The sequence below is a fragment of the Rhizobium sp. RHZ02 genome (assembly GCF_014851575.1).
Lineage (GTDB): Bacteria > Pseudomonadota > Alphaproteobacteria > Rhizobiales > Rhizobiaceae > Rhizobium > Rhizobium altiplani.
In genome coordinates, this window is the sequence record NZ_JACUZX010000003.1 from 399,473 (window position 1) to 457,143 (window position 57,671).

A 57,671-nucleotide genomic window follows, 5' to 3' on the forward strand; every position below is an offset into this window, starting at 1 on the left:
ATTCAAGAATATCGAGAGGACAAAAACCGACAAACACCTCACTTTGTCATTTCTTGACTATGACGGCGATCGCCTCACCATTTCAGGACAGCATGAAGACCTTATCGTCATCCGCAAGACAGGTGAAGTCGAGCGGATCGATACCGGTGACCTCGGTCTGCCGGTTGGGCTTGAATCCGATATTTCGCCTTTTGTTGATACTCGCGAGATATCGTTCAAGCAGGGCGACCTTATCGTGCTCCATACGGACGGTGTTACGGAAGCCGAAAATCCGCGTGGCGAGCTGTTTGGCATCGACCGGCTCTGTCAGAGTGCGCGGCTTCTTCATGGCCAGACCGCGGAGGAAGTGAAGGATGGTATCGTCGAAGGTTTGATGGCCTACATCGGAACTCAAAAAATACATGATGACATCACGCTGGTCGTGATGCGGCATAGGTGATGACATGGCAGTCGTACTCTATGGGCAGGAACACCTCGCCTCCTCCACTGCAGCCCACGCAATTCGGCTTAGGTTGCTTGATGGCCCACTTGATCTTGCCTGGAAGCACTCCGGCATGACGTCTGATTTCATTGCAGAAATGATGGTCTCAAGGTTTCGGCCGCCGAAACGGATATACAACCAGCTCAAACAGGACATCGGTTACCTTGCAAACGAGCTGATAGAGAACGCTATCAAGTTTCGCATTCGCGGCGAAGTGGTTGTCGAAGCCCTGGCGCAAGCCGATTGTTTGCGGCTTAGGGTGTCCAATTTCGTTGACCGTGAAACGGCTGGTAGATTCAAGCAACTGCTCCGCAAGGTAACGAGCGGTGATCCGAGCGAGCTGCTTATCAGGCAGATCGAAGCAAACGCCACGGCCACGTCAGGCAATGCATCGGGCCTCGGATTGTTGACCCTGATGAGCGACTACGAAGTGCAAATGGCCTGGCTCTTCCAGGAGGACGACCCTTACGACCGAACAAGGCTTGAAACCTATGCAGCTATGTCAATTCCGGCATGAAACAGCAAGAGGTGCGCGATGGAAATTAGAGAAGAAGCCTACCGCGTCTGGTCCGAAGGCAGCACCGTCTATTTCGATGGGACAATGCGGTTATCGGGGCCTGACGCTTACGCCCCGGTCCAAGAACTCGCCATGAAGGCGCTCGAAAATGGCAGCGGCAAAACCACTTTGGACCTGACGGGGTTGGAGTTCCTCAATTCCTCCGGCATAAATCTGCTTGCCAAGCTGACAATCGAAGCGCGCAAACGCCCGGAGATCCATTTGACCGTTCTGGGTTCCTCCCAAATTTCGTGGCAGACGAAATCGCTACCCAATTTGAAGAAGCTGCACCCCGGCGTCGATCTGAGGATGACCTGACAGCCGCCTGTGCCGCCGCGCAGAACGGGCGGCGGGGTCTCCCTCTGGCCCGCTTGGTACTCTGGTGCTCCCTTCGTGAGTACAATTCCATTGCAACCACTTGCGCTGGCAGTTGTGGTCTCATTGCCAGCAATTCACCGGCCAAACCAGTCGCAGACGTCAACGCACGCTTGGCTCTCGTCAACACCCCATCGATGGCGCAATTGCAGAGAAGACGACCGCGCAGTGCTTTCCTCGCTTGACGCGGAGCGCAACACGGCGCGCGACCGGGTTCGCTTATCGGAAATCATTGATCTCAACCCGAAAATCAGCGGACATGGCAGCCTGCTGTTCTTCCAACCAACTCGCAAGCCTTAAGATGCAACCTGACCAGCTCGATTTCGGCCGCTGTTTGCGAATGCGCGGAAAGTGCCCACCTCTTTAAGACGGCGTCCGGGGCAACCTGTCTCAAGGCGGCCAAGCTTCATTTCGAAATAATTGCTCGCCAGAGAATATATAAGTTGACAGTAACGGTAAAGTTTTGCACGAGCGCGTACAGAGCCGCGATCGCTATCTGATGCAAGCAAAGAGAAGCCGCATGTCGACACCCTTCCTGACAACGTCACAGATTGCCTATCACGCGGCAGGAAAGAGAATCCTTTCCGGGATAGACCTGACATTGTCGAGCGGACGCATCTACGGTCTGGTTGGGCAGAACGGTAGCGGCAAGAGCACGCTTCTGAAGATCATGGCCCGACAGATTGCCCCGACCTCCGGTGGGGTCGAGCTGAAAGGCGAGGCGATTTCGCGCTGGGGCGCCAGACCCTTCGCCCGGCAGGTTGCCTACATGCCGCAGTTCACACCAGCGACCGATAGCATGACGGTTCGTGAACTGGTGGCGCTTGGCCGCTTCCCGTGGCACGGCACGCTCGGCCGTTTCACCAGCGCCGATCAGAAACTCGTCGACGAGGCCATAGAGCGAACCGATCTCGAACGTTTTGCAGACAGCCCGGTGGCAAGCATGTCCGGCGGCGAGCGGCAACGCGCCTGGATCGCCATGATGCTGGCGCAGAATGCGCAGTGCCTGCTTCTTGATGAGCCGACCTCCGCGCTGGATCTGCTACACCAGGCCAGCGTGTTGGCGCTGCTGCGCGAACTCAGCCACGAGCGCCGGCTAACGATCGTCGTCGTCCTCCACGATATCAATCTGGCCGCCCGCTATTGCGACGAGATCGTGGCTTTGAGGAAGGGCCGCATCTCGGCACACGGCACGCCAGCCGACATCGTAAGGTCCGATGTGCTCAAGTCGGTCTTCGATCTGGAAATGGGTGTCTTTCCGCATCCGGTCAGCAACGATCCGATCAGCTACGTTCTTTAAGGCCGTAGTCTTGCGATCCGGTTCCACCGAGAACCCTCTCAGTGAGTGATCTGTAACAGTGTCGCGGTGCAGTGAACCGCGTGAAAGCATTCTGCATACCGTTTGATGATATTGAACTTCCGACTGCCAGAACGGACGCCGCCGTTGGAACAACTTGGCCGGTCGTAGATTTCACGCTCATGAAAACAACGATCTTTCTCGTCGTGTCGCTGACCCTGGGGCTGCTTGGCAACGCAAGCGCCCAGGAGCTTGGTGCGGAAACCATCAACAGTGCCTCGCTCGACTCCATTCCAACCGAGCGACCAGCCAAAGCCTCCCCTCGACCAGAGCCTGCCGTTATACGTCTGCAGGTGCTTCTGGATCGCTTGGGGTCGTCTCCCGGGGTGATAGACGGGCATTACGGCGAGAACGTCACCAAGGCGATCGCTGGCCTCGAAGCCATGCGGGGCATACCGACCGATGGAAAGCTGGATCCTGAGGTCATTCGCCTCTTGCTTGACGACCAGCCAGTCATCGGAGCCTATGTAATCTCCCCGGAAGACACACAAGATCTCGTCGACCTCATTCCCAAAGACTACGCCAGGCAAGCCAAGATGAGGTACCTCGGATACACAAGCGTTGCCGAGAAACTGTCCGAGCGGTTCCACATGGACATCGATCTTCTGAAGGCGCTGAACGCCGGCACGCCGTTTACGGTCGGAAAGACAATACTTGTGGTGATGCCCGGCAACGCGAAAGAAGATATGGTCAAGAGGATTGAAGTGCGACGACGAATTGGGCAAGTCTTGGCGTTTGGCAAGGATGGCTCCCTGCTGGCCGTTTATCCCGCCACGATCGGCAGCAGGCAAACGCCTTCGCCGTCAGGAACCCACAAGGTCAAGGGCGTCGCGCGAATGCCGCCATACAGTTACGATCCGAAAATCAACTTTCAGCAGGGAAAGAACACCAGGCCCCTAACGCTGCCCAAAGGTCCCAACGGCCCCGTTGGAACCATCTGGATCGATCTGACAGAGCCGACGTATGGAATTCACGGCACACCGGAACCCTCCCTTATCGACAAAATCGGATCACATGGATGCGTCCGCCTGACCAACTGGGACGCCGAGGAATTGGCCGCGATGGTAAAACCAGGCGTGACTGTCGAGTTTGTCGACTGATGCGAGCCTGTCAGGTGTCTTGCTGACAGGGCTCTGGATGAGGTGTTCGACAGCCGTCACGGCTGGCCGGCGAGCAGGCCTCTTTATCCTGTCCCTTTGCCGCAGGCGCCAGCGACGGTCTAAGGTATCAGCTCGACAGTTCCCTAGCGCGGGCGTTGATCTTCTCGCACGCCTCTTCGTATGGGTCACGCATCAGGATCAAACGCGACGCACCAAGCAGCAAAAGCGATTTCAAATGCTTCCAACCGCCTTCCTCGCCGGCAACCGGGGCGTAGGACGTCATTGCAGTGCGGCCCTAATTCAATCAAGCCGCGACGGACAGCCTCACCCTGTGATTGTCGGCAATTTCGACCAGTTCCGACGGGGTCGGCGCGGCAAAGACATCCGGTGCCGGGCTCCCGTCCGATCCGAAACCGCGTCCGGCCGGGAGCTGGGCATCATGCAAGCGCTTCGCCTTCGGTTGCCCGCTCATGGCGATTTCGGGATCGGGAATGGCCCCTATAAGGCGGCGCGTATAGGGATGGGCCGGCGTCTCGAAGATCTGTCGCCACCCACCTTCCTCGACGACCTGGCCGAAGAACATCACCAGCACACGATCGCTCATGTGCTCCACCACGCTTAGGTCATGGCTGATCATCAGATAGGAAAGACCGAGCTTTTCCTGCAGATCCAGAAGAAGATTGATGATCTGCGCTCGGATCGAGACGTCGAGGGCCGATACCGGTTCGTCCAATACGACGATCTCGGGCTCGAGGATGAGTGCGCGGGCAATGCCGATGCGCTGGCGCTGCCCACCCGAGAATTCGTGCGGGTAGCGACTGGCCTGTTCCGGCTTCAACCCGACATCGATCAGCATCGCCTCGATCCTGTCGGAAATCTCCGATGCCGATTTGATGCCATGAAGGCTGAGGGGTGCGGCGAGCGAAGCCCTTATCGATTGGCGGGGATTCAGCGAGGCGTACGGATCCTGAAATACCATCTGCACCGCCTTGGCGCGCTGCATGCGCCCCGGCGCACCAGGTCCGGTCAGCGGTTGACCCCGGTAGCGGATCGTTCCTGAGGTCGGCGCCTGCAGACCGAGGATCGACAACGCCGTCGTGGACTTGCCGCAGCCTGATTCGCCAACGATCGACAGACACTCACCCCTGCCCAATTCGAAGCTGATGCCGTTTACGGCGTAAAGCGTCCGCCGTCCGGTTCCCAAAAGCCCGCCGCCAGACACCGGAAAGCGCACATGCAGGTCGTCCACTTGCAGCAAAGACCCGGTCACGGCTTTCCTCCTTCGTCGCGGCGTGGCGCAATGAACCTCGTCTCGGTCAACTTCGAGCGATCGGCGATGATGCTGTCGATGTCTACCAGGCGCTGGCGTCCATGCAGGCTGCGACTCCCCAGCCGCGGCAGCGCTCCGAGAAGCCCGCGCGTGTACTCGTGCCTCGGATCGGAAAACAGCAGAGCGGTATCGTTCTCCTCCACCAGGCAACCGGCATACATCACTCCCACCCGCTGGCAAACACTGGCGATCACGCCGAGATCGTGGCTGATGAACAGGACCGCGGTGCCGCGCGCGGCGCAGAGTTCCTTGATCAACCGCAACACCTCGGCCTGAACGGTCACGTCCAACGCCGTTGTCGGCTCATCCGCGATCAAGAGGTCGGGATTGCAGGCGAGCGCCATGGCGATCATCACGCGTTGGCGCAAGCCGCCCGACATCTGGTGCGGATAGTTCGCGGCGCGTCGGTCCGGATTGGGCACGCGCACGCTTGCGAGCGCGTCCACGGCAAGTTTCATCGCTTCGCCCCAGTCCTTGCCCTGGTGCAGGACGAACATCTCGGCGATCTGGCGCCCGACCGTGGAGAGCGGATTGAGCGCCGTCATCGGCTCCTGGAAGATCATGGCGACGCGGTTTCCCCGCAGTCGTCTCATCTCCCGCTTCGGCAGGGCGAGCAGGTTCTGGCCCTTGAAGACAATTTCACCGCCCGACACGCGCAAGGGCCTTTTCAGGAGACCCATCACGGCAAGCGACGTCACCGATTTACCAGAACCGGATTCGCCCACGAGCCCATAGGCCTCCCCCGGCATGATCTGGAACGAGACGCCCTTGAGGATTGGAAGAAGAGAGCGCACGGCCGAAACATCGAGCTTGAGTTCCTTGATGTCGAGAAGCGGAGCAGTCATGGCGTGCGCGTCCTCATATGCGGATCGAGCCTGTCGCGCAGCCCGTCGCCCAGAAGGTTGAAGCCAAGCACCGAGAGAAAAATGGCGAGCCCCGGAAACACCGCGACCCAGGGCGCGGTCCGGATCAACTGGCGCGCATCCGTCAGCATCGAGCCCCAGCTCGGAAAGGGGGGCTGGACGCCAAGTCCGAGGAAGGAGAGAGCCGCCTCTGAAAGCACCGCCGAGCCCATGCCCAGCGTTGCCATGACAAGGATCGGGCCCATCATGTTGGGCAGGATCTGCGTGAACATGATGCGCAGATCGCCGTAGCCGAGCGTCTGTGCAGCCTGCACATATCCCTGAGACTTCAGCGACAGGGTGGAGGAGCGCGCAATGCGGCACGTCCAGCTCCAGTTCGTGAGCCCCAGGGCAATCAGCAGTGATGGCAGGCCCGGGCCAAGTACGGCCATGACCGCCAGCGCGAAGATCAAGGAGGGGATGGCAAGCATGACGTTTGTGAGACCGTTTACGAGATCGTCCCACCAGCCGCCCCAGTAGCCGGCAGTCATGCCGAGCGTGCACCCGATGATGGAGTTGATGACCTGCGAGACGATCCCGACGGTCAGCGAGATCTGCGCGCCAAAGAGAATGCGGGTAAAGACGTCACGGCCCTGAGCGTCCGTACCAAACCAGAATGTGGCATCGGGCGGCAATTCGGCATTCATCAGATCGGCATTCAACACCGGATCGAACGGCGCGATCCAGGGAGCAAAGATGCCGGCGAGGATGACGAGCACCGTGAGAAGCGCGCCGAGGATGAAATTGAAACCAAAGCGCATCGCCTCACCCCTGCTTGATGCGCGGGTCGATCGCCGCGTAGATCAGGTCGACAAGGGTGTTGATGACGAGGAACCAGAGGACGATGACCAGGATCGTTCCCTGCACCGCGGGAATGTCGCGGATCGCCACGCTGTCCACCAGGAGCGAGCCGATGCCAGGCCAGGCGAAAAGTTTCTCGATCACCACGGCCTGCCCGATCAGCGAACCGAATTGCAGGCCGACTGTTGTCACGATCAGCACGAGCGCGTTGCGCATCACGTGCCAGCGCACGACCTTGGCTTCGCTCATGCCCTTCGAATGCGCGGTGCGAATGAAATCGGCGTTCAGCACGTCGAGAACCCCTGCTCGCGTGGTGCGTGCCAGAAGCGCCAGCGGCGTAACGCCGAGCGTGACGGCGGGCAGGATCAGGTTACGGAACGATCCGTCGCCATAGCCGAAGCTCGGCAGCCAGTTCAGATGAAGCGCAAAGACGTACATCATCAGGAGCCCGAGCCAGAACTGGGGCATGGAAAGACCCGAGACCGCGCCGATCATCGTCGTCGTGTCGAGAATCGATCCGGGACGGAGAGCGGCGAGAAAGCCGAGTGGCACGCCGACCACGACCGCGAACGCCATGGCGGCGAGCGCTAGTTCCAGCGAAGCCCACATACGGTCGCCGATCAGATCGAGCACCGGCTGGCGACTTCGAAAGCTGGTCCCGAGGTCGAGCCGCGCAAGGTCGGTGACGTATTTCACGAACCGCTCCGTCAGCGGCTTGTCGAGGCCGAATTCCTGGTTGAGGTGGGCAATCAGCTGTGGGTCAGCGGTGCGCTTGCCATCGGCAAGAAGGCTGGTGGCAAAGCTGCCCGGCACAACGCTGAAGATGACGAAGATCAACAACGCCACGACGATCACCGTCGGCACGATCTGCAGGACGCGGCGCAGAGTGAAGCGAAGCATGAACAAACCCGTTTTGGTCGCCCTTTAGGGAGGCGCGCGGCAATGCGAATTCGAGTGGCCGCGGGAATCCCGCGGCCACCGGCATGAACTCCCGGATTAACTGCGCGAGTCCGGCGCCGTGTCGTCGATCCAGATTTCATCGTAAGGCTGGATGGCCAGTTCCGTCGCATTCGGAACAAGCCCGTGGATCCACGGCTGGTATGCCATCACCGCCTTGTTGTAGTTGAAGAACCAGACCGGCGCTTCGTCCTGGATCAGGTTGTTCGCCTGGCGTAGCAGTTCGTTCTGCTTGGCCGGGTCGCGTTCCTGCTGCGCTGCCTCGTAGAGTTTGTCGAAATCGCCGTTCGAGAAGCTCTCGTAGTTGCAGGCCGACTGCGGCGTCTTGGAGTAGTAGCAGCGAAGCGCCTGCAGCGGATCCGGGCCGGAGAGGTTCGACCAGATGAAGGCCTGGAAATTGTTCGACGTCACCGCATCGCCGAGTGCCGAGCTTTCGACCGGCTTCGGCTTCACCGTGATGCCGACCTTCTGCAGCATCGGCAGGACGGCTTCGACGATCGGCACGCCCCAGCTTTCGTTTGGGCTGGCGGTCACTTCGAAGGAGAAGCCTTTGGCGTAACCGGCTTCGGCGAGAAGCGCCTTGGCCTTTTCCGGGTCGTAAGCATAGGCAGGCTTTTCCTTGTCGAACGCCGGCGAGGAGAGCGGCAGCCAGCCGGAAGCCGGGTAAGCCTTGTTCTTGACCAGGCGCTCGACGATCAGCGGCGTGTTGATTGCGTAGTTGATGGCCTGACGCACCCGCTTGTCCTTGAACGGCTCGAAGGCCGGATTGAAGCCGATGTTGCGGGTGTAGACCTCGGCGACCTCCAGCAGGTGGTCCTTAAGGGCATCCTCACCCTGGTAAGCTTGATACTGGGTGGGCCCAAGGATCGACACGTCGATTTCCTTGTTGCGGAAGGCCACGTCGCGGGCGGAATCCTCACCCATCAGCACGATCTTCACGCGGTCGAGATAGGGCTTGCCCTTCTCGTAGTACTTGTCGAACTTCTCCACGACGACCTGCGAGCCAGGCGTGTATTCCTTGAAGGCGAAGGCGCCGAGACCGATCGGGTTCTTGCCGAAAGTCGACTCGTCAGCGACGTTCGAGGGATAGATCACCGTCGTGTTCTGCATCAACGAAAAGCCGGGATTGATTGGCCCGGTATAGGTGACCTGCAGCGTGTGATCATCGACCTTCTTCAGGCCGCTGATGTCTTGCGCCTTGCCGGCGATATAGTCGTCGGCGCCCTTGATGATGGCGATATAGCTGGCACCGGGGAACGCGTTCTTCGGGTTGCCGATGCGCTTGTAGCTGTAGATGATGTCATCGGCCGTCAGCGGCTTGCCATTGTGAAAGACGGCGTTGTCGCGCAGATGATAGGTGTAGGTCGTCCCGTCCTCGGAAACATCAGCCGAGGTCGCCAATTCCAGAACCGGCTTGTTGTTGATCGAGTCCCAGCTGTACAGCGCCCGGTGAATGGCCTGGGTGATGAATTCTTCCTGCGTGTTGGGGCTCGACTGAACATCCAGCGTCGCGAAGCTGGAGCCATAAGGCGCGGTGAATACAAGTGTACCGCCATGACGCTCGCCATCCGCAAACGCCATGGTCGCGACGCCCAGGCTGAGCATCGCAGCGATTGAAAGTCTCTTCAGCATTTCGTTCTCCCTCTTTGTGCCGGGTTCCCTTTTCGGCATCGTGTCAGTCATTTTTTTGAGTGGCTCAGCCTCTCGCGTCGTGCACAACGCGGCCCGCCAGCAGCGTCAGCAGGCAGCGCGTATCCGACAGGATCGCCTCGGGCGATGCGGTGAGAAGATCATTGTCGAAGACCGCGATGTCAGCCCACTGACCAGCGACCAGCCGCCCCTTCACGTTTTCAGTCTTCTGCGAATGGGCACCGTATTCCGTGTAGGCCTGGAGCGCCTCCTCGCGACTAAGCTTCTCGGAGGCATCCATGACGGTGCCCTTGCCGGTCTGGCGGGTGATCATCGCGTAGAGGTCGGGGAAAGGATTGGGCGAGCAGACCGGTGAGTCGGAGCCGGTGGAGGGTTTGAGCCCCATGCGCGCCCAGGTGCCGATCGGGTAGGACTTCACGCCGCGCTCCTCGCCGAGGACGGAGATATAGCTGTCGCCGAAATCGTGAATGAAGGCCATCTGCGGCGCCGGCAGAATGCCCGCCGCCTTCATTCGCGCGTTTTGCTCCGGAGACGGATAGCCGCAATGCTCCACACGGTGGCGGCGATCCGGATCAGGATTGGCAGCAAGCGCCTTCTCGTAAGCCGTGATCAACTGCTCGATAGCGCCGTCGCCGATTGCATGGCAAGCCATTTGGTAGCCCCGGTCATGGCAGGACTGCACAATCTCCTCGACGACCGCGTCGGGCAGCATTTGCACGCCGAGGTTTTCCGGCTCGTCCTTGTAAGGCTTGGTCATCCAGGCCGTGCGTCCACCGGCCGATCCATCAAGGAATATTTTCACCGCGCCAACGCGCAGCATGTCGTCGCCGGCGCCGGAGATGAGGCCTGCGCGCCAGCAATCCTCGACGATCGACACGCCGGGATCACCAAGAAGGGTCAGCCAGACACGCACGGGCAAGCGACCCGCGATCTTGGCCATTTCATAGGCCTGAATTTCCGCAAAGCCGGAAAGCTGCCCGACGGCGGCGTCCATGCAGCTCGTAATGCCGAGGGACAAGAGATATTGACCGGCGCGCTCGATCCCATCGATCAGTTCGGCGGTCGTGGCCGACGGGATCACGGCCTTGACGAGGTTCATGGCGTTCTCCGCCAGAAGGCCGTTCAGTTTGCCGTCCGTCAGGCCGATGACGCCGCCATCCGGCACCGGTGTCGCCTCGGTCACGCCTGCCAGCATCAAAGCTTTCGAATTGGCGATCGCCACATGGCCGCACGCCCGCGTCACCAGAACCGGATGATCCGGCGCAGCGAGATCAAGGTCCGCGCGTGTCGGATGCCGGCCCGTATCGAGCTTGACCTGATCATAACCACGTGCGCGAACCCACTCGCCCTTCGGCGTCACCGCTGCGCGTTCGGCGATCTGGCGCATCAGCGCGGCGTGGGTGGGAGCCGCGGCAGGCGTCGCGTCAACCCAGCCCATGACGATACCGGTCGAAATCAGGTGCAGATGGTTGTCGATCAGCCCGGGGCTGGCAAAACGGCCGTCCAGATCGATGACCTCGGTGCGCGATCCCTTAAGGCTCAGCATTTCTGCATCGCTGCCGGTTGCGAGAACCTTTCCCTGCCAGACGGCCACCGCCTCGCAGGATCCTTCCTCGCGGCCGCACCATATGCGGCCGTTGTGAAGGATGAGATTGGCTTCAATTCTGACTGCCATTAACTGCTCCGTTGTCACGACCCGGACGAACCCGGCATTAAGGACAGGCGATGCGAAGCGCTCGCGCCGTCCATGAATTTCTGTCGTGTGACAAGGTGAAAGCTTGTGGCAGGCTTGGCCAATTCGGTTTTGGCACAACCTCATGCGAATTTGGCATATCTATTCAAGATGAATGACTTATGCTGAATTGGGCGAGGAGCATTGGGGAGGAGAATGGAATGGAAATCAAATGGCTGGAGGACTTCGTGACCCTTGCGGACACCTCCAGTTTCTCGAGAGCGGCTGAACTGCGCAACGTGACACAACCGGCCTTCAGCCGCCGAATCAAGCAGCTCGAGGGATGGCTGGGCGCGACCTTGATCAGCCGTGCGGCGATGCCTGCCGAGCTGACGCCGGCCGGCCGGAATTTCCTGCCCGTCGCACAGGAAACGATCCGGTCATGCTATGCGGCGCGAGAGGCCCTGCGTCCGTCACATGAACCCGGCCTCATACGCTTCGCGGCACTGCACACGCTGACGGTTACATTCTTTCCGCAATGGTTAAGGGCGTTGGAGAAAGCAGGGGGAGCGTTCAACACCTCGCTGATACCGGACCGAGGTGGCATCGAGGCGAACCTGGATGCGCTCGTTGGCGACGAGGCCGATTTCTTCCTGACCTACGCCCATCCGGAGGTGCCATTCCATCTCGACCGCGGCAAATTCGCGTGGCTGACCGTCGCCCACGACAGGCTGATCCCTCTGGTGGCGCCGAACGTCATCGTTTCCGGTCACTCGCAAGCCGGAAGAAATTTGCTGGATCGGGCCGTCGAGCAGCAGCGGCTGGCAATCCCCTATCTCAGCTACGGCTTCAATTCCTTCTTCGGCGTAGCTCTCTCGCGTCTTCTGCTTCGCCGCCCGCCATTTCGCCGCCGGACGACACATGAAAATACGATCAGTGCCGGTTTGATGAACATGGCGCTTGCGGGAGCGGGCGTCTGCTGGCTGCCTGAAAGCCTCGCACGCGACGAGATGGAGTCAGGGCGCCTCGTCCCCGCCTCGAAGGACGAGGGGTGGAACCTCGATCTCGAAATCCGCCTCTACCGCCACGCGGCGAGCCGCAATCGCAAGGTCGACGAACTCTGGCGCATGTCCGGGCAATTGCTGGAGCGCGAGCCGGCCTGACGACCGGCTCACGAAACGACAGGCTCAGACCTTCATGAAAACGAGTGCACGCAGGATTTCGGCAAAATCCGCATTGGCGAAAGCAACGGCGCGCGGACCATGGGCTCGTGCGCCCGGGTACCAGCCAGCACGATAGGCGTCGGTCGGATTGTTGAACTCGATCACCACTTCGTAGCGCTCGGCCCGGTCGGGGAGCGCCTGACTGAAATCCGCCGACAGCGCGGACGCCACACCCTCGCGGATAAGCCGGCGCGACCAAGCGGGCGAGATCGACGTGGAGGCACGGCCTTTTCCTTCAAGTGTCTCCACCGTGGACATACCGGGCACCATCGCGCGCGCTTCCGCGCACATGGCAGCGTCGCCGGACAGGAAGACGGAAGGCACCCCATATCCCGCCGCGCAGAGGGCGTTCACGGTGAATTCGGAAGCCACCTCACCGTTCAGGAGCAGGCGCGATATGCGCAGGTTGGACGTGTGAGCGAGCGGATTGGCCTCGCTGCCTGCCTTGGAATGGTAGCCGGTGTAGATCGCCGCCGCAAAACCGGCATCGAGACCGAACATCATCGCATCGGGATGCCCCGACCAGCCACGCACGATCCGGACATAGTCTGGCAACCGCTCGAGGATCAGGTTGCGCCCGCTGTCATGGGCATCCTTGATCACGACCTCGGTCGCTCCCGCAGCGCGAGCCCCGTCGCAGGCAGCAACGACCTCGGCAGTCATCAGTGCGCGGAACTCGTTCCAGTCGGCATGCGTGCGCTCGGCCTCGTCCCAATGAACGATACCTGCGGTACCTTCGATATCGGCAGAGATGAAAACTTTCATTGCAGCGGGTTCTCCTGTAGCCAGTCGGCAAGGGCGGGATAAAGGCGGCCGTTGCGGCCGGGCGTTGCAGGCGCCATGCAGAGCGCGTTCAGTACCGCCTCCTGTGTGGTTTCAGCGGCAGCGCGGAAGGCGGTGTCGATGAACGCGTCGGAAAGCCGTTCCTGGGCCGTAATGGGTGACGCCGGTTCATGATCGACCGGATCGGCGGTGGTGAAGCACAGGCAGATATCGCCGCTACCATTGCCCCAGAAGGCACCGAGTCGCGCCAGCCCCGCACCGCCGCGTTTGGCGACGCGCTGCAGCTGGCGATCGCCGAGCGGCAAATCCGTCGCCATGACGACGATGACGGAGCCCCGCTCCGGGCTGGCTGGACGGCGAGGATCCGGCCGGCGACCATCGGGCAGAATGAGATCGCCGGCAGCGCCGAAATTGGCAAGAACCAGTGTTCCCAAGGTGAAATCACGCTTCGCAATCCGCAGTCGCCGCGACGCGGTACCAATGCCAGCCTTGAAGCCGAACGCCGTCATGCCGGATCCGGCTCCGACCGCACCCTGCTCCACCTCACCCGTCCGTGCGTCGTCAAGCGCCGCACAGGCGTCGGCGGGCGTTACCGCCATGGCCTGGATGTCACTGATGCTACCGTCATTGCATTCGAAGACAAGGCCATTGACCGTTGAGGTCTTGCGCCCGATGGCCGGATTTGCCGCGATCGCACGGCGAATCAGCGCTTCGGTGCAGGCGGCCACACCAAACGTATTGGTCAGGAGAATCGGTGTCTCGATCGTGCCGAGTTCCGCGACCTGCATCAGTCCCGCCGACTTGCCGAAGCCGTTTATCACCTCGACCGCCGCACGCGGCTTCCTGCGAAAGATGTCGCCTGGATGAGGAACAATGGCGGTGACGCCCGTATGGATGCCTTCGGCGCTGAGCGAGCGGTGCCCAACCGCCACGCCAGGCACATCGGTAATGGCGTTTTCTGGCCCGGGAGCCATTACTCCCTCAAATATCAGTCCGAGTTCCCGCGCTGTTTTCATCTCTGTTCTCTTGTCTATGCCAGAACGCCAGCCGCCTTCAGATAGAGCGTCTGGAGGTGACGCGTCATCGGGCCAGGCTTGCCGTCGCCGATCGACTTGTCGGCAATGCGCACGACCGGCATGACCAGACTCGAGGCTGAGGTCTGGAACGCCTCGGCGGCGCCCTGCGCTTCCTCGGGCGTAAAGGCACGCTCTTCGAAGAGCAATCCCTGTTCGGCACATAAACGTGCAACGGCGCGCTGCGTACAGCCCGGCAGCGTGGCACGGGAAGCCGGCCGGGTGAGGATTCGTCGATCCGCAGTGATGATATGCGCAGTCGAAGACGCGCCTTCCGTCACCAGTCCGTCCTCGACCAGCCAGACATCGTCGAAGCCTCGCGCGCGTGCCGCCTGTTTGGCCATGACCTGTGCGAGCAGCATTGCCGTCTTGATGTCCCGCCTCTGCCAGCGCTGATCCGGAGCCAGGTCGACGGAGATTCCGTCGCGCTGCGCCGCGGTTCCCGTGAGCCGCTTCGCCTGGGTGAAGCCGATCAGCTTCGGCTCCATCCTGTCGCTGTACAGAAAGTCGCGATCGGCCTCGCCGCGCGAAACCTGAAGATAGACGGTGCCGTGCTGCAGGTCATTGCGTTCGATCAGCTCCAACTGGATCGAGACGATGCGATCCAGAGACAAGGCCAGGGGAATGTTCATCTCCTTCAGAGAACGGGCGAACCGAGCCAGATGCAGATCGTTGTCAATCATCCGGCCCTCGATCACGGCCGTGACCTCGTAGACCGCGTCGCCGAACAGGAAGCCGCGATCGAAAAGACTGATTCGCGCCTCCGCCTCGGGAACGAAAGACCCGTGAACAAAGACGATCCTGCTCATGCAACCCTCATTTCGACTGTTTGGCCCAGGCCGGCACATTGACGCGAACTTGGGCCGGCTGACCAATTCAATTTCGGCAAAGGGTCATGCAGAAAAAGCCTCGCCTTTGGTTTGCAACATCGCGCCGCGATGACGGCCTGACGACTTCTCCCCTCCCCGCAATGAGAGCGCAATTCACGCGCTCGCAGCGAGCACCGAATAGCTTTCGGGCATCTGGGCCAGCGGCTCGTCTGATGTCAGCTGGCAATCGACAAGCCGTCATGTTCCGGGTGCCCGCGAGTGGCTTTTGGAACCCGATCTGGGCTGAAGAATTGGAGGATCAGTGCCGACACGCGAAGCCCCGAGATTGAGGCAAACCTTGACGCGCAGGCATCGGACCAAAGTCTGATCACACGCCAGGGTCACAGTTTGGCCCGATTCCGCCAGAATTTTCGCGCCTGCGTCGATACTTCAGTTCGTCTCGTCCGGGACGGCACAATCAGCAGCAATGCGAGCTGCAAGAATGCCATCGAGGAAGGCTCTCACAGGAGCGAGTCCCGATCGGCCAAGGAGATTCATGTCTCGCGACCGGCAACTGGACGGACTTAGGACTCTCGCAGTCACAATGGTCCTCTATCACCACTTCTTTGCGGTCAATGGATCAGTCCTGGGCCATCTCGGCGTACGTCTGTTCTTCGTCCTCAGCGGCTTTCTGATAACCCGGCTCCTGCTGGACGCACGTTCCTTTGCCGACTACCAGCCGAGTGCGGCACTGAAGGCATTCTACATTCGCCGCGCACTGCGCATATTTCCTCCTTACTTCGCGATGTTGGGCTTCATATGGTTTGTCAACCTTGAGGGCGCCCGGGGCAGCCTCAAGTGGCACGCGCTGTATCTGTCGAACTTCTGGTATGCGCTTCGAAACGAATGGACGCCCTGGGTGTTGTGTCACGCCTGGAGCTTGAGCATCGAGGAACAGTTCTATATCGCCTGGCCTCTGGTGATCCTGCTGGCTCCGCGCCGGCTGATTGCGCCTGTTTGCGTCGCCGTCATAGCATTCTCGCTGGCCTATCGCCTCTATTGGCCATTTACGGGCACACCATCTCTGGCGCGGGACCTCCTTCCTCCGGCGTCCGTCGATGCGCTGGTGGCCGGCGCTCTCCTTGCCGTCTACCGCAGGAAAACCGAGGCTTGGCCCCTATGGATTGGGCCCCGATGGATTGGCCAAAGTGTCGTGCCCTTAACCATAGCCTCGATCACGTTCCTATGGTTGAAGTCGGTGTCCATGACACCGTCCCTGGAATGGGTGACATGGATCGGCGGGGAGGTGTTCCCCCTCATACCCCTCGTCATGCTGGTCGGATGCTGCTCATCGGGCATGCAGGGTGCATTCGGCCGGATGCTGGAACGACCGACGAGTACCGCGATCGGACGTATGAGTTACGGGGTTTACCTATTTCATCCAGTTGTGCTGTCGCTGGTCATCAAGGCTCAGTCCTGGATCCCGGTCAATGTCTCAGAGCAGGGGCCCGGTCGTTTTGTGGTTGCGACCGCAGCGACATTGATGCTGGCTTCGATTTCCTGGCTGGCATTCGAGAGGCCGCTCAACCAGCTCAAGCGCTATTTCCCCTACGTCGGCTCCGCGAGGCCGAGCACGCCGTCGTCCCGGCCGAGCATTGATGGCGAGCGGGGGTATGAGGCTTCGGCCTATCGCCCGAGCTACGCCAACCCTGATGAACGCGGGAGCTGAAGGATGTCTGATCCACTGATCTCCGTCGTGCTGCCGGTCTATAACGGTGAACCCCATGTTGCCGCCGCACTCGAAAGCATTCTGCGCCAGGACTACACCCGCTTCGAGGTCATCGCTCTTGACGACGGATCGACCGATGGCTCGCTGGAGGTCCTCCAACGATATCAAAACGCCGACAATCGCATCCGGATCGTCTCACGGGAAAATCGTGGGCTGATTGCGACGCTGAATGAGGGAATCGCCTTGGCGAAAGGCGATCTCATCGCCAGAATGGATGCAGACGATATTTCCTACCCGTCGCGCTTCTCGCGTCAGGTCGCGCTCTTTGCCCGACAGCCTCAGCTCGCCATCAGCGGCACCGGCATCGATCAGCTTCTCGGCAACCGGGTGGTCCGAGGCAGGCCAAATCCAATCTATCAGACTGGCGATTGGCACATCTTGTCGATGTTTTTTACCATCTTCTTGCATTCGACAGTGATGTACAACCGCAATGTCATTCCCGACGACATGCTGGTGTACGATGCAGGCTATGTCCATGCCGAGGATTTCGATCTCTTCGGACGCATTGCACGGCAATTTCCAGCCGCAATGATCGATGAGAGCCTGGTCGCCTATCGCATTCATAGCGACAGCGTCTCAAGCAGGCACAAGCGGCAAATGCGGCGAACCCACCTGAAGATCGTGGCCGAGAACCTTGAACGACAGTCTCTCTGCGACTATCCCGGCGCCCTTCACGATATTGGTGCTGCCGTCACCCATGACACCGTGCGCCGCGCTGCGGATTGCATACTTACGATCGAAAGAAAAATCGCCGAGCAGGCAGGCCGCGCGTCCTCGAGCTATGCGCATGGAACCTTGTGCTTCTTCTATTTCCTCTATCAGCTCATTATCGATGAGCAGCGCCCGGAGCTGACACACGCCTTTCTCACGCAGACGGGAAAGTGGCGGCTCATCCGGCGTCGAGAGCGATACGGCCTTCTTTCCGCCGCTTATGCACCGTGGCTGTGCCGTTTCTCGGACGGTGCAACCCGGCGCATGGATCTCATGACGCGGTACTATCAATCGGTGCCCGCCAAGTCCGTACAGCCGCTTCAAGGGCTAGCATGATGGCCGGTAAGTATCGCGAATTCCCGCGCGCACGCGTTCACTCGCGGGGGTCACAGCCATGCTAGAGTTCGCCAAGTTGAGCTTTCGGCTTTTGCGTCAGGCACTCGACCGGCAGGTCGGTCTGCTGGTGGTCGTCGTCATATTGGGACTAAGCACCGCCGTTCTCGAAGGTACGGGCATCGGTCTCATCATCCCAATGCTCAGCATTATCGCCGGCGGGGCGGAACCGTCGGGAATGGCGGGGCTCTCAGCGGTCTTTCAGCAAGTCGGTGCCGGGTTGGATGACCGGGCAAGGCTGATTGTGATTGCCGCCGCAATCCTCGGATTGATCACCCTGAAGAATGTGCTCGCCTTCGCCAACGCCGTGCTCACCAATTTGATCTACGGCAGGGCCGGCCATGCCATGCGAAGCTCTCTTGCCCGCCAGCTCTTGACTGTTGGATACTCATTCTTCCTCCAGCAAAGTCCGGGGCGACTGCTCAACATCATATCAAACGAGTCCTGGCGTGCTTCGGACGCAATCCAGACTACACTTTCAGCGGTCGTAAACGCATCGGCTGTGGTCATTCTCCTCGCCTTTCTCCTGCTTCTTTCATGGCAGATGACGCTTGGCGTTGCACTTGGGCTGGTGCTGATCCAGGCCCTGCACGCGCTTCTCTCAGCCAGCCTCAGAGCCCCGAGCCGCAAGGTCACGTCGTTCAACGGTGAACTTGCCGCCAAGATGCTTCATCTCGTTCACGCCGGACGGCTTATCCGCGCCTTCGGACAGGAACAGCGGGAGAAAGCAGTCTTCGATACCTCGTCGGATGCGGTCAGAGAGGCTGGCTTCGATCTCCAATCCCGCCAGGCAGTATTGCCGCCACTGACAGAGGTGCTGCATTCGGCTCTCTTTTTGACTGTCGTCGTCAGCGCCTGGCTTTGGGGTATTAGCTTTCCTGTTGTCGTGGCCTTCGTTGTCTTGCTTTATCGGCTGCAGCCGCATGTCCGTGCGCTGCAAATGGCATGGAGCGCCGTGCAAGGCTGGAGCGGGTCCCTGGAAGAGGTCAGATGGTTACTGGATCCGTCCGACAAGCCGAACCCACCGGCAGGCGATGCTCCGGTTCAGGCCATCCGTCAGCAGATCAAATTCGATGGCGTGACGTTCAAGTATCCGGGCTCCGGCTCGCGACCCGTCGTGCTGCGCGCTGCGACCTTCGATCTTCCCAAAGGTCGTTCAACCGCCATAATTGGACGGTCCGGCGCCGGAAAGACGACGATCGTCAATCTCCTATGTCGATTTGTCGAGCCTGACGGAGGAAACATTCTGGTCGACGGCACCCCACTCAATCAAATCGATCCGATGCAGTGGCGCAGACAAATTTCGCTCGCCAGCCAGGATCTCGAGCTGATTGACGGCACCATTCTCGAAAATATCACCTATGGCCACAGCGCTTCGCTTGAAGAGGTCAAGAACGCAGCCAGACTTGCTGAAGCGCACGAATTCATCGAGAAGCTGCCAGATGGATATGAGACCGTCGTCGGCTACCGGGGAGCTACCGTTTCGGCGGGACAGCGACAGCGCATCGCGCTGGCAAGAGCCCTGGTGCGCGATCCGGAAATCCTCATTCTGGACGAGGCCACGAATGCCATGGACGGACTGTCGGAGGCAGCGATTGTCGAAACCTTGAAATCAAGAGCCGGTCGGCGCACGACAATCGTCATCAGCCATCATCGCAGCACCATCTCGTTCTGCGACGAAGTCGTCATACTTCAAGATGGCCGCGTCAAGAACCAGACCTCCTTTGCCAAGATCGCGACATTGAGCATGGACCAGCTCTACGAGCTTGAAACGGCTTCCTCTTAGGTGTTGGCGCATGCCCACCACCGCGGCCAGCAGGTCACCAGGAGCTCGCATTCCCCGATATCGTCGCCAGTGGACGGTCTCCACCAAAGGCGAACCATCTATGGCTTCCGATCAAGGATTGAGCGGCGGAAGCACGGGGGACACGTTGAGGCGCGCTGGTCGGCGGTAGTCAACGACTGCGGCCAGTCGCTCCCTGTCGATTTCAGCACGCCCGGATCGGAACAGCTTTTGAGAAAGAATGTCGACCTGGCGCTGTAGGTCGGCGGGGCCGAAACGAACCCATTCCTCCAGCGTGCCATTCCCCAGACTTCGGCTCCAGGTTTGGAGACCATTATAGATCTCTTGTTCGCTCCCCGAGCGGATGAGTTGGCGGAGCCGCTTCAAGCGGTAGCCGTGCGATGCCTGGTGTTTCAGGCGCGCGTTCTGCAGCAGACTGTTGATCACCGGCCAAAAGCGGAAGACAGCCCACAACACTCCCATCGCCGCCAACAGCCCCAAGATAGCAAGGGCGACTTTCTGTCTGACGACGTGTGGCGCCTGGCGTCGTACGTCATCCAGTACAGGCTTGATCGGGGTAGTGGCGACGGCGGGAGAGACGGCAACCGTTATCGACGGCAGCGAAGCGGATGTCTGCTCATGGCGCGCGACATCGAACCAATCATAGGAAACCGCAGGGATTGTAAACGACCCTTCCCTGTCCGCGGTATACACATATGTTTCGGTACGGCGGCTTGCCGTCTCGCGCCCGACGGGGATGCCGTCTTCGATCTTCGGTTGCTTCTCGTATTGATGCAGCCCCGAAACGGTCCCGACCCCAACCGGCGGTATCATCATGGCTTGCGTGTTTTCCACCGTCACCGTGATTGTTCTGACGAGAGCATCGCCGACCTTGAGCGACGGGGCGCTCGGGTCGAAAGCCTGTTCGATCGTGAGATCGCTGGCTGCGAAGACAACCCTTTGCCCAGCGGCCCCGGATGCCTCCCCGGCGTTGAACGAAACCGAAGGCATTTTCACCGTTGCCCTTGTCGGCTTTCCATCGACCGAATAGCCCAACCCGATGTCGATCTCCGGCAGAACAAACTTTCCGGGCGCCTGCGGCACGACGGCATAGGATTTCCGAATTCCGGAATATTGAACGCCGTCGATGGTTTCACTGATGTTCTGCGTCCGCTCTTCTGGAAGAGTGACAAGAGCGTCTGGAACATCAAAAAGAGGAAACTGCGGAGGCGAGGTAAAGAAATCAGGCGCGAACACATCGACATCAACTCGCACCTGCTGCCCCGGCACTATGTTGCCGTTGTCTTCCACGGTGGCACGCGCGAAGGGTTCCGCTCCCCAGGCCAGGGCCGGTAAAAGCAAAAGGAACACACCCGGCAGAAACTTCATCATGGCTTGGTCTCACCCGCCTCGATGGCAAATTTTCGCGCCATGAGATCGGCGGGGCTCACCTGAATGTTCTTCATCCACATCTCGGACGTCTGTTCTACGACCTGGACCTCGCCTGGCTTGCCCTTGTCGGCTTTCTTATCGAATTGAACGCTGTCGGGCTTTTCGTTCGGATCCTGCTGCTGCTCTTGCTCCTTGTCTTTGTGTATTTTCAGAAGTCGCTGCGCGAGTGCCAGGTTTCCTTGCGCGTCGGACCAGTGATTCCGTTTTTCCAAGGCCTTTTGGAAGGCCGAAACCGCCTCTTCCAGATCGCCCAGATGGAAGAACGCGTTTCCCTGATTGTACCAGCTGTCCGCGCTGTCGATCGACGCAAACGCATCGATGGCATCCTGATAGTGACCGGCACGATAGAGCGCCGTCCCCTTCCACATGGGATCGCGGAAGTGCGCGGAGGCCGATGCATAGTCTCCTCGCTCATAGGCGAGACGGCCCTGCTGATCCGGCGTCAACCAAAGGTCCATGAACCCGGCTGCTCCCGCGGACGAAGGTTGGAGCAGATGAAAGCAGAGCCCGATCGCTGCGAACTTGACCAGCCAGCCTCGCCGAAACGAAAGCGCTGATAGCACCGCCGCCGGTGCGATGAACCACCATCCGACGTCGTGCCAGCGATCTCCCTGTGATGTCGTTTGTTGAGCGAAATTCGTCCTTACGCGCTGCCCGACCCACCTGATGTCGGTGTCATCGTCCGTCATCGTCGCGACATCCGCTCCAGCGTCATTCGCGAACTTCTTCAGAGCTTCCACATCCAGCTTGGCATTGATCCGAGCGCCACCTGCGTCATTGACGAAGCTACCGTCGGAGCGCTTGACGACGCCACCCTCCGGGGTGCCGACACCGAGAACGACAATTGCGCTATGCAGCCCGTCGGACGCGACTGTCGCTCCCGCCTCGACGCCATCGGTTATAAGGAGGATCGTTCCGGGAGCTCCATCCCGCTGAAGCAGCCCATCCGCGAGTTTCAGGGCCGCAGGGGTATTCCTACCGGGCTTTGGCATAATGTCCGTGGCGAGCGCATCGGTATAGGTCTCGATGAGATCGGTGTCATCGGTCAGAGGGACCACCAGATGCGCCGTACCCGCGTAAGCGACGACAGCAGTTCGTGCGCCATTCCGGCCAGCCAGAATGTCGTGGATCTTCAGCTTGACCCGTTCAAGCCTGCTGGGGGAAACGTCGATGGCGTCCATCGTCGACGAAAGATCAATGGCAATGACCAGGGAAGCCGTGTCGGCAACGAAGGGAGGGGCTTCGCGTTTCCAGGTCGGTCCGGCAGCACCGAGCACCGCTATCGAAATCACGGCGGCCAACATCCAGGCTGGCATATACCGACGTCGCCCGTCGGGCTCGATCACGAGGCTGTCGAGCAGGTGCGGCGCGATCATGCCCTTCCAGCGATTGCGAATATCTCCTGAACGGGAGGCCATCCAGACGATTGCCGGCGGCGCCAGAAGAGCGAGCAGCCACAGAGGGCGCAGGAAATGAAAGTCGGAGATCATGCCGGCAATCTCCTGCGAACAAGGCTATACAATCCGGTTAGACCATACCAGGCGAGGATCGTGGCGATCGCTCCGCCCAGCGGCCAGAAGAACAGCTCGGTTCTGGGACGCCAGGAAAGCTGCTTTTGGTCCTCAGGCGTGATCCGATCAAGCTCGTCGTAAATCTCTTGAAGCTGCCTTTGATCACCCCCAAAGAAGTAGCGGCCTCCCGTATCAGTGGCGATCTTCTCGAGCGACGCGGTGTCGAGTTTGTCCTCCCCCGTCGCCGCAGGGTCGCCAATACCGACCGTGTGGATGACAATCTGCTTGCTTTTGGCGATGCCGGCAGCTTTCAGAGGCGGCATCTTGCTGGCTGTATCGTTCCCGTCGGTCAGTAGTATCAGGACCTTTTGCGGCACCGTTGTCTTCTCAAACATTCGGATGGCGAGCCCAAGCGAATCCCCCATTGCCGTGCGCGGACCGGCAATGCCGGGCAAAAGGCTTTCCACGAGGTTTTTGACAAGGGCGTGGTCCATCGTGAAGGGAGCAAGGGGATACGGCGCGTCTCCGAAGGCGATCAACCCCAGGCGATCCCCGGGTCGTCTGGATACGAAATCGGAAACAACGGTTCGAACTGCCTCAACGCGCGCCTTTGACGTACCGTCGGGCGCGGCGAAATCGCGCGTATCCATCGATTGCGAGAGATCGAGCGCGAGCAGGATGTCTCGCTGCGGTTCGGTCTTCACGACCGGTGGTTCGACATATTGCGGCCGAGCCAGAGCGAGAACGATGAGGCACCAGGCGATCAGATCGACCGCGACCTGCATCCAGGACCTCTTCGGCACGACGGAGCCCTCGGTGGGCTCCACGCCGGCAGCGCGCGCGACCTCGTTGAAAAACGGGAGGCGGATCGAAGCGGACGTTTCACGATGCGGGGGCAACAACCACCACACGATCAGGGGAGTCGGCAAGATCAGGAGCAGCCAGGGGAAATCAAGCTGGTACATGATGCCCCTCGATCCAACGTCGAGCGTCGCGAACAAGTCCGTCTGCAGCCTCTGTGGAAACCGGCGTACCTGCCTGGTACTCGAGATCGTCAAAGAACCGATGAAATCCCTCGGAGTTCGTCATATCGCCATGCTCGACAAGAAATGCTGCCCAAGCCAGCCCGGAGGTCGCGGCAACATCCTTCCGCGGCCAAGCCGCCAGAGCTGTACGCTTGAGCAATTCACCAAGGTCGCGGAGTGCCCGCGCGCGTTTATCGGCGTCACGAACCGCGACCTCTATTGCCTGAAGGTGCTTCAAGGCTTCTCGGCGGTAGGCGTTTTTCCGCCACCGACGATAGGCGAGCGCGCACCACAGCAAGATCGCAGAGAGCAGGAGCAGCGCGACAATCAGCCAGCCCCAGGTTTGAGGCATCCAGGAAACCGACGCGGGGACCGCGATGTCCTTCAGCGAACGAAGCGCCATTTCGGTGATGGGGTCGAGTTTGGGTTCGGAGTCCATCATCGCCTCCGCTGACGCCAGGCGGATTGCTCAAGCAGGCTTCTGAGCTGTGGAGCGACCTCTTCTGCGGTGGAAATCGGAAGCATCGGAAGGCCGAGTTGCCGTTGCCATTCCCGCAATTCGCGACCGCGATCACGGGCAAAGGTGTCGATGGATTGGCGCACGGCTGCTTGCCTGAACGAGAGCTCCGCCTGCAGCGCACCGCCGCTCACCACGATATCTCCGGTTGTCGGCAATTCGAGCATGAACGGATCGTAGATCAACAGGCAGATGACATCGTTGCGGCTGGAAAGCTCGAGAAGGAGCTGCCGCGTTGTGTCCCCATGGCCATCGTAGTCGCTGACCACAACCAAGAGAAAATCGTGATGTGCGACGCCCGCGACCTGCCGGAGAACGTTGTCCAATGCCTCGGGTGATGGCACCCCCGCATAGGTGGACTTCAACATCCCGTTCTTTTCGGCGATCCTGTCCGCCAGCGCAATCACGGCATTCCGGCTGCGGTGCGGCTTGATCTCGCTGATGTCTTCATCATTAAACACGAAGCCGCCGACGCGGTCACCGGACCCCAGTATGCGCCAGGCCGCGAGCATCGCCGCTTGCGCGGCTGCTACCGATTTCATCGTGAAGCGACTGCCAAAGAACATGTTGATGCGCTGGTCCACGACAACAATTGCAGGACGCTCCTTTTCCTCGCCGTAGACCCTGACGACGGGCTTCCTCGTTCGGGCGGTGACGCGCCAATCGATCGCGCGGACGTCGTCACCGGGGAGGTACTCTCGCAGCTCTTCGAAAATCAAACCCCGGCCACGCACCGAGGACTGCATGCGCCCCGCAAGCTGCTGATGGCTACGCGCACGCTGTATGAAAGCCAGGTCGCGCGCGCGTCCCTCCAGGGCAACAAGTTCCTGGGTCGTGACGTGTATGCCGTTCCCGATGCTCGGTGTCGGGGCCTTCATGAGACTGCCACCAATTCAGTGATGCGATTGATCACCTCATCCGCGCTCGTATTAGAGGCATGCGCCTCATAGGACAGAATGAGGCGATGGCGCAGGACGTCGTTGACGACCGCCTTGACGTCGTCAGGCGTCACATAGTCGCGCCCCTTGAGCCAGGCATGCGATCGTGAAACCTTATCTAGGCTGATGACGCCGCGCGGGCTCGCCCCGACATGCAACAGCTTGGCGAGATCCTTGTCGTAGCGATCCGGGTACCTCGTGGCTATCACCAGAGCGACGATATATTTCTCCACCGGCTCTGAAACCGCAGTGGCACCGATTTCCTTCCGCGCGTCGAATATCGCCTGGGGATTGAGTCTCGGGGCATCGGCGTGCTTGTCTTTGTTCTGCCCTGCATTCTCCTCGTCGCGATTGAGGCGCATGATTGCGACCTCGGACGTCTCGTCGGGGTAGCCGACTTCGACATGCATCAGGAAGCGGTCAAGCTGAGCTTCCGGCAAGGGATAGGTGCCTTCCTGCTCGATAGGGTTCTGCGTCGCCATCACCATGAAAAGGTCGGGCAGCGGATAGCTTGTGCCGCCGACGGTTACCTGCCGCTCTTCCATCGCTTCCAAAAGCGCGGATTGGACCTTGGCTGGCGCGCGGTTTATCTCGTCGGCGAGGATAAGGTTTGCGAAGATCGGTCCCTGCTGAAATTTGAACTCGCCCTTTCCACCTTCGGAAAAATACACCTCCGAACCAGTAATGTCGGCGGGAAGCAGATCCGGCGTGAACTGCACACGTGACAGCTCTGAATCGAGGTTCTTCGCCAGGCTCTTTATCGCTCGCGTCTTGGCAAGTCCCGGAAGACCTTCGACAAGCAGGTGCCCGTTTGCAAGGAGACCGATGATCAGCCGCTCGACCATTGTGTTTTGACCAATGATGGATTGGCTGACCCGTTTGCCAAGCTCGAAAATATCGTCACGCGCCGTCATTCAGACTTCCTCCGATATCCGGCGGCAAGGGAGCTGACCTCAGCCCATCACCGCCCGTATCGAGTTTGCCTTCAATTCGTCGCGACTGAAGTACGCAACGGTAAATCCACCGGAACCGGGCGTAACATTCCAACCCTTATGCAGGTGGATGGCCGTTGGCTCCGCCTGCCGGCAACGCGGATCGGTTGCGGCGCAGATCTGCGACTGCTAGGTGGCGCTTGCCCATGCCTGACGAAGGTTGCACGGCAACGTTGACACGGCTGGAACGCAAGAAATAAGCAACAATGATGCTGTTTGACTTTTGTCAGCGCGCATGAATAATGTCGAAATCAATCATTCTGGAACGATCCGCATGCCAATACGCTCTACCGACCAGGTCCTTCACAAGGCCGCCTGGCTCTACTACACACACGGCATGCGGCAGGATGAGGTAGCAAAGCATCTTGACATCTCCCGCGCCTCTGTTGCGACCTACCTGCGGCGCGCGAGGGAAACCGGCATCGTCAACATCGCGACATCAACGCAACTCTTCGCAGACGACGTGTTGGCCCGGCAGTTGGAAGACGCAGCTGGACTGAAGGCAGTCTGGATTGTTCCAGAAGACAGGCATGCCCTCGACCCAACGGCGGAAATGCCTGTCGTCGCCGCGGCGGTATTCCTGGAACTGATCGGCAAGGATGACAGAATTGGCGTTGCCTGGGGCCGGACCGTCTATCACATCGCCGACGTCATGCCTTTTGCGGACCTGCAGGGGGTAACCGTCGTCCAGCTCTGCGGCAATCTTGGAGCGCCTTATTCATACCGACCGGATCAATGCACCACGGAAATAGCAAGGCGGCTGAACGCCCAGGGTATCAACTTCTATGCACCACTCGTTCTCAGTTCGGAAAGGCTGGCGCAGGAGTTGCGTCAAGAGCCCGTGATTCAGGAACAACTCGCGACCATCCCTCACTGCACACTTGCCCTTTATTCAGTCGGCGGGATTGAGGCTGATAGCCATTTGGTAAAGTGCGGTGCGTTGACGGCTGAGGAGTTGCGAGTGCTCGGAGAGGCGGGCGCGGCAGGCGTGATCGCCGGCCAGGTGATCGATCGAGACGGGCAATTGATGGATTGCGCCCACAACCGTCGCTGCATTTCGGCCGACCTCGATTCGATCCGTTCCATTCCGAAGCGGATGATGGTGGTTCAGGAAGATGAAAAGCTCGAGCCGCTTGTAGCCGCCATCAAGGGCGGATTTGCGTCACATCTCATCGTCACCGCCTCCATGGCTCGCCGCCTGCTCGAGCGCTTGGGCAGCGCCACTGTGGCCGCCAAAACGGAGTGATTTCAGCTTATATCAGACAAGGCGGCGCCTTGGCGCGTGCTTTGCGCGAGTGGAGGAGGACATGATGGAAAATCTTTGGCGCGACAGTGATGCCGAAGCAATGGTCGAAGCTTACGGTCGGAGGGGCGTCAACCGTGACCTGGCGCTCCGGACCTATACGACGCGACTGCTTGGCAGCGAACCGCGGTTGGTATTGCATGGCGGTGGCAATACATCCGTGAAAACGGCCGTCCGCGATCTGATCGGCGAGGACTGGGACGTCCTTTGCGTCAAGGGCAGTGGTTGGGATATGGGGACGATCGAACCCGAGGGATTGCCCGCCGTCAAAATCGCACCGCTGCTGAAAGCGCGCAAGCTGCAGAAACTGTCCGACGAGGACATGGTCACGCTACAGCGGGCCAATCTTATCGATCCCGCCTCCCCCAACCCCTCTGTCGAGGCGCTCCTGCATGCGTTCCTGCCGCATAAATTCGTCGATCACACCCATTCGACGGCAATCCTTGCCATTGCCGACCAGGCAAGAAGCAAGGAGATGAGCTCAGAGGTTTTTGGCAAGAAGATGGGCTTCGTGCCTTACATCATGCCTGGCTTCGCGCTAGCCAAGGCCGCCGCCGAGGTCTTCGATCGCGATCCGAGCGTGGAGGGCCTGATCCTCGACAAGCACGGCATCTTCACCTTCGCCGACACGGCAAAACAAGCCTATGACCGGATGATCCATTATGTGATGTTGGCTGAGGACTACGTCCGTCGTCGCGGCAAGACTCCATTCACGTCCGGACGCCTACCGCAACAGACGGCGGCGGCCAATGAGATCGCTGCAATGTTACGCGGCGCAGTCGCTGTCGCCCGCGGCGAGGGCCGGTTCGACCGGATGATAAGCGAGTTTCGTGTGTCCCCGGCGATCCTTGATTTCGTCAATGCGGCAGAAGTTGAGGACATGGCGGCGCGCGGCGTTTCAACACCGGACCTCTCCATCCGGATAAAGACCGGCCCGCTTGTGCTGCCGCCTCCAGCGGCAGGCAAGCTCGCGGAGTTCCGATCGGTGATCGATGAGCGCGTCGCCGCGTTTGTCGCTGCCTACACCGCGTACTTTCGCGAGAACGATGCACGCGACGACGTGAAGCGCACCATGATCGACCCTATGCCGCGGCTGACTTTGATTCCCGGCGTCGGGTTGTTCGGCCACGGTCGCACTTTCAGGGATGCACAGATCGCGGCAGATGTCGGTGAAATGTGGATCGAGGCCGCGCGCGACGCGGAATCCATCGGCCGCTTCGAGCCGGTCAGCCGGCCGGATCTCTTCGATCTCGAATACTGGTCCTTGGAACAGGCCAAGCTTGCCGGCGCCAAGCCGAAGCCTCTCACAGGGCAGGTGGCCCTCGTTACCGGGGGGGCCGGCGCGATCGGCGCGGCGACTGCAAAGCTTTTCGCGCGCGAGGGTGCCCATGTCGTGGTCGTCGATCTCGATGCGGCCAAAGCCGGCGACGTCGCCAGGGCGATCGGTAACCAGTCCATCGGCGTCGCCTGCGATGTGACCGATCCGGCTTCCGTTCGCGGCGCCTTCGATAAGGCCATCTCGACCTTCGGCGGCGTCGATATTGTCGTCTCCAATGCCGGCGCGGCCTGGGAGGGAGCGATCGCGACGCTCGATGACAGCCTCCTGCGCAAGAGCTTCGAACTCAACTTCTTCTCACACCAGCTCGTTGCGCAAAATGCGGTCCGGATCATGAAAGAACAGAGGACTGGCGGTGCACTGCTCTTCAACGCCAGCAAGCAGGCGGTCAATCCAGGCTCCAAATTCGGTGCGTACGGATTGCCCAAGGCAGCTACGTTGTTTCTGTCGCGGCAGTATGCTCTGGAACATGGAGCCGATGGAATCCGCTCCAACGCCGTCAACGCCGATCGCATTCGTTCCGGTCTACTGAACGATGAGATGATTGCCAACCGGGCGGCAGCGCGCGGTCTGTCGGTGCAGGATTACATGGGCGGCAACCTTCTCGGCCAGGAAGTAACTGCCGATGACGTGGCGCAGGCATTCCTGCACCACGCGTTGGCCGACCGGACAACGGCCGATGTGACAACCGTCGACGGTGGCAATATCGCCGCAGCGCTGCGTTGACGCGATTTGCTCTCCTGCTTCAAACAGGAGAGCAAATGGCCCGCCGAGGCTTTAGCTGACCCTAACAACACGTAAGACGGCCCGAAGGCCGCCTCGCGTTTCCTCAGATTTCTTATTACTTCTTGTTCGGCAGCGGCATCCAGGCTGGAACGGCCACATCAGCATGAGCGAACTGCGGCAACTTGGCGCCAAGTTCTTCCATATTCTTGATATCTGCGTCCTTCAGGTCCTTCTGCGTGATCAGCGTCGGCGGGACAATCACATTGTGGCCCGGATCTTCGCCGGCAAGCAGCATGGCAAGCGCGCGTACCGAGACCTGGCCAACGACGGCGGGGTTGGTAGCGGCTGTAGCTGCCCAGGCGCTGTCCTGCTCGCGCATAGCGGCGATATCAGACGTCGAAATATCGGCCGAATAGATCTTCACGCTGGTTGAAAGACCAGCTTCGTCCACCGCGATCTTCACGCCCTTGGCGAACTCATCGTAGGGTGCGAACATCACCTGGACGTCTGGATTGGCCGACAGCACGGAGCGTGCCTGGTTGGCGACGGAGTTTGCGATCGGATTATCCATTGTTCCGAACATCGCCGCTTCATTGATGCCCGGGTACTTTGTCTTGAACTCTTTCCAGGTTTCGTCGCGACGATCGAGCGGCGCAATGCCAGCGACGTAGACGTAGCCGGCCTTCCAGGCGTCGCCATTGTCCTTGACTGCCTGCTCAAGCGCGAGGCGCGCCAGATCGCGGTCCGATTGCTCGATCTGCGGGATCTGCGGGTTCTCGACGTTGACATCGAAGGCAACGACCTTGATGCCAGCGTCAACGGCACGCTTGGCGGCTTCCTTCATCGACTCCGTAAGGCCATGCTGGATGATAATGCCATCGACCTTCAATGCAATTGCCTGATCGACCATATCAGCCTGCAGCGCCGCATCCTGGCGGCTATCCAGCACGCGCAGATCGACACCCAGGGCCTTGGCCTGCGCCTCAACGCCAGACAGGTACGACTGGAAGAAATCGCCGGTCGACAGATAGCGCACGAGAGCGATCTTGACTTGGCCAGGGTTGTCGAAGGGCTTGGGCATGTCGGCCGAAAGGGCAACGCCCGAGAAGGCTGTCGCTCCCATGAGGCCTATTGTCAGCTTGCCGAGTGTTCTACGCGTAATCTTCATTCCTGTCTCCTCCACAGTAGACGCTTTGTTGTTCATGCGTATGCGCGAAGGGCCTCCCAGCCCTATCGTTTGCCTCTCTCCGAAAGAGCAAAGGTAAAGACCAGCGCGATGACGAGCACCGCGCCCTTGACGAAGTCCTGCGTATAGTAAGGCGCGTTCATCATCGTGAGGCCCTGCAGCAGGACACCGACGAAAAGGGCCCCTACTGCAGTCCCAAAGGCATTCGGCTTGGCGACTCCGAGCACGGCAAAGCCGATCAGGGCGGCGGCGACCGCGTCGAGCAAAAGATTGTTGCCGGAGGCGATGTCACCACGACCCAGACGCGCAGCAAGCAGAATGCCACCGATCGAAGCGAAGACGCCTGAGATGACGTAGGCAAACATCTTGTAGGCATTGACAGGCGCACCAGCGAGTTCCGCAGCACGCTCGTTCGAGCCGACGGCATACATCATCCGACCGAAGCGGGTGTACTCCAGAAAAAACCAGATAAGGATGGCGAGCACGATCAGCACGACGACCGAAACTGGCACCAGATTCGGAAGAAGGAAGTCAAACTTGTGACGTCCAAGTGCCAAAAAGGCCGGGCTGAAGCTGCCAGTTGCGGTACTGCCATCGGGCAGGCTCATCCCGGTCGCGATCGACCGACCCTCGGTCGGAATGCGCTGCAGCCCGACAAGAAGGAACATCATTCCGAGCGTTGCCAGCAAGTCGGGAACGCGCATGTAGACGACCAGGAAACCATTGACCAACCCGATCACTATGCCGATCAGCAGGCAGACGGCGATCGCCGTCAAAGCATCACCGTTCAAGATCACCATGATGTATGACGACGCCATCATTGCTGTCGTTGCGACCGAACCAATCGACAGATCGAAGCCACCGACGACCATGGTCGCTGTGACACCAAGCGCCAGAATGCCTGTGATCGATACCGACTGCAGGATGAAGACGGCGCTTTGCGGCGAAGCAAACCCGCTCGTAGCTATAGAGAAGTAGACGAGCATCGCCGCAAGCAGCAGCAGAAAGCCATAGCGGATAGCGAACTCGCGAATATTGGCGCCCATTGCTTGCGGTGGAACGATTTTTGCCGGCTGCGCTGCCGCGATCGGCGTGTCGTGATCAGTCATCAATTCACCATTTCATGCTGGCCCGCGATCTCGGCCAGGAGTTTACTGACATCGATACCGGCGTTTAGATGCTCGCCGGCCAGCGTCTGTTCGGACATCACCAGAATACGGTCGGCAATTTCGAAGGCCTCATCGAGCTCCGTCAGGAACACAACAGTGGCTCTTCCTTGCGCCGATGCTCGAAGCTTCTCCGCAATGTCGCGGCGCGCGGCAATATCGACGCCCTGGAACGGTTCATCGAGAACCAGCAATCGACAGGGCTGGCTTAGCCAGCGGGCCACCATCACCTTTTGCTGATTGCCACCGGAGAGCGTGTGCATCTCATCTCGTTCCGATCGGCAAACGATACCGAGAGCGGATATCTGCCGTTTAGCTTCGCCGCGCTCCGAACCGCGGCTGGAGACGCCGCCGACACGGGCGAGCCGCTTCAGGAAAGGAAGGCTGATATTCTCGTAAATATTGAAATCGGGGACGATGCCATTGTCCGCGCGGTCCTTGGCGACGAGGAAAACTCCTTCGGCAATGGCCTCTTGAGGTGTGCGCGGCTGATATGGCCTGCCATCAAGCGACATGCGTCCTGCAAACGGCTGTCTGGCGCCGAAAAGCGTCTCGGCAAGCGCGGTCTTGCCAACACCGACGAGACCGGTGACGGCAACGACTTCTCCCTCACGCAGCACGAAATCAAAAGGACGTGCGCTCGGCGAGAGCATGAGCTCTTCGGCGCCGAGGACTGTCGCCCCGCCGTCGCGAACGGCAATGCCGTCATGGCTGATCGCTTTGCCGAGCATCGCATTCACCGCACCCTCATAGTCGAGGTCAGGTCCCGTGAAGGTGCCGGTAATACGTCCGTCACGCAGGCTGACGATACTGTCTGCCAGGCGCCGGATATCCGACATGCGGTGCGAAATATAGAGGATGGCGACACCCCGTGCGCGCAAGCGATCGACAAGCTGGAAGAGTCGCTCGGCCTCGGCGCTTGACAACGAAGACGTCGGTTCATCGAGGATAAGTACCTTTGGCTCGTGGGCCATCGCACGGGCGATGGCCACCATCTGCCGGTCGGCAAGAGATAGGCCCGAGATGCCAACGCCGAGATCAAGGGAAAGGCCCATGCGATCGGCCACTGCCTTGGCTTCGCGCCGCACGCGCCTCGGATTGAAAAACCAGCGCGCGGAACGCCCGTTCAGCCGGTCAAGCGTCAGGTTTGTTGCGACATCCAGATCAGCTACCACCCCATCGTTTATATTCTGATGAACGGTAACGACGCCGGCACGGATGGCTTCAGCCGGTGACGACGGCGAAAAAATCTGCCCCGCCAGCGAAATATGGCCGGCGTCACGCGTGTAGACACCGCTGACGATCCGCACGAGCGTAGACTTGCCAGCACCGTTTGCACCCATAAGGGCGGTTACAGAACCGGCGCGAAGCGACAGATCGACTCCGCCGAGCACCTGGATACGACCAAAAGATTTCCGCAATCCCTCGACGCGGAACACAGGTTCTTCGTTCATCTCCGTCCTCCCACGGTGATGCTAGGCCGGGGCGTCATCATTTGTCAAGCTCGTTGACATTTGACAAATCGACCCATATCAAATGTCATCAGAGTGCAAGATCGCTGACTGCCCAAAGAGGAGGGAAGTCAGCCGCGCGGAGGGAGTTGGCACCGCGAAAACGGTCCGGGGAGGAAGAAATGACGGATACGAAGCCGTTCGTGGCCCTGTGCCCCGAAACGTTGCCGCAGCGGCTGGGCGACCTAGCGGCACTCATTGAAAAATTGGGCGAGAACCAGGGTAGCTGGCGCGTCAAAGAAGTCGGAGACGGCAACCTTAATCTTGTCTTCATCGTCGAAGGCGAGCGAGGAAAGGTGATCGTCAAGCAGGCGTTGCCCTATGTCCGCCTTGTCGGCGAGAGTTGGCCGCTACCGCTCAAGCGCTCTTACTTCGAGTATCATGCGCTGATGCGCCAATCGGACCGCGATCCCGGAATGGTCCCGGAGATTTTCCATTTCGACGTCGATCAGGCGATCATCGTCATGGAATTCCTGTCACCGCATATCATTCTGAGGCGTGCTCTCATCGAGGGCCAGCGACTGCCCAGGATCGGCCGTGATCTCGGCCTATTTGCTGCACGCACGCTTTTCCGCGGCTCAGATCTCGCCATGACCGCCCGCGAGCGAAAGCAGGATCTGGCGCTGTTTTCCGACAATGTCGAACTGTGCGACATCACGGAGAATCTCGTCTTTTCAGACCCCTATTTCGAGGCGTCGCTCAATCGTCACACATCACCACAGCTCGATGGGATCGTGGCTGAACTGAGGGCGGATCGCGATTTGAAGGTCGAGGCACAAAAGCTGAAGCACCTTTTCGCCACCAAGGCCGAGACCTTGCTGCATGGCGATCTTCATACCGGCTCCGTGATGGTGACGATGGATGAAACCCGTGTCATCGATCCGGAATTCGCCTTCTATGGCCCAATCGCCTTCGACGTCGGCATGATGATCGCCAATTTCTGGATGAGCTATTTCTCGCAGGCGGGCCACGAACAGAACGGCAATCGCGAGGCTATGCGGGACTATCTGCTCAACGTCATCGAAACTATCTGGGCAACCTTCTGCGAGGAGTTTTCGGACCTGTGGCGCAGCGAGCGCAACGGCATCCTCTATCAACGCTCGCTCTTCGAAGATCGCGGCGACCTGCTCGGCGCCGAACAGGCACTCGATCACGTCTTGCACGAGATCTGGACCGACATGCTCGGCTTTGCCGGCGTCGAGATCCACCGTCGCATCCTTGGCCTCGCTCATAATGCCGATTTCGAAACCATCACGGATCTGGATTTGCGAGCACGCTGCGAGTGCAAGGCATTGAAACTCGGCCGCCATCTCGCCGTCAATCGCCGGCATATTCACAGCCTCGCGGAGATCAACTCGCTCGCCAAACGACTCGAGAAGGAGACCGTCATTTGAAAGTTGGAGCGCGTCACTACCACACCATCTGGCTGAATGAAGACGGCGCATCGGTCGACATTATCGACCAGCGGTGGCTGCCGCACGAGTTTCGCGTGGTTACGCTGAAGAGCGTCGATGACGTCGCAGTCGCCATCAGGGACATGTGGGTGCGCGGAGCACCACTGATCGGCGTGACAGCAGCCTACGGGGTCGCGCTTGCCATGGCCGCCGACAGCAGGAACACCTCCCTCGACGCAGTGTGGAATACACTCCATGAAACGCGACCGACGGCAATCAACTTGCGCTGGGCACTGGATACGATGCGCAGCTTCCTGCTCGAGCTCCCGGAAAGTCAGCGCGCTGAAGCCGCCTACAGGCGTGCTGCCGCCATCGCCGACGAGGATGTCGACCTCAACCGCAGCATCGGCATGAACGGCCTCACGGTCATTCGCGAGATCGCCGCTCGCAAGAAGCCCGGCGAGCCCGTGAATATTCTCACTCACTGTAATGCCGGCTGGCTTGCGACGGTTGACTACGGCACGGCGACGGCTCCGATCTATCTCGCGGCTGAAGAGGGGATTCCTGTCCATGTCTATGTCGATGAGACCCGCCCCCGCAACCAGGGCGCCCAGCTAACGGCCTGGGAACTGAAGGGCCACGGCATTCCCCATACACTCATCGTCGACAATGCCGGCGGCCATCTGATGCAGCATGGCGAGGTCGACATGGTAATCGTCGGCACCGACAGGACCACGGCCAGCGGCGACGTCTGCAACAAGATCGGCACCTATCTGAAGGCGCTCGCCGCAAAGGACAACAACGTACCATTCTATGTTGCCCTCCCCTCACCGACGATCGACTGGACGGTGCATGACGGTGTACGCGAAATCCCGATCGAGGAACGTAGCGGCGACGAGGTCACCTTCGTGCAAGGACGTGGTGCGGGCGGCGAAATTGCGAGCGTACGGGTTTCGCCGGAAGGAAGCCCCGCAGCCAATCCTGCTTTCGACGTTACTCCGGCGCGTCTGATCACTGGCCTTATCACCGAACGCGGCATTGCAGAGGCATCGCCCGCCGGCTTGAAGGCACTTTTTCCCGAACGGAGATAACTCATGACCATCGCGAACAAGCAGAGGACGGAGGATGTCGCCGCCGGCATTCGCAGGCGTGTCTTCGTGCACACGATGCGCAACAACGGTGGCTACCTCAGCCAGGCCTGTTCCGCGGCCGAGAGTCTGGCGTTCCTTTATAACGAAGCGCTCGTCCTTGGCGAACCGACGCTGCCGAAGACCCCTCTGCCCTTCGCGGGCGTGCCGTCGTCCAATAATCCCGACGCGTTTACCGGCGCCGGCTATCATGGCGCCTTTGCTCCGGAATACGACCGCTTCATCGTCTCGCCCGCCCACTATGCGCTGGTCATATATTCGGCGTTGATTCAGGTCGGCCGGATGGACGAGAACGCGCTTGATCATTTCAATCGGGACGGAGGGTCAGTCGAAATGATCGGCGCCGAGCACAGCCCAGGCATGGAAGTGACAACCGGATCGCTTGCGCAAGGGCTATCGATGGCATCGGGCATAGCCTGGGCGCGCAAGCGCCGCGGCGAACCAGGCAAGGTCTGGGTCTACATGTCCGATGGCGAATTCCAGGAGGGGCAGACGTGGGAATGCCTGGCGGCAATGAGCTATCACGGCATCGACAACATCCGCGTCGTCGTCGATGTCAATCGGCAGCAATGCGATGGAGCGATGTCCTCGGTTCTTGATCTCGGCGACCTGCCGGCGCGCATCGCTTCCTTCGGCGCTACCTGTCGATCGATTGACGGACATGATCTGCAGGCATTTCGGGCTGCAGCCAATAGCTCAGAAGCACGCAGGCCTCTGGTCATCCTTGCCAATACATCGCCCTACGAGGGCATGCCGTTCCTGAAGAAGCGCTTCCCTCGCCTTCACTACGTCCGTTTCAAATCGGCAGAAGAGCGCGAGGAAATGCAGTCGGCAATCGCCACCGAGCTTCGCGTCGATCCCGCTGAAATCGCGAGGGCCTGATCATGGTCGAAATCGTCAACCGCCCCTATGCCAGAGCCTTCGAGGACTTCGCTTCCTCCCGCCCGGAAGTGCTTTGCCTGTCCGCCGATCTGACATCATCCTGCGAAATCGACGGCTTTCGCGATCGCTATCCCGATCAGTTTCTGTCGCTCGGCATGGCAGAACAGAACATGTTGTCTTTTGCCGGCGGCCTAGCAATGCAGGGTTTCCGACCCTTCGTCCATACCTTCTCCGTCTTTCTCTATCGCCGCCCTTACGACCAACTGATCAACTCCATCGCTTACTCCAACCGCAAGGTTCGAATGATGGGTTTCCTGCCCGGAATTACGACACCCGGCGGCATTACTCATCAGGCGATCGAGGACATATCGGTCATGCGCGCCATCCCGAACATGACGGTCCTCGAAACCGGCGATGCCACCGAAGTGGAGAGCGTTCTTGAGGTGGCAGACAGTATCGACGGCCCGGTGTACGTCCGAGTTCTGCGCGGCGAGGTCCCACGGCTTTTTTCGACACCTTTCGAATTCAACCGACTGCGGACGCTGAGCGAGGGAGGCGATATCCTCGTCGTCTCTTCGGGCGTGTGCACCGAAGAGGCCTTACGTGCTGCCGGGCCGCTGAAAAACCGCGGGATCGGCATTCACCACCTGCATGCCTCGACGCTGAAGCCATTTGATCGCGACGGCCTGCTAAAGGCGGCACGCGGCAAGAAAGGTATAGTCACGCTCGAGAACCACACAATCAATGGCGGGCTCGGATCGCTGGTCGCCGAAATTGTTGCCGAGGAAGGGCTTGGCATCCGCCTTCGCCGACTGGGACTGGAAGACACCTTCGCGCATGGCGCCTCCAAACCCTATCTTATGAAGAAGTACGGGCTCGATGCCAGCGCACTGACGCAGGCGATCGGCAATCTGCTGGGGCGCGCCCTCGACATAGCCGATCCTGAGTTCGAAGCGGCCCGCCTCGACACGGTTCATTCGGTACAGAAGGCAGAGGCGCTCTGATGGCATCGCGTTTTTCCGTCAGCTACTGGCTCGACGCCACCGGCGAAAAAGAAGCGCGAGCGCGAGCCTTGGATATCGCAGTCGAACAGACGGTGGAAATCCCAAGAGAGATCGTGCCGCGTGGCTACGTTGAGGACGAGATTCTCGGCCGGTTGGAAAACCTGAAATCCGCCGGCGCCGAGCGTGGCGGCTTCCTGGCGGAAATTTCCTACAGCGAGGACGATGTGGGTGGCGATTTCCTGCAGCTTCTGAACATCGTCTTTGGCAACTCCTCGATCAAAACCGGTACGCGCGTCGAATCTCTGCAGCTGTCGGACGGCTTGCGCAAGCTTTGCCCTGGACCACGTTTCGGCGCTGCCGGATTGCGCGCTCGAACAGAGGTCACTTCTGGTCCGCTCATCATGTCGGCGATCAAACCCGTGGGTCTATCGACGTCGGAACTCGCGGATCTCACTCACCGCTTTGCCTTGGGTGGCACGCATCTTATCAAGGACGACCACGGGCTCGTTGATCAGCCGACCTCACCTTATCCTGAGCGCCTTAAGGCCTGCGTCGAAGCCGTTGCCGAGGCAAATGCCAGCACCGGATTTCAATGCGCGTACGTGCCCAACATCACAGGACCGGCGTCGCAGATCTTCGAGCGGGCCCTCATGGCAAAGGAAGCGGGCGCGGGTGCGGTTATGCTGGCACCGTCACTCGTCGGCTTTGACGTGTCCCGTACGCTTGCCGCCGACCCCAATTTCTGTCTGCCGATCATCTCGCATCCGACTTTTGCCGGCGCCAATGTCATCACGCCAACGACGGGTTTTTCGCACCGCTTCTACTTCGGAACGCTGCAAAGGCTCATGGGTGTCGATGCGGTCGTGTTTCCGAATTTCGGTGGGCGGTTCGGCTTCTCGCGCGAAGAGTGTCTGTCCATCCTCCACGGTTGCACGGAGGATCTTGGTGAGCTGAAGCCCATTTTTCCTGCGCCTGGAGGTGGCATGACGTTCGAGCGGATCCCCGACATGCAGCAGGTTTACGGGAACCATGTGATTTATCTGATCGGCGGCGCGCTTTTGCGCGAGAGCGATCTCGCATCCGCGTGCCGGGCGTTGCGAGCGCGCATCGCTGACCTATCTCTCCCGGCCAACTAAAGCCCTCCGCTGCACACGCCTCCGCGAGACCGCTCGCAGGGCAAATTCCGTGTCGATCAGATGGCCGAGATCGCCATTGTCCGACTAGTCGTCGACCTGCCGCGCACACTCGCTTTGGACAATTGAGTAATAGAGACGAAGCGATGGAAAGGCAGCGGTCAGCGTCTCAAACATGGCATCGAGGGGAAGCAACGTCCTGTTGTACTTAGCGGCCAGGAAAACTTTATGCGCTTCCACCTGCTCCGCGCTTGCGTCCTCAACGATCGTATACACAGGCGACGGCGTCGTTCGTCCCTTCACGACGATTTGGTCGAGCTCCATCACGTTATAAAACCCGCCTACGAGACGTGCAGTTTCCTCCCCAAGCAAGATAGCAACGCCATAGTTTTTTGACGCCCCTTCCAGGCGCGAGGCAAGATTGACGGAATCCCCCAGGCAGGAATAGTCGAAACGCCGGCTCGAGCCCATGTTGCCGACGACACATTCGCCTGTATTGATCCCAACGCCCATCTTGAGAACATGCTGTGGTGACCCGCTTGCTCGCGCTTCTATCTCGAGGTCCTTGTTGAGCCTTCCGATGGCCGTCTGCATTGCAATCGATGCCTGAACAGCGTGGAGCGCGTGCTCAGGGTCATCGAGGGGAGCGTTCCAGAATGCCATGATGCAGTCGCCCATGTACTTATCGATTGTCCCTCCGTGATCCATGACGATATCGGAGAGCGGCGTCAGCAGGCGGTTGATCAGGCCGGTTAGCTTTTCCGGATCATCCTTCATCGTCTCGGCGATTGTCGTAAAGCCACGGACGTCGGAAAATAGCACCGACAACGTTCGTCTCTCGCCGCCGAGTTTCAGCTGCGAAGGGTCATCAGATAGCCTTTTGACAAGATCGGGTGAAATGTATTGAGAAAATGCGCGGGTAATGCGTTGCTTGTTTCGGCGCTCTTCCGCAAAGTCGAAAGCGGCCTGGCCGAAGGCGACCGAGGCAAATGCAACGGTCGGCCCAAGCGGTGATACGAAGAAATGGCCGAAACGCAGGCCCGTGTAGGACAGCAGTGCGAATAAGCAGATGGCGACAACAGTTGCCAGGAGGGTGAGCCAGCCAGTCGATTTCCAGACGGCTGCAGCCGCGAATGCGGCTGCGAGCAGAACAAATCCAATAAAAGGCACCATGCTCGTGCGATTGATCGACAGCCGTTGCCGAAGATTGTCATAGATCGTTGCCTGGATCTCTACGCCGGCCGTAAGCTTCCCCGTATGCATCGTGTATGGGGTGGCAAAGGCATCAGCACCTCCCTTGTCGATCTCCGGGGCATTCTGGAGACTAAGACCCACCAGGACAACGCGGTTATTGAATGTTCCTTCGGGCAGGAACGTCTTCGGGTCGAGTGCCTGATAATATGAGACCGTCTGATAGCTCCGTGCCGGGCCAAAGGACTGGATCATCGCGTCCTGCGGGACGGGCACGCCATCGTGGCCAGCGGCTCGCAAAAGCGTGGCCGCAAAGCCGTCGTCGTAGATCGGGATGGTCCGGAAGACACCGTCCCCACCAAGTTCGATTGAGGCAATGCCCGTGCGAGCACCGGCAGCGGTGAGTTGCGGCAAAGGTGTAGCCCGCACGAGTTGGTCGGCTTGCGGCGTTTCGATCAAGGTTTCGTCGCCTGCAAGCACGATGTCAGGGCCGACCGCGGCGGCAATTGCAGTATCGTTCTCCGGTGTCGAGGGCTCTGCCATGATGATATCGAGGCCGACTGCCTTTGCGCCGGCTTCTCGCAATTGCCGGATCAACTGAGCATGCAAGCTGCGCGGCCACGGCCATTGTGCGTTTATTGCCGCAAGTGAAGGCTCGTCGATGGCAACGATCACCGGCCCCTCCCCCGGCGGCACCAGGCCATCGATCGTCGACAGATAGTCGAAGGATTTGAGCTCCAGTAGCGGCCAAGCCGGCAGTCGCGAGAGTAGCGAGATCCCGATCAATGTCAGGAGAATAAGGACGAGCAGCCGGAGGCTGCGGTTGCTGAACAGCCAACCGGCAGATCCTGAAGCCGGACCAAGGGTCGGTGTCTTGTTCATCAGAAACGAACTTTGAATGTGCCCTTCACGGCACGTCCCCAACCAGGAACACCCGGCGTTATTTCAAATTTCTCATCGAGGAGGTTGAACGCAGCCACTTCAAGAGCAAAGCGCTTGTCGAACGGCTCCCATATCATATTGGCATCAAGCGTCCAGAAGTCATCAAGCTCTGTCCCGATGTCGTCTCCGTCCCGTTTGCCGATATAATTCGCAGCGATCGTCGCTTTCACCTTCGCTTCGTTAACCCAGGTTAGAGCGACCTGACCCGAGTTGCGTGGAACGAACGGAAGCGCACCGCCAAAGTTGACGCTTGCTTCATCCTTATTCTCCGAGTCCATACGAGCATAGGTCGCGGAAAGGCCAAACCCGTTCCCCAACGCAAAATTTGCCGTGACGCTTGCGCGGTCGAGGCTTGCTCGTTCCAAAGTCAAGCTATCGAAGGCGGGAAGCGCCGTCAGCGGCAGCCCGATCGTCATGTCGTGCAATTCCTGGTGCTGATAGCTCATGGACGTGAAGAACCTGTCCGTCCACTGGGAATCCCATTGTAGTTGAGCAGTGTCGACGTAGCCATCGACTCCAACCGCAATCTGATTGGGCTGCAGCCCGACAATACCGATCGGGGCAAGTGTCGGAACGCCTATCTCAACGCTCTGACGCATGAATGCGGCGCGCAACCATTGATCTTCGACCGGTGTCCAGGCCACGCCCAATCGCGGCTCCAGCCGGCTGACATCCGTACCGTCTCCATCCAGCCACGTGGCATGGAGCGCGTATTCAGCCTTCAGGTCCGGGGTGATCTCGTGCAGCAAGTCTACGTAGGCGCGCGTCAGGTTTGTTCGATTGGACGCTTCTTCAGGACCGATCGTCACATCCGGGACAAAGAGGGGGAACAGCTCGAAGAACTCGGCAAAGCCGCTGGCACGCGTGTCGATCCATCCTCCCTCAAGTCCGTAGCGCCAGGTCAAGCCGTTGTCAGTGCCAAGGCTGTGACTGATGGCTGCGACATAGCTTTTGGACGATAGGCTTTCATTTGTGTGCCCGAAGGGAACGAGGTCCGGCGGGGGCCCTCCGAGGAAAGGCACAGCTGACTGATCGAACACGAAGTCATTCGTACTCTGCGACTTAACTTCAGAATAAAGCAGTGCCGCATTAACGATATTTTGGTAGCCGAATGTGTGGCTCCAGCCTACGCCACTGTTGAGATTATCGAGACTGTTGCGTTCGTTGCGATAGAAGGGCAGTTCGGGCGGAGCGAGGTCAAATCCGAGAAGAGGAAAGAAGAGTTCGTCATTGAACCGGGCCGAAGGCGATGGATCAAGTGTCAGCGAATTCAGGTCGAAGTCGCTTTGGCTTTGATTGACGAAGGCAACCAGCCGATCCTCAGGGGTTAGAGTGGCCGTGACATAGCCGTTGGCGCTCAGCAGCTTGTTCTCGGTAGAGAAGTTTCCGAAGTTGGCATAATCTCCCTCGGCTGGAATTTCCTCCCACTCGAAATTGCCGAAAAAGCTGATCGGGATCGTCTCGTTGGCAAAGCCCTGAATCTCGGCTTCACCGACACGCCCGGTGTGGCCGCCAACGCTGTTTATGCCGCCACCGATAGAACCTTCGATAAATGGCGTGCGAAGGAGCGTGGCCGATCTCGACCGACCTGACAACATGTGCGGATCGAGCAGCAGTCCCTGGAACAGGGAGGAAAAGCTCGTTGCGTTGGCGGTGTTTTCAATCACGCTGTCGCCAAATGTAATGGCGTTCTTGAACGGGTTGATACTTCCCTTGAGGGCCTGGTCAGTAAAACCGCTACCTTCAAACGGATCAAAGACCGCGTCGCCGTAATATCGGCCCCAGGCGTCGAGGCCCTGCAAACGAAACGCGTTGTTGAGCGTGGATCCGGCGTCCTGGTTGGCTCCAAGCGCGCTGAAATCCCCGCCGCGGGCACGCGCGCGCCTCAGAAACTCCTGAGCGTTTGCTATCGCGCCGTCGGCATCGTAGTCGTCAATAGCAACGGCGGTTCGAAATGCTGCAATAACGGGATCATTCTTGTCCAGTCGGTCGGCATTCTCGAGCGCCTGATTTGAAGGGTCCCTGTCGCCACGCTCATAGTGGCCCGCGGCCAGCATGAGCTGCGCTTGCGAGTAGCTCGGATTGGCGGTGGATGCCGCGAGCAGGTCTTCGATCGCCTTTTCTCGTTCACCCGTCTGGAGATAGTAGCGTCCACGCGCAAGCAGTGCGACGTCGAAGGCTGGATCGGCGGCCAGTGCCAGGTCGATCTCTCGCTTGGCTTCCTTCATGCGCGATTGGTCGAGATAAAGGATCGCAAGATTGGCGTGGCTGATCGGATCGTCGGGATCGAGTTCGATCGCCTTTTTGAAGGCCACCTCCGCCTCACGGCTGGCACCGCGAGCATCCTGCAGCAGGCCGAGATCATTCCATGCCATCGCGGAGCCTGGCGCAATCTCGATCGCTTTGTTCAGGTCTGCAAGCGCTGCATCGAGATTTCCCTCGAAGTCGGCGCGCATACGAGCGCGGGCTTGCAAGCCATCAGGATCCATGGGGTCGATCGAAAGTGACCGTTCGATCGCCTCCCGCATCTGGGCGCGGTCATTGATCAGAAGGGCAAGCTGTGCGCGCAGTGCCGGCAGGCGCGAATCCGTCGGATAACGCGCTTCTGCTTCCTTCATCGTCCTGATGGCCGCGGGAATATCTTCGAGGAAGCCGGCCGTATAGGCCTTCATAACCGCAGTATAGGGACCTGTGATCGATGCGGGGGGCGTCTCCACATGATCGGGGTCGCGTAGCGAGCGGGAATAGTAGCCACCGTAGGCGGCAATACTCCGGCGCTGCGGATCGAGTGCAGGCTCGGCCCGTGAAAACAGTCGTGCTGCATCGTCATAGCGTTTTTCAGCGCCGGCGATCAAGGCTTCGATCAAATCTGCACGGGCGCTTTGGGTAACCGACAACTTGAGCGCCCGAGCTCTCGCCAACGACTTGAGTGCCTCCCGGCGACCATCAAATGACAACTGCACTTCGGCGAGCGTCAACCAGTCTTCCGCGGTTCTTGCTTCCGGTGCCCTGGCCTCGATGCGGCTGCGCTCGGACCTCATTTTCTGCATCGGCAGGGGCGAGGCAGGCATGAAGGTAAAACCACCGCGCAGCGTTAGATAGAACAGCATCTGCTCGCGATCGTCTGGTGTCACAATGACCAGCTTGCGCGGTGCCTGTCCGATCGTCGCAACTGCCGCTTCGCCCTGTGCGACTTCGACGCTACCGTGCTCGTTTTTAAGCTCTACCCGGCCCTCGAGCACGATCAGTGAGGTCTGGTCGCCCTTGACCGTCATTGTCCAGTCGGTGCCGCGAATGGCAGCCGCTGCGGCCGGCGTCTCGACCGTCAGGCCCTGACCACCACGCTGGGCGCGTGCCCAGATAGTGCCGGATTGCAAATTGAGAATCGTGTCACCGCCGGCAGCTATCTGCTTGACCTGCAGCGCAGAATTGCGGCCCAGTCGCACCTGCGTGTGATCGGCAAACAGGATCGCCAATTGACCATTGGCATTGGTGCGCAGCACGTCGCCGCCGAGCAAGTCTTGATGAAGAGCGACGTTCTGCCAATCGGAAAGATCGACGAAACGAACCTCTTCTCCCGTCTTGCGGTCAATCACCGAGCCAGCAGCTCGCGCGGTTCGCTGGATAGGCTCCGCCGCGGCCGGATGCGTCAAATATAACGCAATCACCGCGATCGCTGTGCCCCCGCACGCGTATCTCGTAAATTTACCCCACATATTGGAAGGATTTGTCTGCCTATAGTTGAAAAGTCAAGCGGGAGTAACGCAGGGATTTGCTTTGTTTCTCGAGTGTAATATTAGGGAAACACTTCAGCAGGGGGATGCAATGTGAGTGACGTCGAGAACACCACGGATTTTTTGAGTAGTCCGCCATCACATACTGATATTAGTTCCGAGTACTTCGATCACATCAAGAAGATAAACGACATATTCTACGATCAAATCAAGATTTCAGATCAAAAAGCTGCGTATATTTTTACATTCATGCTCGCGTTTCTTGTTACATCGAGCGAGGGACGTGAGGTTTTTGCCTGGCACCGCTACGCCCACGGGACGCCGGTAGGCATTCTTTTCTCCGGCGCGCTTGCTCTGGCTTCAATCTTTTCGATTCTTTCTGCGATTCTCGTCGTCCTGCCTCGGCACTTGAATTCGTCAACATCCCTGTTCTGGGGCACCTGGCACAAGCACCGAGGACACTTTTGTGAAGCCGCGGGCAAGCGCGACGCCGGCTATCTGTTTGAACAATACCTCGAAAACGCCGACATTCTTTCGACCATCGCGCGCGGAAAATACCGGTGCGTCGTCTGCGCATTCCGGGGGCTGATGGTGACCGTCGTCGCTTACATTCTCTTGCTTGCAGCGACGTAAGAGGTTCGGTCGTTGGACATGCCTCGCATGGCACGGCCGCCGCTTTTGGCATGTCGTAGTACGGAGTTCTCAGGTTTCACGGCTTTTGGGCGTCCCCACACACGGAACCTAATGCCGATGCCTGAACCCCACCAATGGCGAGTGCCGCGTTCAGGGCGAGACGGTCATAGAATTATGTGAAGCATCGATGTTTCCCTGAGTTCCAGCGTGTTGATGGGCGGCCTTTTCAGGCCGCCTTGTTATGACCGATCGCCTGGATCTTTTCCCAGACCCGTCCGAATTGGGGAACGTCGAGGTCGAAAAAGGTTTCGAACGTGTCCGCGAGATGGTCCGCGCTTGTGATGCGCAGCTCGCGAACGCTGTTCGGCGTTACGCTGCGCAAGCGATCGTTCTGCAGGGCGACATAGCCGTCCGTGGTATGACGCAGAACGGCAAGCGCATTTGTGAACGGCGACCCCTGGTCCCGCATCAACCAGGCATGCGTGGCGGCCATGGCGGCCTCATCACTGTGGTCGGCGCGGAAATCGAAACTGCGCGCGATGCCATGCACGTGATTGTTGAAGCGCAGCCAGCCGTTATGGGTCGGCATGATCGAAAAATCGAAACCGCGCTGGCTGATGGGTCCGACGGCAAGCGGGACAGGTTCGATGATGGCGTCGGCCACGCCCACTTCGGCGAGATAAGGTCGATGAAGATCGACCCGTAGCGTCAGGTGATTGCCGATCGCGATGTCCCCCAGCTTTTCACGGTCGACGCCGCCGCAAAGGCGGGTCACTCGAAAGCCGAGTGCATCGAGAGCCGCACCGAAGAGGCCATTCATCTCGTAGCACCAACCGCCGCGCCTTCCTTCCACCATCTTGGCGAAAGCCGATCTTGGTGTGATCGAGGACGGCCACTCCATGAAGGCATCCAGCGCTTCCCATGTGAATGTCATGAGGTGGGCGCGATGCAGTCTCGACAGGCTCTGAAGGTCGAGAGAAATAGGCCGGGAGACCCCGATCTTGGCAAGATAGGCATCCAGCTGATTGGCTGTCAGCGTCATTTCGTTTTCGTTTTCGCTTGAAGGCGCGCGTGTCATCCTTCGGTCTCCTTTCGATGGACCGTTATTGAATTCTCGATGCTGTATTTCAGAGTGGCTTGTCGCCGGATCAGGCGACCTTGCGGCCTTCGACAGGCAGGAAGGTCAGGCCGAAATCCATCGCGACAGAGGCGATTTGCTCGGGGGTTTCGGGCTTGCAAAGCTCGATGATCGGAAAGAAATTCTCGAACCCGCCGGGCGTCACAACGACCATGATATGGCCTTCGCTTTCGCCGACATTCCGGAAGCGATGCGGAACGCCGCGTGGCAGCGCGATGCAGCCGCCTTCCGTCAGTTCGACATAGTCACCGGCACACCAGAAACCGAAGCGGCCAGACAGGACACGGAAGAACTCATCCTCGCGCTCGTGCATATGAAGCGGCGGACCATCTCCGGACGGCACGGTGGCCTCAAACATACCGAACGAACCGCCGGTGTTGGCCGCCATCATGCGTATGACATGCTTGCCGAACGCCATTGCGGGCGTTCCATGGTTCGGCGGCGATACCGCCGCATGCGTAAACTTCTCCATCATTCACTCCAGGCTTCAGCCGTTTCGGTTGCGACTATTTCGTGCACGGACGGGTTCGGATGCCGTGCCGGTCCGATATGCCGACATGATCTCGGCCTTTGCAGCTTCGGTGGCATAGATCCACAAACGACCGGGCAGATGGTTATCCAGACGGTCCAATCCGTGCGACGTTTCTATAGCGCGCCGGAAAAACGCGCGTTCCTAAAAGAATGTGCAAACCGTGCCGAATATCCTAAAAGGATGCTAAAGAGGGTTAGGACACGCAGTGGGGGCGGCGGTGCAGGTCGACGACAAGCTTCTCGATTTCTTCAATCGACCACTTATGTGCATCATAGCCGCCGCCGACGAAACGGGGCACCCATCCGCTGGACGCGGAGTCGGCTTCCACATTTTCGACGACCGGGAGACGATCGACGTCATCTTCTCGTCCTGGCAATGGCCTCGGCTCGAAACCTCCGTCCGGCAGACGGGCCGGATTGCCGCCACCTTCGTCAGTCCGTCTGACTATGTAAGCTTTCAGCTCAAGGGGGCCGCCTCGATGCGGGACACGGAGGCACATGATATCGATTGTGCCGACCGCTTCATCGCGGCAGCCACGGGCGAGCTTGAAGCCCTTGGAGTGCCCGGGCGCATCATTACGCCGTGGCTTACTGCTCGCGAGGCCAAGGTCGTTCGGCTTTCCGTGAGTGAAATATATATCCAGACGCCCGGCCCGCTTGCCGGCATGCTGGCGTTCGCGAGGCCCAGATGAGCTTGCGTCTCAGCGACCTGTCAGCCTGCTTCGAAGGCGTCATTCCCTCCATCATCGCCACTGCCGCGGCCGACGGAACGCCAAACATCTCCTATCTGTCTCATGTGGTGCGGGTCGACGAAGACCACGTTGCCCTCTCCAATCAGTTCTTTGCCAAGACGGCGGCGAACGTGCGCGCCAACCCTCAGGTCGCGCTGATCCTCGTCGATGGCTTCACGGGCGACCAATTCCTGCTCGACATCGGATTCGTGCGCTCCGTCGATGCCGGCCAACTGTTCGACAAGATAGCGCTCCAGCTGAAGGCGAGCAGCGCGCAGGTCGGCATGTCGGAGGTAATGCGGCTGCGGAGCGCGGATATCTTCCGTGTGCGCCGGATCGAGAAGGTCCCCTCCCCGGTGGAAACCACGCGTAGCCCGACAGGCCGTGATAGCGTCAGCCTTCCCGCTCTCTCGGACGCAATCCGGGCCATCGAACGGCAGGGAGAAGCGGACGAGATCATCGATAGCCTCCTCGCCGGTATTCAGCGCGTTCTTGGATATCGAAATGCGGTCGTGCTCATCCATGATAGCCATCGCGGCTGCCTGATCACGACCGGCAGCCTCGGCTACGACCGCTCGGGACTGGGATCCGAAATCGCCGGGAGCGAGGGGCTGATCGGCGCGGCGGCAACGAGCGGGCAAACGATCAAGGTCAGCGACATGAGCCGCGTGCGCCGGCTCGGGGAAGCGATCGGCATGGAGGCAGAGGCATCGGAAAACGCCACGCGTATCGTCGCCTTTCCGCAATTGCCCATGGTAATGAGCCAGATCGCCGTTCCCATGTCAGCTCGAGGCACCATGACCGGAGTACTTTTCGTCGAAAGCGCGGAACGGCTGGCCTTCCGCGAGGAAGATGAGGCAGCCCTTGAAATTCTGGCAGGACAGGCCGCCAGCGCCTTGAGGGCGAGCGAACGGGAGGCGGCGTCGGCCGAGCCGACGCAGGGTGCACCCGCGCTTGCATCCGAACCTGCGGCCAGCGGCCGGGATATCCGTGTTGTCCATCATCGCGTGGACGACAGCGTGTTCGTCGACGGTACCTATATCGTGAAGGGCATTGCCGGTACGCTGCTTCGTCTGATGCTCGAATGGCACCTGAGCGACGGCCGCAACGAGTTCACCAACAGGGAGATGAGGCTGGCCGTTGGCGGCCGGATGCCGGAGATAAAGGACAATCTCGAGACCCGACTGTTGCTGCTGCGCCGGCGGCTCGAAGAGAAGCAGGCCCCAATCCGGATTGTCAGGGTCGGAAGGGGCCGCGTTCGTCTGGAGGCGGAAGGAGCACTCAGGTTCGACGGCGCTTGAAAAGCGCTGCCGACAACGAGGCGCCGCGCTATCGGGCGAATTTGCGGGCAGCCGCCACGCAGGCAATCACCGCTGCGGTTACCGCAAACATCGTCCAGGTCACCGTTTCATGCAGCAGCGTTGCGGCAAGCGTCAGGCCGAGGAAGGGCTGAAGCAATTGCAGTTGACCGACGCTCGCGATTCCGCCTTGTGCCAGGCCCCGATACCAGAAAACAAAGCCGATCAGCATGCTGAACAAAGAGACATAGACGAGGCCGGCCAATGCGGGGGCATTGATGCCCGAGAAGCTTGCCGGCATGAACCAGATCGATGCAAGGATCATCAGCGGCAGCGACAGAACGAGCGCCCAGGAAATGACCTGCCATCCCCCGAGTTTCCGCGAAAGCTTCGCCCCTTCGGCGTAACCAAGCCCGCAGACGACGATCGCCGCCATCATCAAGGCGTCTCCGAGGGGCGCAGCACTCAGTCCCTGCGCCACGGCGAAACTGCAGACCAGCGCACTTCCCATCACTGCAAAGAGCCAGAATGCCAACTTCGGACGCTCCCCGCCGCGGATCACGCCGAAGATGGCGGTGGCAAGTGGCAGCAGCCCGATAAAGACCACCGAATGTGCCGAGGTAACATGCTGCAGGGCAAGCGCAGTCAACAATGGAAAGCCGACCACCACGCCTGCGGCAACCACCGCCAGCGATAGCAGATCGTCTCTTGCCGGACGCTTCTCCTTGAACAGCAGCAAAAGCAAAAGCGCCAGTGCTCCTGCAATTCCCGCTCGCGCCACTGTCAGAAACACCGGATCAAACTGCATGACCGCCACACGCGTGGCGGGCAGCGAGCCGCTGAAAATCACTACGCCAATAAGGCCGTTAAGCCACCCAGATGCGGTGCGGTCCATGTACACTGCCTTTCTCACATGCCGTTCTTATCGACCCAAAGCCATGGCAGCGCCAGCGACAATCTGGTACAGTTCAACAAAACTGTTATGCCTGAGGTAGCAGTACAGATGGATGTAAATACGGAAATCAGCACTAGCCGGGTGGCGACGGTCATGGCCACGATCCGGCAACGGATCGCCGGCCGCAACCTGACGCCGGGCGCGAAATTGCCATCCGTTCGGGCAATGGCCAAAGCATCCGGCGTCTCCACGTCGACGGTCGTCGACGCCTATGAGCGCCTGGTTGCCGAAGGCGTCATCTTGTCTCGACCGGGTTCCGGTTTCTACGTCGCAAACCAGACCGCTCCATTTTCCCTCTCCGACATCGGCCCCAAGCTGGACCGAGCCGTCGATCCGTTCTGGGTTTCCCGGCAGTCGCTTGAAGCCGATGACGGAGATCTGAAGCCAGGCTGCGGCTGGCTCCCACCGTCCTGGCTTCCGGAAAACGGCATTCGACGGGCCTTGCGAACACTGTCGCGTGCCGACAACACGGCGTTCGCCGACTACGGCTCGCCCCTAGGATTGCCGCCGTTACGCCAGCACATCGCGCGACGCATGGCGGAGCGAGGCGTGGAGGCCTCCCCGGATCAGATCATGCTGACGGAATCGGGCACACAGGCGATCGATCTTCTCTGCCGTTTCCTTCTCGAACCTGATGACGTCGTGCTGGTGGATGATCCCTGCTATTTCAATTTCCAGGCGCTGCTGCGGGCCCATCGTGCCAGGATCGTCAGCGTTCCCTATACGCCCTCAGGTCCGAACATCGAACTGTTCGGCCAGGTTGTCGCTGAACATCGACCACGCCTCTACATCACCAACTCGGCAATCCACAACCCGACAGGCGCGACGCTTTCTCCAGTTGCGGCCCACAAGGTCTTGAAGGTCGCTGATCAATTCGAACTCACCATCGTCGAGGACGATATTTTCGCCGATTTCGAGCACACGCCGGCGCCCCGTCTTGCGGCGTTTGATGGCTTGGACAGGGTCATCCATATCGGAAGCTTCTCCAAAACCCTGTCGGCCTCGGCCCGCTGCGGTTTCATCGCCGCAAAGCCGGAATGGGTCGATGCACTGATCGATCTCAAGATCGCCACCACATTCGGCGGCGGGCGGCTTTCGTCCGAACTTGTTTATAAGGTCCTCAGTGATGGCAGCTACCGCAAGCATGTCGAGGCTCTGCGCAGCCGGCTCTCGGAGGCGATGTTTAACGTCTCGGCGAAGCTGAAGAACCTCGGCATCGTTCCCTGGCTGGAACCCTCGGCAGGCATGTTTCTTTGGTGCCGGTTGCCCGGAGACGTCAACGCTGCCGATGTTGCACGCGCTGCCCTGGAACGGAAAATTGTCCTCGCCCCAGGAAACGCGTTCAGCCTTTCGCAATCAGCCCAGAACTTTATGCGCTTCAATGTTTCCCAGACGTTGGATGCCCGCGTCTTCGATGCGCTGCGCGACACATTGAGGGGCTGAGAGGGCGGCAGCCGGTTCGCGATCATCGCTCGAACATCTCCTGCCATTGCCGCTCGCCGATCATGCAGTCGGTCGCGGGTTGGCCGGCGATCCGCTGTGTCGCCGGCTGTGGAGGAAGACCACTGACCTCAAGCACAAGTTTCCGCCGCACCGCGACGGCGAAATCCTCGATCTTGTAGACTGGCAAGACGAAAGAACCTGGGCCGCCGATCACGCAATCCGCATAATACCTGTCGAGACCGCCTGGAGCCCCGGACGGGCGCAGCATGAGCGCAAGTCCATTGATGACCATGCCCGTCTCCACTGCCTTGTCGCGCGTTGGCGCAACCGGACTGCCGGAATTGTTCGTACCGTCTCCCGAGACGTCGATCACCTGTCGCATACCGGTGTAGGGGCTGGAGACGATCATCGCAGCCCCTTGCGCAATCGCGGTGGAAATCGACGTGCGGCGCTGCGTGGCGATCGGCCGCTGCTCGAGCTTGTTGGCAAAGTCGATCGCGTCCTGTTCCGTCGCGATCACATGCCAGTCGATGACGGAATCCGGCACCACATAGCCCGCCCATTCGAAGTAACTGATCGCAATGCGTCCTGTGAGCCCCCCGGTCACCGCATCGATGAATTCTCTGTGCTTGAGAGCCTCGACATAGCCTTCGCGCTGGATGCGAGCCTCTTCCTGATCCATGGATCGAGAGGTATCGACTGCGAGGACGAGTTTCACGTCAACCTCGCCTCCCCCGGGTTCCGCCACAACGGGGGTTGCACCGGAGAGGCTGATCAGCATCGCGAGCGTCGCAAACATGGCACTCCAATCCCCTTATCCAAGCAGTCAAAAATGTAGCACAGCTTCACACGCAGGCGACGTTGCCTTGCATCCCCTGGGTCAAATTTCAGTGATGGGTCGGCTCGATGCTGGTGTCTTTGAACATGCCAAACATAGCAGCTTGGACACCCCTTGATTTAAGTTGCGCGCAATCTCATCTGAATAGACACTATTTCAACCTGTCGAACCGACAGCCCCTCGCCTTTGCAGCCGCTGCCGTTCCTCAAAGCGACGCTTGCGCGTCGGAGGAGTTTTCATGGGATTCCTGGATCGTGACATCCAACCGTCTCAGGACGCTAGCCTGTTGGATGCCTATTCTCATTCTGTATCGAACGCGGTCGACCTCGTCGGCCCCGCGGTCAGTCGCATTGAAAGGGTGGGCGGCCGCGCCGGACACGGTTCCGGCTTCGCGATCTCTCCCGATGGTCTTGTCGTGACGAACAACCATGTCGTCGACGATGCCAAGACCGTTCGCATCAAAACGCCAGATGGCGCTGTGATCGAGGGCAAGGTGCTGGGCCGGGATCCGGACAGTGACCTCGCTCTCATTCGAGCGAACGACTGGCCGGGCGCCTGGGCCAAGCTTGGGGACTCGAAGAGCTTGAAGCGCGGCCACATCGCAATCGCAATTGGCAATCCGCTCGGTTTCGAGTGGACGGTGACGGCAGGCATCGTATCCGCGCTCGGCCGATCGATGCGCGCCGCCAGCGGACGCTTGATGGATGATATCATCCAGACCGATGCGGCGCTCAATCCAGGAAATTCCGGAGGCCCGCTTGTGTCCTCGGCAGGCGAGGTCATTGGCGTCAACACGGCCGTGATCCAAGGTGCGCAAAGCATCGCCTTCTCTGTCGCTTCCAACACCGCCAAGCATGTTGTGTCGGAACTCTTGAGGTTCGGCCATGTGAGGCGCGCCTATATCGGCATCGCAGCGGATACCGTGGAACTGCAGCGCCGCGTGGCCCTGGAAGCCGGGCTTGTCCAGACAACGGCAGTGCGACTGCGCCGGGTCGAAATTGACAGTCCCGCAGCGCGAGCCGGGCTTCGGGACGGTGACTATCTGCTTGCGATCGATGGCCACCCGACCTCGGGTATCGACGACGTGGTCAGGCTCATGGATGGCGAGAGGATCGACATGGACGTCGAGGTGCTGATCTTTTCAGTCGCCGGGCGAATCGAACGCCACACGGTCCGTCCGACCCATCGACCGAAGTCGGCTTGACCGTCAGGCCGTAGCCCTCGACCTCGCCCAATCTTACACGCGGTCTCAAGCAGTGAAGGAACGACCGAGCGCCCGCGATTGTTTCCTGGTTGAAAGGAGACGTCATGAGAGAAGAGTTACGCGAGATATCGTATTCACCGGCCATGTTGCAGAGACAGTATTGCCTCGACAAGGGAGAAGCGCGGCGGCTGCTGACCAGTTTCGGCAGCTCCCGGCATGAAATGGACAGGCTGCTTGCCGCGCGAGGCAGAACAACATTGCATCGAAGGCGCGAAATTCATACGCCTCTGTCAAAAGTTCCCTTTGGCATCGGATAGCCACCGATCGTGAACATCGTACCAAATCACGGTCGGTCAGGAACCCGACGGCTCCCTCGAGGGAGCGGTAGTCGAAAGGTCATTCGTCAGCCTTAAGCTTGTGCTTTTCGCTAATGGCCCCCGCGCCGAAAGATAGCGCCGCCACCATAATCTCGGCAGCCGCCAGCGTTGCGATGACAGCGGGGCGCTTATCTTTTATGGCGGTGCCGCCGATCGGGCAGACGAGGCGATCAAGAAGGTCTGGCCTGCCCACTTCGCGTGATAACCAATTCCTGAAGGTCGCACGCTTCGTCTTCGAGCCGATCATCCCGACATAGGCGGCATCGCCCCGACGCAGTGCTTCCGTGGCAATCAAAAAGTCGAGCGCGTGATCGTGGGTGAGGATGACAAACGCGCTTCCCGCCGGTGCATTGCGCACGATCGCCTCGGGCATTGCGGTCAGGCACGTTTCGATCCCCGAAGCACGCGAGGCGGCAAGCTCGTCTTCACGGGTATCGACCAGTATTGTGCGCAATGGCGCCAGTGACAGTGCAAGGGCCAATGCGTCGCCGACGTGACCGGCTCCAAAGACATAGACATGGGGCCGTTGGGCAATCTCGTCATCGGCCCGAGCAATCAACTCATCGGCCAGTTCGCTTGTGACCGCGGTGAAGGAAAGGCCGACGCGACCACCGCAGCATTGACCGATCTCCGGCCCGAGAGGAATGCTCATCGTCGCTACCGACTGGGACTGGCGGAGTGCCCGTCGTGCCTGGTCGATCGCCATATATTCCAGTTGGCCGCCGCCGATCGTTGAAAAGGAACGGCTCTTGGACACCAGCATCCAGGCATCGGTATCGCGCGGCGTCGAGCCGACTGCCCCCGTCACTTCGACGAGTATGCAATCCGGTTCTCCGCGCAAAAAGCCCCGCAAATCCTCGCGAGCGGCAGGCATACCGATCAACCTTTCCTTTCAAGAACACGCATGCGCTCGATGGCACACGTTCCGGCATCCGAAGCACCGATGCACGGAGGAACATGATAGTCCGCAATGCTCGCTGCCGCCATATCCCTGGCTGCCTTCCCCTGACGACGCCCCTCGTACTCGGCACGGCAATGGTGCGCCGTTTAAATACCATCGTCAGCCGGGTATTTTCATGCGCCGAGTGACGGACTTTGAAAAGTTCAGGTCTAGATCCGGGATATGTGACGCATCGTCCGCGAGCTGCGCCCGCCCTGCCCGGCCGCGCCACTGCCCTCGCGCCGGAACGCGTCGGGGCTTTTCGACATCCATTTGCGAAAGGCTCGGAAGAAGGCGCTGGGCTCCGAATAGCCAAGCTGGGCGGCGATGTCGCCTGTTGTCTTCGACGTGTTGAGCAGCAGATCGACGGCAAGATCGCGGCGGATGTCATCCTTGATGCCGGCGTAACTCTGGCCTTCGTCACGCAAGCGGTGACGCAAGGTTGAGGGTGGTATCCGCATTTCAACAGCGAGATCCGAGAATGTCTTCCATGCGGCCGGAGGCACCTTGTCCAAGCGCCGCCTGACGCTGGAGGCGAGCCCCGCATCGTAGCGATAGCGCACGAGGATATTGGCCGGTGCGCCCCGCAAAAACTGCTTCAGCGCCTGTTCAGTACGCGTGACCGGCAAATCCAGCATTGCGCTGTCGAAACCGAGGCGACTGGTTGGTTGTCCAAACCTGACGGGCGCTCCGAAGAAGAGCCGATAGTCAGCCCCCTGCGTCGGCTCGGCGCAACGGAAATCGACAAGCCGAATCGGAATGCGCCTGCCGACCAGCCAGCAGGTTATCCCATGGATAAGGATCCAGTAGGTGCGATAGGCGAAGGCCGACCGTGCTTCACAGGCATCCGTTAATTCGATCTGGGCAAGCCCGTCTCTGACAACAAGCTTGCCACGCGGATCGTCCAGCACCACGTCGAGGAAACGCAGTGCCCGGCGCAGCGCGTGGCCGAGCGTCGGCGCGTGCAGGACACAATGGCAAAGCAGCGTAAAGCTGCCGCTGCGCATCGGACGCCCGCCCATCCCGAAAAACTCGTCATCGAGCTCCTTGGCAATCGCAAGCCAGAGAGCGCCATAGCTCTCGGCGGATACCGGCTCATCGATAACCTCGGGCAGCCCCAGCGACGCAAGAATTGGCGCTGTCGGCCGCCCTGTTCGGCGCAAGCTGTCAAGCGCCTCCTCGACGAAGCCGCGCGCGATCATGCGTCTCTCAATGTCAGCCACCAGCTCCTCCACCTATGGCAAAACTGTCCGAAACAATGCAGCATTTTTGTCATCGCTTGCAATATGGCGCCGGAATAGAATCCGTCAGCTTGGGCTGGGCCGGGGAGGTGTCACAGTCCGAGCAGACGATCGCAAGGTGATGGGAGCAAACCGATGCTGATCCGTGAAAGAAGCTTTATCGTTACCGGTGGAGGTTCTGGCCTGGGCGCTGCCACGGCGCGCATGCTGGCTGAGAACGGCGCGCGCGTCATCATCGCCGACCTCAACGAGACTGCCGGCGAAGCGATCGCCGCGGAACTCGGGGTGGACGCAAGATACGTCAGGGCCGATGTGACAAGCGCCGGGGATGGTGCAGCTGTCGTAGCCGCTGCGATGAAGGCCTTTGGCGGCCTGAGCGGGCTGGTAAACTGCGCAGGCGTGGCGCCCGGCGAGAAGATCATCGGTCGCAACGGCCCCCACGACCTCGACAGCTTCGTGCGCACGATCACCATCAACCTCGTTGGCACGTTCAATATGATCCGATTGGCGGCATCTGCCATGCAGCAGCAGAACCCGAACGCTGAGGGGGAGCGCGGCGTCATCGTCAACACCGCATCGATCGCGGCCTTCGATGGACAGGTTGGACAGGCCGCATACGCAGCGTCCAAGGGTGGCATTGCCTCGATGACGCTTCCGATTGCACGCGAGCTTGCCCGCCATGGAATTCGGGTCGTGTCGATCGCCCCGGGCATCTTCGAGACGCCGATGATGGCCGGCATGCCACATGAGGTGCAGGAAGCGCTCGGCAAGAGCGTGCCCTTCCCGCCGCGCCTCGGAAGGCCTGCGGAATTTGCGGCGCTGGTGCGCCATATATGTGAAAACAGCATGCTGAACGGCGAGGTCATTCGCCTCGACGGCGCACTGCGCATGAGTGCGCGCTAGCGCGTTTTGACCAGGAGACTTGAACATGGCTTTGCAGGACCCTGTCGTCATTGTCGGAACGGCGCGCACGCCGATCGGCGGCTTCCAAGGCGAACTCAAAGGGGCAACGGCGCCCGACCTCGGTGCCACCGCGATCCGCGCGGCACTTCAACGGAGCCGCGTGGATGCGGATGCCGTCGACGAGGTCGTCTTCGGCTGCGTGCTCCCGGCCGGCCTCGGCCAGGCGCCTGCCCGGCAGGCGGCGATCGGCGCGGGCTTGCCTTTCTCGACCGGTGCAACCACCGTCAACAAGATGTGTGGCTCCGGCATGAAAGCCGTCATGCTGACACACGATCTCCTTGCAGCGGGCAGCGCCACGATCGGCGTCGCCGGCGGCATGGAAAGCATGACCAACGCGCCCTATCTTCTCGATCGTGCCCGTGGCGGTTACAGGCTCGGCCACGGACGCGTCATCGATCATATGTTCCTCGACGGGCTGGAGGATGCTTATGACAAGGGACGTTTGATGGGCACCTTCGCCGAGGACTGCGCCGAAGCTTACCAGTTCACTCGCGAGGCGCAGGACAATTATGCGGTGACATCATTGACCCGAGCGCAAGAGGC

The 57,671-nt window shown here is 59.9% G+C and carries 50 protein-coding genes (2 of these 50 running past the window's edge); 23 read left to right on the forward strand and 27 right to left on the reverse strand.

Annotated features, from left to right (window positions below):
• The 5 genes from IB244_RS07405 to IB244_RS07425 form a co-directional block, all read left to right on the forward strand.
• Positions 1–439: the end of a SpoIIE family protein phosphatase gene (locus IB244_RS07405; protein ID WP_169683253.1), read on the forward strand. Its footprint begins 1,919 nt before the window's first position; 439 of the gene's 2,358 nt are visible here — the last part of the coding sequence; its start codon lies off the left edge, out of view; its stop codon occupies positions 437–439.
• 4 nt (positions 440–443) lie between these two features.
• Entirely contained in the window at positions 444–998 is a 555-nt protein-coding gene (locus IB244_RS07410) for a slr1658 superfamily regulator (RefSeq protein ID WP_169683256.1), read from the forward strand.
• 18 nt (positions 999–1,016) lie between these two features.
• Positions 1,017–1,355, forward strand: a complete 339-nt coding sequence (locus tag IB244_RS07415; RefSeq protein WP_025660241.1) for a slr1659 superfamily regulator — start codon at positions 1,017–1,019, stop codon at positions 1,353–1,355.
• A 577-nt stretch (positions 1,356–1,932) separates the two neighbouring features.
• A complete protein-coding gene (locus tag IB244_RS07420) occupies positions 1,933–2,712 on the forward strand; it encodes an ABC transporter ATP-binding protein (RefSeq protein ID WP_192303682.1) in 780 nt (259 codons plus the stop codon).
• A 179-nt stretch (positions 2,713–2,891) separates the two neighbouring features.
• Positions 2,892–3,869 (forward strand): L,D-transpeptidase, encoded by a 978-nt coding sequence (locus IB244_RS07425; RefSeq protein WP_192303683.1) that lies wholly within the window; start codon positions 2,892–2,894, stop codon positions 3,867–3,869.
• 127 nt (positions 3,870–3,996) lie between these two features.
• On the opposite strand, the gene IB244_RS07430 is transcribed toward IB244_RS07425, so the two are convergent.
• The 7 genes from IB244_RS07430 to IB244_RS07460 all read right to left on the reverse strand — a co-directional run bounded on the left by IB244_RS07430 (position 3,997) and on the right by IB244_RS07460 (position 11,184).
• Positions 3,997–4,152, reverse strand: coding sequence for a hypothetical protein (locus IB244_RS07430; protein WP_192303690.1), 156 nt, complete (start codon positions 4,150–4,152; stop codon positions 3,997–3,999).
• 21 nt (positions 4,153–4,173) lie between these two features.
• The gene (locus IB244_RS07435; protein ID WP_192303693.1) at positions 4,174–5,139 is read right to left on the reverse strand and encodes an ATP-binding cassette domain-containing protein; all 966 of its coding nucleotides are present in this window, start codon (positions 5,137–5,139) and stop codon (positions 4,174–4,176) included.
• Complete coding sequence (locus IB244_RS07440; protein ID WP_192303695.1) at positions 5,136–6,044, reverse strand: ABC transporter ATP-binding protein; 909 nt, start codon at positions 6,042–6,044, stop codon at positions 5,136–5,138. The genes IB244_RS07435 and IB244_RS07440 overlap by 4 nt, the downstream gene beginning before the upstream one ends.
• Positions 6,041–6,862 (reverse strand): ABC transporter permease, encoded by an 822-nt coding sequence (locus IB244_RS07445; RefSeq protein WP_062369167.1) that lies wholly within the window; start codon positions 6,860–6,862, stop codon positions 6,041–6,043. Before IB244_RS07445 ends, IB244_RS07440 begins: the two co-directional genes overlap by 4 nt.
• A 4-nt stretch (positions 6,863–6,866) precedes the next feature.
• Complete coding sequence (locus tag IB244_RS07450; protein WP_018858030.1) at positions 6,867–7,802, reverse strand: ABC transporter permease; 936 nt, start codon at positions 7,800–7,802, stop codon at positions 6,867–6,869.
• A 96-nt stretch (positions 7,803–7,898) separates the two neighbouring features.
• Positions 7,899–9,491, reverse strand: a complete 1,593-nt coding sequence (locus IB244_RS07455) for an ABC transporter substrate-binding protein (RefSeq protein WP_192303697.1) — start codon at positions 9,489–9,491, stop codon at positions 7,899–7,901.
• A 64-nt stretch (positions 9,492–9,555) separates the two neighbouring features.
• A complete protein-coding gene (locus IB244_RS07460) occupies positions 9,556–11,184 on the reverse strand; it encodes an amidohydrolase (protein ID WP_192303699.1) in 1,629 nt (542 codons plus the stop codon).
• A 218-nt stretch (positions 11,185–11,402) separates the two neighbouring features.
• Here IB244_RS07460 and IB244_RS07465 point away from each other — a divergent pair, with 218 nt between their 5' ends.
• Positions 11,403–12,344, forward strand: a complete 942-nt coding sequence (locus IB244_RS07465) for a LysR family transcriptional regulator (protein WP_169683273.1) — start codon at positions 11,403–11,405, stop codon at positions 12,342–12,344.
• 24 nt (positions 12,345–12,368) lie between these two features.
• On the opposite strand, the gene IB244_RS07470 is transcribed toward IB244_RS07465, so the two are convergent.
• The 3 genes from IB244_RS07470 to IB244_RS07480 are packed head-to-tail and all read right to left on the reverse strand — an operon-like array spanning position 12,369 to position 15,069.
• Positions 12,369–13,169: a M55 family metallopeptidase gene (locus tag IB244_RS07470; protein ID WP_192303701.1), complete on the reverse strand. Its 801-nt coding sequence runs from the start codon at positions 13,167–13,169 to the stop codon at positions 12,369–12,371.
• Positions 13,166–14,203, reverse strand: a complete 1,038-nt coding sequence (locus tag IB244_RS07475; protein WP_192303703.1) for a P1 family peptidase — start codon at positions 14,201–14,203, stop codon at positions 13,166–13,168. Before IB244_RS07475 ends, IB244_RS07470 begins: the two co-directional genes overlap by 4 nt.
• Before the next feature lie 14 nt (positions 14,204–14,217).
• Positions 14,218–15,069 (reverse strand): D-amino-acid transaminase, encoded by an 852-nt coding sequence (locus IB244_RS07480; protein WP_192303705.1) that lies wholly within the window; start codon positions 15,067–15,069, stop codon positions 14,218–14,220.
• 556 nt (positions 15,070–15,625) lie between these two features.
• On the opposite strand from IB244_RS07480, the gene IB244_RS07485 reads away from it, so the two are divergent.
• From IB244_RS07485 to IB244_RS07495, 3 genes are read left to right on the forward strand one after another with little or no spacing between them, the layout of a single operon-like run.
• Entirely contained in the window at positions 15,626–16,798 is a 1,173-nt protein-coding gene (locus tag IB244_RS07485) for an acyltransferase family protein (protein ID WP_192303707.1), read from the forward strand.
• Positions 16,799–16,801: 3 nt separating this feature from the next.
• Positions 16,802–17,905 carry a glycosyltransferase family 2 protein gene (locus IB244_RS07490; RefSeq protein WP_192303709.1) on the forward strand — a complete coding sequence of 368 codons (1,104 nt, stop codon included), beginning with the start codon at positions 16,802–16,804 and terminating at the stop codon, positions 17,903–17,905.
• Positions 17,906–17,963: 58 nt separating this feature from the next.
• Positions 17,964–19,748, forward strand: a complete 1,785-nt coding sequence (locus tag IB244_RS07495) for an ABC transporter ATP-binding protein (RefSeq protein WP_192303713.1) — start codon at positions 17,964–17,966, stop codon at positions 19,746–19,748.
• 111 nt (positions 19,749–19,859) lie between these two features.
• On the opposite strand, the gene IB244_RS07500 is transcribed toward IB244_RS07495, so the two are convergent.
• From IB244_RS07500 to IB244_RS07525, 6 genes are read right to left on the reverse strand one after another with little or no spacing between them, the layout of a single operon-like run.
• Positions 19,860–21,137 (reverse strand): BatD family protein, encoded by a 1,278-nt coding sequence (locus tag IB244_RS07500; protein WP_192303725.1) that lies wholly within the window; start codon positions 21,135–21,137, stop codon positions 19,860–19,862.
• Positions 21,134–22,687 (reverse strand): vWA domain-containing protein, encoded by a 1,554-nt coding sequence (locus IB244_RS07505; RefSeq protein ID WP_192303730.1) that lies wholly within the window; start codon positions 22,685–22,687, stop codon positions 21,134–21,136. Before IB244_RS07505 ends, IB244_RS07500 begins: the two co-directional genes overlap by 4 nt.
• Entirely contained in the window at positions 22,684–23,673 is a 990-nt protein-coding gene (locus tag IB244_RS07510) for a vWA domain-containing protein (RefSeq protein WP_192303732.1), read from the reverse strand. Before IB244_RS07510 ends, IB244_RS07505 begins: the two co-directional genes overlap by 4 nt.
• Positions 23,660–24,172, reverse strand: coding sequence for a DUF4381 domain-containing protein (locus IB244_RS07515; RefSeq protein WP_192303734.1), 513 nt, complete (start codon positions 24,170–24,172; stop codon positions 23,660–23,662). The genes IB244_RS07510 and IB244_RS07515 overlap by 14 nt, the downstream gene beginning before the upstream one ends.
• Positions 24,172–25,128: a DUF58 domain-containing protein gene (locus tag IB244_RS07520; protein ID WP_192303736.1), complete on the reverse strand. Its 957-nt coding sequence runs from the start codon at positions 25,126–25,128 to the stop codon at positions 24,172–24,174. The genes IB244_RS07515 and IB244_RS07520 overlap by 1 nt, the downstream gene beginning before the upstream one ends.
• Positions 25,125–26,102 (reverse strand): AAA family ATPase, encoded by a 978-nt coding sequence (locus tag IB244_RS07525; protein WP_018858015.1) that lies wholly within the window; start codon positions 26,100–26,102, stop codon positions 25,125–25,127. Before IB244_RS07525 ends, IB244_RS07520 begins: the two co-directional genes overlap by 4 nt.
• 352 nt (positions 26,103–26,454) lie before the next feature.
• Here IB244_RS07525 and IB244_RS07530 point away from each other — a divergent pair, with 352 nt between their 5' ends.
• Both IB244_RS07530 and IB244_RS07535 read left to right on the forward strand, forming a co-directional pair.
• A complete protein-coding gene (locus IB244_RS07530) occupies positions 26,455–27,426 on the forward strand; it encodes a sugar-binding transcriptional regulator (protein ID WP_100248133.1) in 972 nt (323 codons plus the stop codon).
• A 64-nt stretch (positions 27,427–27,490) separates the two neighbouring features.
• A complete protein-coding gene (locus IB244_RS07535; protein WP_192303827.1) occupies positions 27,491–29,545 on the forward strand; it encodes a bifunctional aldolase/short-chain dehydrogenase in 2,055 nt (684 codons plus the stop codon).
• A gap of 115 nt (positions 29,546–29,660) precedes the next feature.
• On the opposite strand, the gene IB244_RS07540 is transcribed toward IB244_RS07535, so the two are convergent.
• The 3 genes from IB244_RS07540 to IB244_RS07550 form a co-directional block, all read right to left on the reverse strand.
• On the reverse strand, positions 29,661–30,713 hold the full coding sequence (locus IB244_RS07540; protein ID WP_192303738.1) for a substrate-binding domain-containing protein: 1,053 nt from the start codon (positions 30,711–30,713) through the stop codon (positions 29,661–29,663).
• A gap of 62 nt (positions 30,714–30,775) precedes the next feature.
• Positions 30,776–31,777 carry an ABC transporter permease gene (locus IB244_RS07545; protein ID WP_192303829.1) on the reverse strand — a complete coding sequence of 334 codons (1,002 nt, stop codon included), beginning with the start codon at positions 31,775–31,777 and terminating at the stop codon, positions 30,776–30,778.
• A gap of 62 nt (positions 31,778–31,839) precedes the next feature.
• Positions 31,840–33,351 (reverse strand): sugar ABC transporter ATP-binding protein, encoded by a 1,512-nt coding sequence (locus IB244_RS07550; protein ID WP_192303740.1) that lies wholly within the window; start codon positions 33,349–33,351, stop codon positions 31,840–31,842.
• A gap of 179 nt (positions 33,352–33,530) precedes the next feature.
• On the opposite strand from IB244_RS07550, the gene mtnK reads away from it, so the two are divergent.
• The 5 genes from mtnK to IB244_RS07575 are packed head-to-tail and all read left to right on the forward strand — an operon-like array spanning position 33,531 to position 38,972.
• Positions 33,531–34,802, forward strand: coding sequence for an S-methyl-5-thioribose kinase (gene mtnK / locus IB244_RS07555; RefSeq protein ID WP_192303742.1), 1,272 nt, complete (start codon positions 33,531–33,533; stop codon positions 34,800–34,802).
• Positions 34,799–35,893 (forward strand): S-methyl-5-thioribose-1-phosphate isomerase, encoded by a 1,095-nt coding sequence (gene mtnA, locus IB244_RS07560; RefSeq protein WP_192303744.1) that lies wholly within the window; start codon positions 34,799–34,801, stop codon positions 35,891–35,893. Before mtnK ends, mtnA begins: the two co-directional genes overlap by 4 nt.
• A gap of 3 nt (positions 35,894–35,896) precedes the next feature.
• A complete protein-coding gene (locus tag IB244_RS07565) occupies positions 35,897–36,832 on the forward strand; it encodes a transketolase (RefSeq protein ID WP_192303747.1) in 936 nt (311 codons plus the stop codon).
• Between the two features lie 2 nt (positions 36,833–36,834).
• Positions 36,835–37,836 (forward strand): transketolase family protein, encoded by a 1,002-nt coding sequence (locus IB244_RS07570; protein ID WP_192303749.1) that lies wholly within the window; start codon positions 36,835–36,837, stop codon positions 37,834–37,836.
• The gene (locus IB244_RS07575; protein ID WP_192303751.1) at positions 37,836–38,972 is read left to right on the forward strand and encodes a RuBisCO large subunit C-terminal-like domain-containing protein; all 1,137 of its coding nucleotides are present in this window, start codon (positions 37,836–37,838) and stop codon (positions 38,970–38,972) included. Before IB244_RS07570 ends, IB244_RS07575 begins: the two co-directional genes overlap by 1 nt.
• Before the next feature lie 84 nt (positions 38,973–39,056).
• On the opposite strand, the gene IB244_RS07580 is transcribed toward IB244_RS07575, so the two are convergent.
• Both IB244_RS07580 and IB244_RS07585 read right to left on the reverse strand, forming a co-directional pair.
• Positions 39,057–41,042 (reverse strand): CHASE2 domain-containing protein, encoded by a 1,986-nt coding sequence (locus IB244_RS07580; RefSeq protein ID WP_192303753.1) that lies wholly within the window; start codon positions 41,040–41,042, stop codon positions 39,057–39,059.
• The gene (locus IB244_RS07585) at positions 41,042–44,818 is read right to left on the reverse strand and encodes a FecR domain-containing protein (RefSeq protein ID WP_192303755.1); all 3,777 of its coding nucleotides are present in this window, start codon (positions 44,816–44,818) and stop codon (positions 41,042–41,044) included. The genes IB244_RS07580 and IB244_RS07585 overlap by 1 nt, the downstream gene beginning before the upstream one ends.
• A 111-nt stretch (positions 44,819–44,929) precedes the next feature.
• On the opposite strand from IB244_RS07585, the gene IB244_RS07590 reads away from it, so the two are divergent.
• Entirely contained in the window at positions 44,930–45,469 is a 540-nt protein-coding gene (locus IB244_RS07590) for a Pycsar system effector family protein (protein WP_192303757.1), read from the forward strand.
• Positions 45,470–45,695: 226 nt separating this feature from the next.
• Here IB244_RS07590 and IB244_RS07595 read toward each other — a convergent pair whose 3' ends face one another.
• Both IB244_RS07595 and IB244_RS07600 read right to left on the reverse strand, forming a co-directional pair.
• Positions 45,696–46,547 (reverse strand): arylamine N-acetyltransferase family protein, encoded by an 852-nt coding sequence (locus IB244_RS07595; RefSeq protein ID WP_192303759.1) that lies wholly within the window; start codon positions 46,545–46,547, stop codon positions 45,696–45,698.
• A gap of 70 nt (positions 46,548–46,617) precedes the next feature.
• Positions 46,618–47,079 (reverse strand): cupin domain-containing protein, encoded by a 462-nt coding sequence (locus IB244_RS07600; RefSeq protein WP_192303761.1) that lies wholly within the window; start codon positions 47,077–47,079, stop codon positions 46,618–46,620.
• 265 nt (positions 47,080–47,344) lie between these two features.
• Between IB244_RS07600 and IB244_RS07605 the strand changes: the two genes are divergently transcribed.
• Both IB244_RS07605 and IB244_RS07610 read left to right on the forward strand, forming a co-directional pair.
• On the forward strand, positions 47,345–47,830 hold the full coding sequence (locus IB244_RS07605) for a pyridoxamine 5'-phosphate oxidase family protein (protein ID WP_192303763.1): 486 nt from the start codon (positions 47,345–47,347) through the stop codon (positions 47,828–47,830).
• The gene (locus tag IB244_RS07610) at positions 47,827–49,170 is read left to right on the forward strand and encodes a GAF domain-containing protein (RefSeq protein WP_192303765.1); all 1,344 of its coding nucleotides are present in this window, start codon (positions 47,827–47,829) and stop codon (positions 49,168–49,170) included. The genes IB244_RS07605 and IB244_RS07610 overlap by 4 nt, the downstream gene beginning before the upstream one ends.
• Before the next feature lie 28 nt (positions 49,171–49,198).
• Here the strand turns inward: IB244_RS07610 and IB244_RS07615 are convergent, their stop codons facing one another.
• A complete protein-coding gene (locus IB244_RS07615) occupies positions 49,199–50,062 on the reverse strand; it encodes a DMT family transporter (protein ID WP_192303767.1) in 864 nt (287 codons plus the stop codon).
• A gap of 87 nt (positions 50,063–50,149) precedes the next feature.
• Here IB244_RS07615 and IB244_RS07620 point away from each other — a divergent pair, with 87 nt between their 5' ends.
• Positions 50,150–51,565 (forward strand): PLP-dependent aminotransferase family protein, encoded by a 1,416-nt coding sequence (locus tag IB244_RS07620; RefSeq protein WP_192303769.1) that lies wholly within the window; start codon positions 50,150–50,152, stop codon positions 51,563–51,565.
• Positions 51,566–51,587: 22 nt separating this feature from the next.
• Here IB244_RS07620 and IB244_RS07625 read toward each other — a convergent pair whose 3' ends face one another.
• A complete protein-coding gene (locus IB244_RS07625; RefSeq protein ID WP_192303771.1) occupies positions 51,588–52,364 on the reverse strand; it encodes a DUF1194 domain-containing protein in 777 nt (258 codons plus the stop codon).
• Positions 52,365–52,641: 277 nt separating this feature from the next.
• Here IB244_RS07625 and IB244_RS07630 point away from each other — a divergent pair, with 277 nt between their 5' ends.
• Positions 52,642–53,607: a S1C family serine protease gene (locus tag IB244_RS07630; protein ID WP_192303773.1), complete on the forward strand. Its 966-nt coding sequence runs from the start codon at positions 52,642–52,644 to the stop codon at positions 53,605–53,607.
• Positions 53,608–54,003: 396 nt separating this feature from the next.
• On the opposite strand, the gene xdhC is transcribed toward IB244_RS07630, so the two are convergent.
• The gene (xdhC, locus tag IB244_RS07635; protein WP_192303775.1) at positions 54,004–54,858 is read right to left on the reverse strand and encodes a xanthine dehydrogenase accessory protein XdhC; all 855 of its coding nucleotides are present in this window, start codon (positions 54,856–54,858) and stop codon (positions 54,004–54,006) included.
• Positions 54,859–55,094: 236 nt separating this feature from the next.
• On the reverse strand, positions 55,095–56,147 hold the full coding sequence (locus IB244_RS07640) for an AraC family transcriptional regulator (protein ID WP_192303777.1): 1,053 nt from the start codon (positions 56,145–56,147) through the stop codon (positions 55,095–55,097).
• A 153-nt stretch (positions 56,148–56,300) separates the two neighbouring features.
• Between IB244_RS07640 and IB244_RS07645 the strand changes: the two genes are divergently transcribed.
• Together IB244_RS07645 and IB244_RS07650 are read left to right on the forward strand one after the other, a co-directional pair.
• Entirely contained in the window at positions 56,301–57,068 is a 768-nt protein-coding gene (locus IB244_RS07645) for a 3-hydroxyacyl-CoA dehydrogenase (RefSeq protein ID WP_192303779.1), read from the forward strand.
• Between the two features lie 25 nt (positions 57,069–57,093).
• Positions 57,094–57,671 carry the beginning of an acetyl-CoA C-acyltransferase gene (locus IB244_RS07650; RefSeq protein WP_192303781.1) on the forward strand. 610 nt of this gene lie beyond the right edge of the window, so 578 of the gene's 1,188 nt are visible here — the first part of the coding sequence; the start codon lies at positions 57,094–57,096; its stop codon lies off the right edge, out of view.

Bases quoted from the DNA above. Each gene is read 5' to 3' on its own strand.
- IB244_RS07625 (WP_192303771.1), bottom strand. From the start codon at position 52,364: ATGTTTGCGACGCTCGCGATGCTGATCAGCCTCTCCGGTGCAACCCCC.
- IB244_RS07465 (WP_169683273.1), top strand. From the start codon at position 11,403: ATGGAAATCAAATGGCTGGAGGACTTCGTGACCCTTGCGGACACCTCC.
- IB244_RS07615 (WP_192303767.1), bottom strand. From the start codon at position 50,062: ATGGACCGCACCGCATCTGGGTGGCTTAACGGCCTTATTGGCGTAGTG.
- IB244_RS07415 (WP_025660241.1), top strand. From the start codon at position 1,017: ATGGAAATTAGAGAAGAAGCCTACCGCGTCTGGTCCGAAGGCAGCACC.
- IB244_RS07505 (WP_192303730.1), bottom strand. From the start codon at position 22,687: ATGATCTCCGACTTTCATTTCCTGCGCCCTCTGTGGCTGCTCGCTCTT.
- IB244_RS07565 (WP_192303747.1), top strand. From the start codon at position 35,897: ATGACCATCGCGAACAAGCAGAGGACGGAGGATGTCGCCGCCGGCATT.
- IB244_RS07515 (WP_192303734.1), bottom strand. From the start codon at position 24,172: ATGGACTCCGAACCCAAACTCGACCCCATCACCGAAATGGCGCTTCGT.
- IB244_RS07550 (WP_192303740.1), bottom strand. From the start codon at position 33,351: ATGAACGAAGAACCTGTGTTCCGCGTCGAGGGATTGCGGAAATCTTTT.
- mtnK (WP_192303742.1), top strand. From the start codon at position 33,531: ATGACGGATACGAAGCCGTTCGTGGCCCTGTGCCCCGAAACGTTGCCG.
- IB244_RS07420 (WP_192303682.1), top strand. From the start codon at position 1,933: ATGTCGACACCCTTCCTGACAACGTCACAGATTGCCTATCACGCGGCA.
- IB244_RS07630 (WP_192303773.1), top strand. From the start codon at position 52,642: ATGGGATTCCTGGATCGTGACATCCAACCGTCTCAGGACGCTAGCCTG.
- IB244_RS07500 (WP_192303725.1), bottom strand. From the start codon at position 21,137: ATGATGAAGTTTCTGCCGGGTGTGTTCCTTTTGCTTTTACCGGCCCTG.
- IB244_RS07485 (WP_192303707.1), top strand. From the start codon at position 15,626: ATGTCTCGCGACCGGCAACTGGACGGACTTAGGACTCTCGCAGTCACA.
- IB244_RS07460 (WP_192303699.1), bottom strand. From the start codon at position 11,184: ATGGCAGTCAGAATTGAAGCCAATCTCATCCTTCACAACGGCCGCATA.
- IB244_RS07440 (WP_192303695.1), bottom strand. From the start codon at position 6,044: ATGACTGCTCCGCTTCTCGACATCAAGGAACTCAAGCTCGATGTTTCG.
- IB244_RS07570 (WP_192303749.1), top strand. From the start codon at position 36,835: ATGGTCGAAATCGTCAACCGCCCCTATGCCAGAGCCTTCGAGGACTTC.
- IB244_RS07470 (WP_192303701.1), bottom strand. From the start codon at position 13,169: ATGAAAGTTTTCATCTCTGCCGATATCGAAGGTACCGCAGGTATCGTT.
- IB244_RS07620 (WP_192303769.1), top strand. From the start codon at position 50,150: ATGCCTGAGGTAGCAGTACAGATGGATGTAAATACGGAAATCAGCACT.
- IB244_RS07600 (WP_192303761.1), bottom strand. From the start codon at position 47,079: ATGGAGAAGTTTACGCATGCGGCGGTATCGCCGCCGAACCATGGAACG.
- IB244_RS07475 (WP_192303703.1), bottom strand. From the start codon at position 14,203: ATGAAAACAGCGCGGGAACTCGGACTGATATTTGAGGGAGTAATGGCT.
- IB244_RS07525 (WP_018858015.1), bottom strand. From the start codon at position 26,102: ATGACGGCGCGTGACGATATTTTCGAGCTTGGCAAACGGGTCAGCCAA.
- IB244_RS07545 (WP_192303829.1), bottom strand. From the start codon at position 31,777: ATGGGCGCCAATATTCGCGAGTTCGCTATCCGCTATGGCTTTCTGCTG.
- IB244_RS07575 (WP_192303751.1), top strand. From the start codon at position 37,836: ATGGCATCGCGTTTTTCCGTCAGCTACTGGCTCGACGCCACCGGCGAA.
- IB244_RS07430 (WP_192303690.1), bottom strand. From the start codon at position 4,152: ATGACGTCCTACGCCCCGGTTGCCGGCGAGGAAGGCGGTTGGAAGCAT.
- xdhC (WP_192303775.1), bottom strand. From the start codon at position 54,858: ATGCCTGCCGCTCGCGAGGATTTGCGGGGCTTTTTGCGCGGAGAACCG.
- IB244_RS07490 (WP_192303709.1), top strand. From the start codon at position 16,802: ATGTCTGATCCACTGATCTCCGTCGTGCTGCCGGTCTATAACGGTGAA.
- IB244_RS07645 (WP_192303779.1), top strand. From the start codon at position 56,301: ATGCTGATCCGTGAAAGAAGCTTTATCGTTACCGGTGGAGGTTCTGGC.
- IB244_RS07410 (WP_169683256.1), top strand. From the start codon at position 444: ATGGCAGTCGTACTCTATGGGCAGGAACACCTCGCCTCCTCCACTGCA.
- IB244_RS07510 (WP_192303732.1), bottom strand. From the start codon at position 23,673: ATGTACCAGCTTGATTTCCCCTGGCTGCTCCTGATCTTGCCGACTCCC.
- IB244_RS07480 (WP_192303705.1), bottom strand. From the start codon at position 15,069: ATGAGCAGGATCGTCTTTGTTCACGGGTCTTTCGTTCCCGAGGCGGAG.
- IB244_RS07535 (WP_192303827.1), top strand. From the start codon at position 27,491: ATGGAAAATCTTTGGCGCGACAGTGATGCCGAAGCAATGGTCGAAGCT.
- IB244_RS07520 (WP_192303736.1), bottom strand. From the start codon at position 25,128: ATGAAGGCCCCGACACCGAGCATCGGGAACGGCATACACGTCACGACC.
- IB244_RS07610 (WP_192303765.1), top strand. From the start codon at position 47,827: ATGAGCTTGCGTCTCAGCGACCTGTCAGCCTGCTTCGAAGGCGTCATT.
- IB244_RS07425 (WP_192303683.1), top strand. From the start codon at position 2,892: ATGAAAACAACGATCTTTCTCGTCGTGTCGCTGACCCTGGGGCTGCTT.
- IB244_RS07495 (WP_192303713.1), top strand. From the start codon at position 17,964: ATGCTAGAGTTCGCCAAGTTGAGCTTTCGGCTTTTGCGTCAGGCACTC.
- IB244_RS07530 (WP_100248133.1), top strand. From the start codon at position 26,455: ATGCCAATACGCTCTACCGACCAGGTCCTTCACAAGGCCGCCTGGCTC.
- IB244_RS07540 (WP_192303738.1), bottom strand. From the start codon at position 30,713: ATGAAGATTACGCGTAGAACACTCGGCAAGCTGACAATAGGCCTCATG.
- IB244_RS07455 (WP_192303697.1), bottom strand. From the start codon at position 9,491: ATGCTGAAGAGACTTTCAATCGCTGCGATGCTCAGCCTGGGCGTCGCG.
- IB244_RS07585 (WP_192303755.1), bottom strand. From the start codon at position 44,818: ATGTGGGGTAAATTTACGAGATACGCGTGCGGGGGCACAGCGATCGCG.
- IB244_RS07450 (WP_018858030.1), bottom strand. From the start codon at position 7,802: ATGCTTCGCTTCACTCTGCGCCGCGTCCTGCAGATCGTGCCGACGGTG.
- IB244_RS07445 (WP_062369167.1), bottom strand. From the start codon at position 6,862: ATGCGCTTTGGTTTCAATTTCATCCTCGGCGCGCTTCTCACGGTGCTC.
- IB244_RS07595 (WP_192303759.1), bottom strand. From the start codon at position 46,547: ATGACACGCGCGCCTTCAAGCGAAAACGAAAACGAAATGACGCTGACA.
- IB244_RS07580 (WP_192303753.1), bottom strand. From the start codon at position 41,042: ATGAACAAGACACCGACCCTTGGTCCGGCTTCAGGATCTGCCGGTTGG.